The sequence below is a fragment of the Parapedobacter tibetensis genome (genome assembly GCF_024704835.1).
Taxonomy (GTDB): Bacteria; Bacteroidota; Bacteroidia; order Sphingobacteriales; family Sphingobacteriaceae; genus Parapedobacter; species Parapedobacter tibetensis.
Genome location: NZ_JAMXBE010000014.1, coordinates 1 through 57,671, shown reverse-complemented (window position 1 = coordinate 57,671; position 57,671 = coordinate 1). Strand labels below are relative to the sequence as shown.

Sequence of the window (57,671 nt, the reverse complement as noted above, 5' to 3'; positions counted from 1 at the left end):
ATTGATAACCGTGACATCCTGCATGAACGGTTCTTCGGAAATCCGCCAAGCGACCGCAGCCGATGGGAACACCGCCCATTTGTTGTTGCTTCCGAAACGAGACGATCCATCGGCCCGCATGCTGGCGGTCAGCAGGTACTTATCCGCAAAAGAATAGTTGGCACGGGCCAGCCAAGACGCCAGTACCCATTCCTCAATGCTTGACGTAGGTGGGTTAATGGTCTCCGCCGCCGAAAGATCATAATTCTCCGTGGTGTTGCCCGGAAGCCCGGATACAGCAGCCTGGAAATACCGATCCCTATTTGTTTGGTAGGTATAACCACCTAATACGGTAAGCCGATGGATATCATTGAATTCCTTCGTATAGGTCAGCGTATTTTCGTTCAGGAAGGAGCTGCGGTAATCGTTTCGCTGTCGGGCATAACCGCGGTCCGTTTCGAAAATGATGGGTCTGAACTGGTCGGTCAACGAATTGGCATATTCTAAGCCCAGTAAGGTTCGGAACACCAAATTTTCCGTCAATTTGACGTCCAGACTCGTATTTCCAATCACCGTATTGCCTAGCGCCCTGGTTTGGTCCTCGGCAAAAATCAACGGATTTCGCATATCGGACGAACCGAAGCTATAAATCCGCTCAATCTGTGTAAGTTGGCCATTCTCGTCATATACCGGCAGCGTCGGGGGTGCCGAGGCGGCTGCAGACAAGACAGAGCCCCCGCCCCGATAACCGTTGTTGACCGGCACGGAACGTTGCTCCCTGCGCGAAAGGTTCAGGTTTACATTGAAGCGCAACCAGTCTTTGACGTCGTGGCCAAGGTTTACACGGGCCGACCCGCGTTTCACGCCAGTGTTGATTAGAATCCCGTCCTGCCCATAGTAATTACCTGACGCAGAATACTGTGTCTTTTCGGAGCCGCCCGAAAACGTAAGGGTATGATCCTGAATCGGTGCAGCGCGCAATACCACATCCTGCCAGTCAGTACCGGGATTTTCCACTTCATCAATATTGAAATAGGGTTCTTGGCCACCATTCCGCAACCATTCGTTGGCTATCTCAGCATATTCTTTCGCATTGAGCAAATCATAGCGCTTGGTTTCCTGCTGTACCCCGTAGAAGCTGTTCAGTTCGATGCGGCCTGCTTGTCCGGCTTTCCCCTTTTTGGAGGTGATGATGACCACACCATTCGCACCCCGGGCCCCGTAAATCGCCGTAGCGGAAGCATCCTTCAAGATATCGATGGATTCGATATCCGCTGGGTTCAGGAAATTGATGCCGCCCGTAACCGGGAAGCCATCTACTACATATAATGGTTGGTTATTACCGATCATCGAATTTCCGCCGCGTACGCGTACTTCTATTCTACCTCCCGGTTGGCCGGAGTTCTGGGTCACCTGCACACCTGCAGCGCGGCCCTTCAATGCTTGCTCCATGTTATAAACGGGTACTGTTTGGATGTCTTCGGATGTAATCTGTGCGACAGAACCCGTCAAATCGGATTTACGGATGGTTCCATAACCGACCACGACCACCTCCTCCAAATCACTGACCGATGCGTTTAATTGAACGTCAATCACATTGGTACTGCCTACTGTTCGTTCCTGCGTATTATAGCCCAATATGGTAAAAACGAGTACCGCGTTTTGATCGGTAACCTCAATCCGATATCGTCCATCATCATCCGTAGATGTTGCTGACGACGAACCTTTTAGAGTAACGGTAACCCCAGACACCGCCGTCCCCTGTTCATCGGTGACCCTACCCGCTACGACACGTTGTTGCCGGAAGCTTTGCTCCTCTTCGACTGCTATTTCCTTCCTCGATACCAGCACCCGTTTTCCACGGATTTGGTAGGTAAGTGGCTGGTCGGTAAAACAGTGCTGTAAGATATCATCCAACGGAGCATGATTAAAACGCAGGCTCACCGGACGGGCTTCCTTCAAATCATCCGTCAGGTAAAGGAAATGATAGCCAGTCTGCTTACGCAATTCAGCAAAGACCGTTTTCAATGGAATATGCTCAGCCGTAATACTCGCTTTCTGCGCGTACACCTCAGCTCCGGCGCGCGCAGCAGTAATCAACACGATAGCGAGTATGATTTTAATCATAATCAAAAGCTTAATGAGGTCGCGACTATACGTCGGGGTTTTATAAGTTTTATGCGTTTTGCAAGTTTTGCAAACTCCGCACGTTATTGCAATACAAATTGCATACATTTGCCATACAGGTTAAATGATTATTCTGTTAAATTTATCATTATCAATTGTCAATTATACATTGTCAATTGATCATTGGACTAGCCTGTCTGCGGCATCAATAACCGCGCCGGCCGGAAGTGTTAGCCGCACTTCCGGCTTTTTGGGCCTATACCCTCACAGGGAATCCATGATTGGGGATCTACTCAAGTCTCCATATTTCCACACCTCCTTACATTTGTGTTCGATTTGATCATTTATACATCTTCAGGGTCGCATTCAATTATACCCGCTACTTACTGCATAGACCATCCGGAACCGGGAGCATAATACTGTAGGCCATACCATAACAGATCCGGAGTTCCTTCGTTATAGGGATTTTCCGCACCTATCTTCACGGCCACGTTTATGATGGGGTAGAAAGCCCAATCGGTGTCGCCATCGGCCCTATCAAGCATATTTCTATGCTGCAGGGTCTCTTTGCCATCAACGAAATGCGTAATCCAGTCATCTTCAATAACGCAGGCGTAATCGTGAGGTTCAGCATTCAGGTCTACGTCCAGCTCGAAACCGGGGACACGGTCCAATTCACTCTTCAGCCCATTTACCATATCACGCTGGTTGGAGCCATGCACACCGATATGTTGTGCAGAACTTGTCGAGCGCGGCGTGTAGGCTGCGCCGTAAGCTCCGTTGAAGCTCTCGAAGAAGTCGATCTCCGGCGGCCACTGGCTAGCGCCCGTACTAAGCCTGCTCCCTATAGCCCAGAAAGCAGACCAAGCTCCTTTACGGCTAGGGGTCTGTATTTGAGCGCGATAAACGCCTCGGCGATACTTCCATTCATCCAATTTCGAACCTTGCAATACAGACGCCTGAAAGGGGAATATTCTGTCGCTAAAGACAACGGGCTCTTCAAACTTTACCGTATGCAGCCGAACAAATGGCCTTCCTTCGCTATCCACCTCTCGTGTCTGAGGGTTCACCGCGTCGTCCGGAAACGCCTCGACGTTTGTGTACAGGCCAGTCTCACCGTTGCTGGCCTGCGAATAACCATGAGCTAGGCGGGAGCGCCAGATTGGGTTGCCATCAGCGTCAAAACCACTATCCGACCATTCAATGGCGGCCATATCCAAATCCATGGATGGGGTTACCCCGTCCGCGTGCAACACAAGGGGATCACGGTGGAAGGGTATTTCATCTGGAAGCTCATTGACTGCACCTTCCTGAATCTGGAAAAAACAAGCAACAGGACCGGCGGTGCCCTCGCCGGGAAAAGTTATCTTGAATTGATCGCCAGGGGTGTGCCTCGGATTGATAATGTCAACCGTAATCCAAAGGTCAGCGTCGTCACCGGGACGCCAATATTGATAGTTGAAAGGAGTGGATATGTCTCTATTGACGTTGAAGCCCTTTGCTCCACTTGTACTCGTATTAACCTGTACATAAGCAGTGCTCATAATCGCACCGGCTAGCGTCAGCCGGACGTGAGCCTTGGTCGCGCCGGGAGGGATGCCAATTGGTTCTTCCAACGTGGTCATCGGATCAAGATCAATGCCGTTGATTGACAAGCGCCGATCTGCTATTACAGGTATATCCTCCAACGGAATCTCCGGATTCGGATTCTCAATAACTTCGCTACAACTTACCATCGAACCGATCACCAACGCTGTGATGACCAATCCAATATTACGCCTATTTTTTTCCATAGCAATAACTATTACAGTTCTTATAAAGTGATTATTCTGTTTAATTTATCATTGTCAATTGGCATTTACCAACTAACCATCGGATTAGCCTTTTTGCGGTACCATTAGCACTCCGGCCGAAAGCGTTAGCCGCACTTCCGGCTTTTTTTGGCTACTCTGGGTAAAGATTCAGGTTACCATATCATCCGAACCTCCTTTCCGTTGCGCTCAAATTTAATCTTGCTGACCAATTCCAAGTCCGCCAGCAGTTCGTCGATTCCGGCGGTGATCGGAAAACTTCCCCCGAAGCGTTTTTTGGGGAGATTCGATTCGATGACTATCCGTACATCATACCACCTCGCCACGCTCCGCATGACCGAAACGACATCCATATCGTCAAACAAAAAGTAACCGTTTTTCCAAGCCATCGCCTGCTCCAGGTTGCTCTGTTTCTTCACTAGGTTCCCATCCGCCGAGGAAACAGCCTCGAAACCAGGAGTCAACGAAAGCGTCTTGCCTTGATGGCGCACATCTACACCGCCTTCCAGTAGCGCGGTGCGCACCACTTCATCTGATGCATATGCAGAGACCGTGAAATGCGTACCTGTCACCGTGATTTCCCGGCCATGCGTCATCACCTTGAACGGCTTTGACCGGTCGGGCATTACTTCAAAATAGGCTTCCCCATCTAATACTACTTTACGTTCACTCCTCGTAAATGCAACAGGGTAGGTGAGCGTTGTTGCTGTATTCAGCCATACATTTGTTCCGTCTGGCAAGACCAGCTTGAATTGCTTACCATTGGGTACGTGGAGGGTGTTTTGTGCTGGCAACTCCGGCGCAACATCCGACTTGGAATCCGGTGACTTCTCGTAAACCAGTTCACCGCCGTCAAGTTTCCGGATATCGACATCTCCGGTATGGCTCACCAATCCGTGTTGTAAGCTATCTAACCCAACTACCGAACCGTCGGCCAATGTGAGCCGGATACCATCGGATGGATAGGAAGCTGTTTCCGAAATCACTAAAGGCTTTTCCCTAACGTTTTTCTTCCCACCGAAAGACCACATAAGTCCAAAAACAGCTAGTAAAGAAGCTGCAATACCTCCATACCATAGCTTCATAGACCGGGAACGCCTGCTTACATAACGCTTTTCGTCAATCGCTTGCCTGATCCGAATCCCCATCAACACTCGTTCTTCCTCGCTGTTCCAAGACCAATTGCCGACAACAGGATTACGAAGCACCATATCTTCTAGAAAAAGCTTTTCCGCTTTGGTGCAGGAACCATCGGCATAGCGACGCAATAATCCTCGGAATTCTTCTCGTTGCATGTCAGTTTATAAAATTGGTGCTTTTAGTATAAAGAGTAAAAAAACGCAGGCAAGTGGTATTCACCCGACTAACCTTTTCGATAAATCATTGATAATCAAAAAGAAAAAATTAACGAAAATGATCAGTAATGAGTAATATGGCGAGATATGGGATGTAATCCACGTCGAGTTTAAGGCGTAGGTACCTCAATGACTTACTGATTTGTTTCTTTACCGTCTGGTCCGAAATATTCAGCCGCTCGGCAATTTCCTTATAAGACAGGTGTTCTTTGCGGCTCAGCACGAATACTTCACGCATCCGTTCGGGCAGTTTCTCGACTTCCGCATCAATGATGGCTGACAACTCCCTGGTGTGTATGGTCGCCAATGTACTGTCGGCACCTTCAGTATACTGATCGATGAGCCTGTTTGCGGCATCGCCATATTTCAATTGCTCACGGAAGCGCCTAAAAGCCAAATTCCTGGCGATGACAAACAAGTAGGATTTGACGGATTTGATATGTTCCAGCCTGGTGCGTGCTTCCCAGAACGTAATGAACGTTTCCTGTACGACATCAGCGACATCGTCTTCATCTGGCAAAATACGGATGACAAATCGAAATAGACGCTCCCAATACGCATCGTAAATAGCAGAAAAGGATGACTCGCTTTTCGTATCAAGATTACGGATACGATGCGTATTTTCACTTTTGAATCCCATAAATCTGCCTAATCATAAACTACAATTGGTCTGCGGGCGACAAATATAAACTAATCACGATAAAAACGCAAACGCGTACCAAACCACTGGTGTGTGGTTGGGAAGGTTAGCTGTAATCCGCGTTTTCTTAACCTATATCAATTTTCCGTTCAAACATCTTGTTTACTTTTGTTGCTAAACAAGGAGGAATCATGGAATTAGGAATAAGCATGTTTGGGGACAACCGGATGGATCTTACAATAGCGTCGAAAATTTTACTCAGACATTATTGTTAAAAAATTAATAGGGTTATCCATTTAAATCGTATAAATCTTGATTTTTTACATGACGGATGAGCGTAAACACTGTTTATTAATTTCATTAAGCGCTTTCAACCATTTTGGATTCTGCGATTTTATAATTTGTAATCTATTCATAAACAGTTGATTGTCGTCTAAATGGGTAACCCTAAAAATTGAAATGTAAACTCACGGAAAATACAATTCACATAACCGAAAAATTTAACATTCCCCTGTTCTTAATAGTTCGGATTCAGATCCGTTTCTGAAACTGGTATGGCCCAATGCCAGTTGGCATACGGAGGTTGTACCGCAGCGACATTGCGCCTATCGCCAGCCGGGATATCCATCTGTGTAGCCATCATGAAATCAAGGGTCCAGCCCTCTCCTGCCATTTCCTTCAAATATTCCGCAAAAATCACATCATGATTTATGGTCGATGCCGTATAGTAGTCAGGGTTGGTGGGATTAGCCCGGTTCCATATCTTGTTTAAATCCGTTACTGCTCCTTCTGTATTGCCACCGTTCCATCGCACCCATGCCCGAATAAGGTATAAATCCCCGAGGCGAATTAATGGGAACTTGGTAAAGCGACTCAGTTCATTTCCTTGCCCTCCCCGAAAGTACTTGTCAATATATAGTTGCGGAGTATGCACCGCCTTATGCGCCAGCACCGATTCGTATATTAGGTAATCAGGGTCGGAGTCCGTTATTCCCGCTTTATATCCAAGCAGGTAATAATAGAGTTGCTTGCATCTTAAGTCATTCTCGGCCGCAGCTGTCAGTGTATAATCGTCATTCGCCGGATCCGTCATCCAGCCCATTTTATCAAGTGCCCAATAACTGACAGTGAACTGATTCCATCCGCTTTTCACCATATTTCCCAAGCCCCTGCCGCCACCCGTTGCATCGCGGAAGTTGAGGGAAAAAATCATCGCGTAATACATATATTCCCCTTGGTAAGGATAGTTACCTTCGATACCGGAGTGAAACTCAAGGATGGCCTCCCTGGAGATGACATTTCTATCTAATTTATTGAATGCCTCGATGGGTTCTTCCAATGCATAGCGCGCATCATTTTCAGCCGCTTGGATAACGAAATCGAGTTCCTGTTCCGCTGCCGTATAATCACCCATCACAAACAGCACCTTGGCCAGCAGTGCCGCCGCAGCATATTGATTGGCTCTACCTATCGCATAATTTGGCAGCATGGTTGAAGCATTAAACGCCTCTGGCAACATCGCTTTAGCCCTTCTCAAATCGGATACAATCTGTTCGTATAGTTCCGCGTTGGTTCCCAAAGGTATCGAATAAATATCTTCCTTTGTTTCAGGTACCTGTGTGGTAAAAGGAATATACTGTTGGGAATTATCGCCATTATGGACATAAGGAGCGGCAAAAATACGTACCAGGGTATAGAACGCATAGGCACGCAAGAAATGGTATTCTCCGATTTGTCGGAGGTAATTGTCTTCATAATCGGCACTGTTCATCTCCAAATTAAATGGATTGGCATTGGCTGATTCATCCAGTGCAATGGCCGCATTGCAGGTTGTAATTGTTTTATAGGCGTATTGCCAAACGTCGTTATTCAGCGAAACATTTTGATTGAACAACCGGTTGTAAGCCTCATTCCAGGGCACACCGGTCGACGTTTCGGGAAGAAGCTGGGAAGTGCCTGAACTGGCAAATTCCATAAAGGTAGTTCTCCCATTCAAACATTTATAAAAAAGGTTAAAATAAGCCGATGTCAGCCCCTGGTCAAATGTAGTTGTATTGACCCATTGGATCTCCTGCGGCCTTGGGTTATCAAAATAATCCTTACAGGAAGAAAAGAAAACCGTTAGCGCAATCAATAATATTATTTTTTTCATCTTCATAATCGAATCAGTTATAGATTAAATGACAAACCGAAATTCACCGTTCTGGGCAAGGGTAATTGATTCCCCGTTTCGGGGTCATAACCGCTATAACCCGTAAGCGTTAATAAATTGATACCTCCAACATACATCCTAACGTTTTGCAGTTTCATCCTGTTGGCTACTGAAGCTGGAAAGGTATAACCCAATTGCAGGTTGCGCAACTTGATATAATCCGCTTTTTCAAGCAGAAATGTGGAATTGATATTCCTGGAGAAATTAGTTCCAGCCTCCGATGGATTGCCGTCATTGTCAACCGGGTACTTATCGTCGTAAACCAATTTGGGATATTTGGCGATATCTCCCGGATTCTTCCAATAATTGCCAACGAGATCGGTTGTTATAGCCGAAATACCATTCGTACGGTAACTGCCCTGTCCATTCGTATTTTCATTGGGAAGATTGAGCAGGTAATGTCCTCCGGCAAAGGTCAATAGGATGTTCAGGTCGAACGCCTTATACCGAATGGTATTGGTAAGCCCGCCATAGAAGGTTGGCAGATCGCTTTTGCCCGACTGGATCATTTTATTTGCATTCGTATTAGATTCGTTCATGGGGATCAGTCTACCCGTAGAAACCGTCATATAATCATTGTTCCATTTTTCCTCATCCCGTTGTTCAATCATGGGGATTCCCGTTTGCGGGTCAACATGCACAAAGTTTGAAAGGTACCATGTATTCAGCCGCTCCCCTTCTTTACGAATCGTTTGCGTACCTTCATATCCCTTGCCTTTTTCAAATTCGTTCAAGCCTGTCACCTTATTTTCGTTTAAGCTAATATTGAAATCGGTGCTCCAACGGACTGCTTTTGCCACATTCACCGAAGAAACGCTGAATTCCCACCCCCAATTTTCCATATCGCCAACGTTTTCCCATAGCTCGTTTATTCCGAAGCCTGTCGACCATGGCACATTTCCCTTGAGGATCAGATTGGTCATCCGCTGCCGATAATAGGCCACGGATCCCGAAATCCGACTATTAAACAAACCAAAATCAAGTCCCACATCCATATTGCTTGTCGTTTCCCAACGCAGCCCCCGATTCCCCATGGGTCCCAAGGACGTGGATCCAGGAAGAAAATCCCCACCATACTGATCTCTTGTAAGATCCCAATTCATCTGTGTCATGGTTTGGTTGACATTCGTGTTCCCGGTTTGTCCATAACTTCCACGTATCTTTAGTAAATCAATGTCTTGCGAATCAAAAAACGACTCTTCAGACAACAACCATCCGGCACCAACAGCCGTAAACGTAGCCCATCGATTTTCCTCGCTAAAGGCTCCGTGGCCATCTTGCCGAATACTGAAATTGAGAATATACCGATCATTGTACTTATAATTTACCCTTCCAAAAACACCCAGGATAGCCGGAGCGTAATTACTTCTACCGGAAGCCACCGTTCTGTTCATCGGGTTGATCAGTTCCGGATAGTTGCTGTAAATCTGTGTGCCTTCGGCACGGCGCACATAATCATGACCCTTGATTGCCTCCGCACCTACCGTCGTATGGATATGATGATTGCCAAGATCGCGTTCATACGTAGCGTACCCATTCAGGTTCACGGTGCGTTTAGTAATGGCTAGTTCGGCTGCCTCGCTTTGGTAAGGGGTGGTTGACATCAATATGGATGTCCATGAACTGCTATTGGTCAACATCAGGTCTACCCCCACTTCCCCCCTGACACGTAGCCCATCAACAGGTGTATTCCACTCCACAAACGCATTGCTGATGGTACGATACATATCTGACTCATTGCGCACTAAAGCCGGGTCGGAAGAAGCCATGGCATTATAGCCCGAATTGGGAAACCAATAACCGCTCTGCGACGTTTCATCTTCAATCAAGTACCAAGGCAACATCGTAATTAAATTAGACCAGCCACCCGCCGCTCCTTTTCCATGGCTTTGTGGCACACCCTTGTTCTTCAAATACTGTAGGTTCATATTGATACCCATGCTCACCTGTTCAATCGGAGAAAAGTTGAAGTTAAACCGGCCTGTGAGCCGTTCAAAATCGTTGTTCCGAAGTATGCCTTCCTCATTCCGATAATTAAGCGAAAACAGTACCCCACCTGTTTCGAACCCCTTATTTGCCGTCAATCCAAACTGATTGAATTTAGCCGTTTGTGTGAGGGCTCCCAGATGATCGGAATTTATTGCGCTTGCCTCTTCCCGTGTCATGGACGGTTTATTTACGTCCAGAAATTGCACCTGTATAATGGTATTCGGATCAACCTGACCACTAAATCCAGAATTTGCATAGGCTTCGTCATGCAGTTCCCACCAGGTTTTTGAGTCCACCCAGATATCCTCCTGCTTGAATGGCAATGCGGAAACGCCACCGTCATAATTCACAGATACTCCGCTGGCACCCCCTTTATTGGATTTGGTCGTCACCAAGATGACACCTCCGGAACCACGGCTCCCATATACAGCGGTTGCTGCAGCGTCCTTCAACACTTCAATCGACTCAATGTCGGCAGGATTTATCATGGATATCGCCGAAACGGGCTTCACACCATTTGCTTCAAGCTGAGATGATCCCGTGTAAATGGGTACACCATCGATTACCCAGAGAGGTGAGGTACCCAAATTAATCGAGTTGAGCCCCCTGATTAAAATATCTGGGCTGCTCCCCGGATGACCGCTGCTATTACTGATAAATAGTCCGCTGGCCATCCCTTGCATGGACTGCGATAGGTTGGCTACCGGAACTTTATTGATGTCAGCACCTGTAACGGTCGCCACAGAGCCAATGATATCTCGCCTTTTCATCGTTCCATACCCCACTACCACGACTTCCTCCAGATCACTCACCGATTCTTCCATGACCGTATTGATGACATTGGACGTTCCAATCGTCAGCTCCTGAAGTTCAAATCCTACAATGGTGAATACGATAACATTTATAGCTTGGGGAATAAGAATACGGTAACTCCCTTCGTCATCAGTAACAACAGCTTCCGCCGATCCTTTTGCGCGAACCGTTACACCTGATAAGGGCTGTCCTTGCTCATTTGTCACCCGACCAGTGATTTCGCGCTGCTGTATAGTAGCTGATGTACTGAGTTGCTTTCTGGCTTTAATGACGACCATACGGTCGTCCTTATACATGAGGTCAAGTGATTTACCACCAAAACACGTTGTCAGGGCTTCTTCCAAAGATACCTGATCAACATTCATCGTTATTCTGGAGTTTTCCCGGATCAACCCTGGGTCATATATAAAATCATAACCGGTTTGCTTTGAAATTTTTAGTAAAACGTCCCTGACTGTGGCTTTTTTTACATCAATGGTGACCCGCTGTGCGTTTGCAGCGATAGCAATCTGTAAACTTAACACAGTCAAAGCCATCATCACCAAGTTCATCTTCATCAGAAATTTTAATGAATACAATCGCTTTCTTCTGCATATAAATGCAGTGATTTTTTTATACATTTGAAAGATGGGTTAGAATTAGTAATTGGTTTTTTATTATTCTTTTTGCCCATTTGTTCACCTGGTGAACAACATGCCGGGTGCGGGCAAACGCCCCGGCATTTTTAGGTCCTTTTGCTAAATATTTTCACCACATACCGCTCCTTTCAAGCAGCATGTTATATTTCCCTGATAACCAACCTCCTTCCTTCGATATGAAAATCCAAAATTCCGGCTTGCTTAAAATTGGTCAATAATTGCACTAATGTTTTCGATTGCTTCACCATACATCCGAATTTCCGGTTTTCGACATCGCCTTCATAAATAACAGTTACATCGTACCAGCGGGCAACTTTTTGCATGATATATTTTATGCTCTTGTCGTCAAAGCCAAAATAACCGTTCCGCCAAGCTTCAATTTCGTCCACATCTGCTTGACGCACGGCAAAATCCGCTGCATCTGAATGATTAACAACCTCTTGACCAGGCTTTAGAACGACGGATTGGCCCGATGGGCGCGCTACGCGTACACTGCCGGTCATCAATGCGGTCCTGGTCTCTTTTTCCTCGGGATAAGCGGAGATATTGAACCGGGTACCGAGGACTTCAACGGTTTGGGATTGCGTTTTCACGAGAAATGGAATTCGTTCATGCGAAGGATGGAACACAGACGACGCCGATTGGGCTGATGACTGCTGATCTTCCTTATTGCCAACTGCTGATGGCTGACTGCTGATAGCCGACAGCTGATGGCTAACCTCAAAATACGCTTCACCTTCGAGTTCTACTACGCGTTTATCCGAAGCAAATTTGGAGGGGTATTTCAAGGTACTTCCGGCGTTGAGCCATACGTTGGTGCCATCCGACAGCGTGACCTGGTATTGCCCGCCTTTGGGTGTGGTGAGCACTAACAACGTAACGTCATTGCTGCCTGTCCCGAACTTGCTTCGGGAAGGCGGTGTGGGGTCGCTTGCTCGCGATGACGAATTGATTAATGAACCGTCTTGGTAGGTGATGCTTTCAGAACCAACGATGATACCGTTTTGAGCCTCGCTCAAATCTATCGTATGGCCGTCGGCTAGGGTAAGCGTTGCTTTACTGCCTCCTGGCAGGACATCGTTGCCGACTGACTGGATGACAGCCGGCTGCTGGTTGTTGCTGGCTTCCTGATAAAAATAAAAACGAAAACCAACAGCTAACACAACAACCAATATCGCCGCAGCAGTAAACCAACTTTTAAAACTACTGCCCTTGCGAGTGCGAGACCGGATGCTGGCATCTAACTTCTGTTTTACAGTATCTACAAAATGAGTTAGCGCTTCCTCCTCGTCTTGTTGGGTCTCCAACCGCTTAAATTCCTGCCTCACCAACGTCCGTAGCGTCGCCTGATCTTCTTCCAAATTAAAATAGCGCAAAAGCTCGTCCAACTCATCATGATTATGTGCATTGGCCAAGTATTTCTGAAATAAGATCAGGATACGTCTGTTGGTGCTCACTGTTTTTTCTTCAGCTTATACGCTTCAGCAGAAAAAACCAGTAGCTCCGTTAATAAAAAATTGATGTACTTGGATTATTGTTAATTCCCAGATCAATTTAACAGACTGATTACAAATAGCATAGTCGTAATGAAGCTTTGTGTATTAAAGTATTTTTTCAGGAAAAGATTTGATTTCTTAATGTGGTCATTTACCGCGGAAACGGATATTTTCAACAATTGGCTTACTTCCTCGTAGCTTTTTGATTCCAATTTACAGAGCACAAACACTTTCCGGCGTTGCGGTGATAATTGATCAATGGCGCGGTACAACTGCTCTTTACGCTCTTTGCTAAATAAACCGGCCTCGATATGTGAATAAATTTCGGTAGATGTAACCATGAAATGCGCACGCATTTGTTTGTCTCGTGCAGCCCTGCGGAAGAAATCAACAACCAGGTTTTCGGCCATGCGGAATAGGTATGCTTTGATGGATTTCTCCGGGTCTATCTTCGATTTGTTTTCCCAAAGTTTCATAAAAAGATCTTGCAGCGCTTCATCAGCCAATTCACTGGATTTCAAAAATCGCAACAGAACTTTAGCGAGCGGCCTTTTATAGGTATCATAAAGTTGGTCAAAAGCCGCGTAATCCCCACGCCGAAATCGTTGCAGCAATTCCTTTTCATCAACGTCGTTGGATATAGCCTGCATTTTCAAGTTTATATGTGGCATCAAGTTGCAAGTTAGCAAAACTAAAAAAACCCAGGCAATAATTTTTCAACAAAACGTAACGAAAATTTCACGTTTGCATGATGTCGGCCCGAAAAATTTAACATTCCCCTGTTCTTTAATAATGATAGCCGATGAATCCAGCGGCTCCGGTCACTAATATTTTCATGGTTATAAATTCGGCCTAGGGCGCCTCAGGACCAGGCCTCAAAGATAACACCTTTTTGCCATTTGATGACACGGCAAGAACAACATTAAGGCAATTGCATGCTAATCCGTCACCGCATCAAATGTATCCGGAAAAGTGAGCCCGAACTTCTCGGCCATACCGGGGTTATATACTCTTTTCCTTACCGTGACCATATTCACTTGCAAGCCATCGGTCGATTGGTTCCTGAGGTATGTGGCAGCCTGCGCACCACTTTGATAGCCCCATTGATAGATATCCGCACCGAAAGCGGCAACCGCCCCCCTGACCACTAGGCCCGCTTCACTGGTAAACACGGGAATTCCCTTGTCATTACAATTTTTCAAGATGGTTTCAAATGCCGCGAACACGGTATTGTCAGGGTTGGCAAAAAATGCATCAATATCATTGGTCAGCAGTGAGCGGACGACCAATTGCGCCTCGGCCGAAGAATTGAGGGGCAAAGCCACCAAACGCACACCTAGTTTTTTGGCAAGGTTGGCAATCCGTTCATGGGCGTCCACAGACTGGGGCTCGGATTGGTTATAAATCATACCCACGGTAAGTTTTCCGTTTTTGGGGTGAACGATTTCGGTGATGATGGTAAAAGAGGTATCGATATAATTCAGGTCTTCACCCGTACCGAACAAGTTGGCCGGGGGATTGCCTTCGGCATCCGTCAAGCCAAGAATTTCGGGCATGGCCGTCACCGTCATAAACACAGGAATGGCCTTACTCCGCTGGATGGCTGCCATGGTAGCCAATGTAGTGCTGGTACCCATGATATCTACCTGCTGGCTATTGAAATAGCTGATAATTTGGTTAAGTGTAGCGGCATCACCCTGCGCATTGCGATGGATGAACGTAACCGTGCCCTGTTGCTCACTATAGCCACTATCTCTCAGCGCATCTTCAAAGCCCTGTCGCGCCTGGGCAATGGTAGCATCCTCAAATGCTTCTACGAACCCGATGAGTGGTGTCCCTTCTCGCCGCTGGGAAGACTGGCAGGAAAACAACGAAGCAATGGCAACTAGCCCAAAAAGATAGAAAACGTTTTTTGACATCGTGATAGCTTTTGCTTAATGAACAGGTGAAATTACAAGAAATTCATGTGTAAAGCAAAACGCTTTGTCCACTGGCCCACTCAAAGGGGTATCTTCGCAGTCCTCAGTTCGAAGTGAAAACGGATGGGGAAGGGATTTCCCTGACTTCTACCGTACCACCATGTTCAAGAATAGGGCAATCTTTGGCCAATTCAATGGCGTTTTCCATATCAGTGGCCCTCAGCACGATAACGCTAACTACCCTCAGGTTATCCGAAATAACGGATTCCTTTTTAACCGATCTGCCTGCATCGGAAACATGGTAGCTCTCGCCCGGAAAAGCAAAACTGATTATATAATTAACCGTGCCGACTTCCTCAAACCCGAAATGACCGTCGTCTATCATACTTGCAAGGTATAACTACACTCAAATGGTCAAGATACAAAATTCTACCAATATGATTATAAGTGGATGCTATTACCTGTGCCAGGTGACATTATAGACAGATACCAATTAAACCTTTTAGGTGCATAGTTGTTCTAAAGTGCATAGCTGCTCTAATTAATAGTTTAGCCAACTATCAAAACTGCGTTTGCTTTATCCAAAAGTTACAAATGAGCGAGCAAGAACCATTAACGTACTATATCCACTTGATGAACCGAGCTGGATTTGGCCTTTCAACGAAAGAGCTCCAAACCATACATGGCACTCCTTTTGCCGAATTCCGGCAATCATGGATTAACCGATCCAATGAACCGGCAAAGCCGCTTATCGTCGTTGAAGAAAATACCCGGACCCCACAACGACAGAAAAAAGACCGGCAACAGGTACAACGCGAGAATAATCGGGCAATCGCACAGCTCAATCTCTTATGGATGGATGAAATGACCGATAGCAAGGTACAGCTTCGCGAAAAGTTAGCGTTGTTTTGGCACGGGCACTTTGCCTGCAGGAGCAATAATGCCTACTTTCATCAGCAGTTGCTCCACCGTATCCGTGAGCATGCATTGGGGAATTTTGGCACCCTGCTCCAGAAAGTCGGGCAGTCTGCGGCTATGTTGCAATTCCTTAATAACCAGCAAAACAAAAAGCGCCATCCGAATGAGAACTTCGCCCGAGAAGTGATGGAACTCTTTACGTTGGGAAGAGACAACTATACGGAAACAGATATCAAGGAAGCTGCCCGAGCCTTTACCGGATGGTCATTTGACCAATCGGGTGAATTCGTCTTTCGCGAACAGGTTCATGACCAAGGTCGAAAAACCATCTTTGGTAAACAGGGCAACTTCAAGGGTGAAGACGTGTTGGAGCTGTTATTGGAACGTGAAGAGACCGCCTCATTCATTGCAGGAAAACTATACCGTTACTTAGTGAACGACACTCCTCATCCCGAACATGTAGCATGGTTAAGCAAGCGTTTCCATCAAGGCAACTATGAACTATTGCCGCTTATTGAGGATATTCTGACGGCCCGTTGGTTCTATGAGGACGCTAACATGGGAAATCTCATCAAATCTCCCGTGGAGTTGATCACGAACACCCGTCGCCTGCTCAACTTAAACATTGAAACCCCAAACAGCCTCATCCAACTCCAACGGAACCTCGGACAATGGTTGTTCCATCCACCCAATGTGGCCGGTTGGCCCAGTGGAACGGATTGGATAGACAGCTCCTCACTGGTAGCACGTATGCGGATCCCCCTATTAATTAGCAAGGAGGAAACATTTTACCCAACCAAGAAACAAGATGACGATGTGCAGATGGGTATGCAACGCCAAGTCAAAAAACCAGAGCGGAATAAGGGACTGCGACTTTTGGCGATAGCAGATTGGGATGGCTTTGGCAATCAGCTCAGTGCCGTGGCAAATAGCAAATGGCAGGATTCACTGCCCACATTGATGCTAGGCATCAATGCGCAACGCCTCGACAGCCGATTATTGCAGAACCTGGTGAAATCGAAAGAACTAAGCAGCCTCACCCTAGCCCTAATGGGCACACCCGAATATCAATTAGCTTAATGGACAGCGATTATGAGTATCTTGATCAAACGTAGGGAATTCTTAAGATTAAGCGGTTTTACCACGGCGTCGCTAATGGCTCCTCGCTTTCTGAATGCCTTTGGCCAGCAGGGCTTACCGCCGAAGGGCAAGGTGGTCGTGGTGTTGCAACTAGACGGAGGTAACGATGGGTTGAATACCGTCATCCCCATCAGCAACGACCTTTATCACCGAGCTCGGCCAAAAATCGCGCTGACAGCAAAAGATGCGCTTGGCCTGACCGATGATGTGGCCTTGCATCCTTCCTTGGTAGGTCTCCGTGAACTTTACCAGCAAGGGCAACTAGCCATCCTTAACCAGGTAGGTTATCCTGAGCCCAACCGCAGCCACTTCCGGAGCATGGATATCTGGCAAACAGCTAGCCAAAGTGATGAAGTGTTGCATACCGGATGGATTGGCAGGGTATTGGATATCAAGCAATCACCATCCTGGGCACTGGAAATGGATGAAGTGCTGAGCCTTGCCCTGAAAGGCAAAGAAACCAAAGGGCTTTCCGCGGGGAACCCATCACGGTTACACCGCGATAGCAACGGACCACTATTCAAACAATTGGCTGCAAGCCATGCGGCACAACATACCCATGGAATGGCTAGTTACCTTTATAAAACCTTGGCAGAAACCGTGAGCCATGCCGACCGTATCTTCAAGGAAAGCAAGAGTCACGCCACCAAAGCCCCTTATCCAAACACATTACTGGGTAATGATTTCAAGACCGTGGCCTCCTTAATCCTTTCCGATATGGATACCCAAGTATATTACCTAAGCTTGGGAAGCTTTGATACCCATGTAAACCAAAACCAACGACAGTCAAACCTATTCACCCAGCTGGACGACGCAGTCATGGCCTTTGTCAAAGACATGAAAGCCAACAACCGGTTCGAAGACATCCTGCTTTTCACGTTCAGCGAATTTGGCCGTCGAGTAGCCCAAAACGCTAGTGGTGGTACCGATCATGGAACGGCAAACAATCTATTTTTCATCAGCGGATCACTCAAGCAGCAGGGATTGCTCAATCCCTTGCCAGACTTAGGAAATCTGCAGGATGGGGATTTAACACATGAAATTGATTTCAAACGGGTATATGCCACCATCCTCGAAAACTGGCTGGACAATGACTCCAAAGCCATCCTGGGATCCTCGTATTCCAAGCTCGGATTTATATGAGCGGACTTAGGTGCAGCTAAGCATTGTATTTTTCGGTTATAGCAACAAAGCTAGGTGTTTCGAGGGAATATAATGGCACACTTCAGATGCCTAAGTCGATAGTTTATTTGCTAATCTTGGAAAATATGCGAATTTAGCTAAATTTGTAGATAAGATAAAGTGTGAAGAATGAAAGCCACCATGCAAATAGACGTTACGTTTGACCAACTGCTGTCACTCGTTAAACAATTACCGAGAAGACAAAAATTAAAACTGACCAAAGAGTTGGAGCGAGAAATTGTTGGCTCCAAGTTATCAAAACTCTTGAAATCTTTCGAAGCCAATGAATTAAGTTTAGAAACGATAGATGATGAAGTGGAAAAAGTAAGGCAGGAAATTTATGACAAGCAAAAACATTAAGGTCATCTTTGACACGAATGTTTGGATTAGCTTTCTCATCGGCAAGCGTTTAAAAAATATAAAACAATACATTACAGATGGGCAAATTACGATAGTGACAACCGAACAACTGCTGACAGAGATAAGGATAGTTACGGGAAGAGAAAAATTAAAAAAGTATTTCCCTAAGGACAGCGTTAACGAATTGATTGACTTACTAGAAACCTTAGCCGAAAAACTTGAAATCAAACCCATGCATTTTATAAGCCGTGACCCAAAAGACAATTTCCTGTTAGACTTGATTGATTTTTCCAAAGCAGATTATTTGGTAACAGGCGATAAAGATTTATTGGAACACAATCCTTTTAAAACCGCACAAATATTAACACCAACTGAGTTCGAAAAAGCGCTATCGAATGGATAAAAACCTGAGCGGGCTGATATTCGAACGAGCCGTCTTAAACCTTAGCCCACATCCACCCCAATTACTTCAAACACATTCCTGCTTTGCTCCATAATCGGCACCGGATAGCCGCCCAACAGCTTGTAAAACGACATACCGAAACAAACAATCACTGGATCGGAGGATGCCTCCGGCAATTCCAACCGGAAGGTCTGCGCTGGGATGGCCTGATGGCCCAACGGTATCAATTCTTGGTGTTGTACCGCAAATGGCAGCCAATCGTGGTTTTCATTGAACGATAGTGCAGCGGCGTGAAAACTGCATAGCTCGGCATCCTTGGGTACAGCCATCGCTGCATTCGGATAGACTTCTGGCAGGATGATTACTACCTGCCCCATGTCATGCTGATAGGTATAACGCGGCGGCATGAACAGCACATCTTTCAATGCCGCAACCGCATTGAAGCTAAACCCATAAAGCAGAGGGAGATTTCCGGGCAATACCTTGCGGTTTCCACGGTCGTGCCTGGCATCAGCCCTAACAATGGAAGTCATCCGTGGTGTCAGTCTATTCACTAACGTGTTATCCTCGAATAGCTTGTAGCGCTCGCCCAACACCCGTTTTACCGTCAGACGAATCTGCTTCGCCGCACTGCTGGCACGACCGAACTCCGTGTTATTTTCACGGGTTCTCGCAAAACGTGGATCCTTAGCGATGCGTGCCTTGCTGACTCCTGAATGCTGCCTGACTTGTGGTTTACCGTTGCTTTGGTAGAAGGTCAAATTCCCAATTTTTCCTTCCAGTGTGATTGAACTTTTCTGAATGGCCATGGTTTATGGCGTAAATGATTAGTACAAAGTTACGGAAAACCCGTGGATTATCCAATCATTGGTTACGGATTCCTTGTGTATTACTCAGCGATTCGTCATATAGAAAAAGGTAAATTAAAGGTGGATTATATGTGGGTAATACGTGGATAAACCGTGGCTAATGGGTAGATGATACATAAGTAAAACAGGTAGCGGTCTTGTCCTGAATAGCTATACACAACTTGATTCACCCGAAAATCCCCCTGACAATGATTTGAGACAATTCCGATATGTAAGCAACATGTGTACACGGTAAGTCCACGTTTGACAGCCTTTTTTCACTTTTTTCTTGATAATAAAAAAATCTTACGTACATTTGGCACATCAAAAATTGAAAATGATATCACACAATAATGCATATTGGTTTTTTGGCTACTTTTATTTTAGTGATAAAAGCCGGGATTGATATGCATTAACAACGTATAAAAATACAAAGTGTAGCATGGTCCCGGCAAATAAAGCCGGGACTTTTTTTTGACCCATAACTGCAATTGATGAGCATAAAAGTAGCGATACAGGGCACCAAAGCTTCCTTCCATGAGGAAGCCGCACTGAAATATTTCGGAAATAAGATCGAAACCATTGAATGTGACTCGTTCAAAAAGACCTGTGAAGTATTGAAACAGGGAAAAGCCGACTACGTAGCAATGGCTATCGAAAATTCCATTGCGGGGAGTCTGCTACCCAATTACAACCTTTTGCGCGACTACCGCTTCCAAATCGTGGGGGAAGTATACCTACACATCCAACTGCATCTCATGGTGCTGCCGGGCGTGAAGCTCCGTGACGTCAAATTTGTGGAATCACACCCCATCGCTATCCAACAATGCAATGATTACCTGGAAGAAAATCCCCACATCAAGGTGAGTGAAGGGGAAGATACCGCAGCATGCGCCCGGAAAATCAGCGAACAGCAGTTGAAAGATACCGCCGCCATCGCCAACCAGCTTGCCGCCAAATTATATGGGCTGGAAATATTGGAACGCCGTATCGAGACCAACAAGAAGAACTATACGCGGTTTCTTATATTGGCCATTGATGCCGAAGAGAAGGGATCCGTAAACAAGGCCTCGTTGTCCTTCCAGACAGGTAATGGTGTAGGCTCACTCTCCACGGTACTGCAATGCTTTGCCGAGCAACATATCAATCTGAGTAAGATACAGTCGATGCCTGTGCTGGGTAAACGCAATGAATATGAATTTTACGTGGATGTGGAATGGCAAAACCAATCGGAATATGATATGGCCATCCGCAAGGTATTGAAACATACCATCAATTTCAATATTATGGGGGAATATGTGAAGAATGATAAGGTTTAGTAAGTCGGAAAATTGGGAAGTCGGAAAAACCGGAAGCTGAACGAAGTGGAGTCCCGATGATAAGCGAAACCCGACGTAGGAGGGTTCATTGATGCCTTTAAAGGCAAACAGGAAATCAATAATTAACAAATAAACAAATAAGACAATGAAACAAACGTTAGACATTTTACCGTTAAAATCATGGTTTGATACCGGCAATGAGCCGTTAATCATCGCCGGGCCTTGTAGCGCCGAAACCGAAGAACAGTTGCTGGCAACCGCCCATCTGCTTGCCAATACAGGGAAAGTATCTGTGCTACGTGCGGGCATTTGGAAACCCCGTACCCGCCCGGGTGAATTTGAAGGCGTTGGTAGCGTCGGCCTCCAATGGCTGCGCAGGGCCAAAGAGGAAACCGGGCTACCCATTACGACAGAAGTAGCCACCGCCAAACATGTGGAGGAAGCTTTAGCCGCAGGTGTCGACATCCTTTGGATAGGTGCCAGATCCACAGCCAACCCCTTCACCGTGCAAGAAATCGCCGATGCACTGAAAGGTGTAGACGTGCCTGTATTGGTCAAAAATCCAGTCAATCCGGATCTCTCACTTTGGCTCGGTGCCTTGGAACGTGTAAACCGTGCCGGCATCCGAAAATTGGCAGCCATCCATCGTGGTTTCTCGTCGTATGAGAAAACGGCTTTCCGTAATGAACCAATGTGGGACCTAGCCATACAATTAAAAACCCTTGTGCCCGAACTACCCGTTATCAATGACCCAAGCCACATTTGCGGGAATCGGGAACTGATCCCTTACATCGCACAAAAAGCATTCGATATGGACATGCAAGGCCTTATCGTTGAATCACATATCGATCCGTCTGTGGCGTGGACCGACGCCAAGCAACAGCTTACACCGCAGGCATTGGCAGATCTCATCAGTCACCTTGCGCTCCGGCACGCTGAATCAAACGACCCCGTGTTTGAAGATAAATTGGCCGCATTACGGAAGGAAATTGACAAGCTAGACGATAAAGTTATCCAAGTGCTTGCTGACCGGATGAAAATCGTGGAAAAAATCGGCGAATACAAACGTGACAATAACGTAACCATCCTTCAGGTAAGCCGTTGGGACGAAATCATCCACAAACGGAGCAATGTAGCCCAAGCACTCAAATTGGACAAGGAGTTTACGGTGAAGATGTTGGAGTTGATTCATAATGAATCCATCCGCAAGCAAAATGAAATCATGAACACCAAACCGGTTGCCGAAGCATAATGAATACAAACGCTGTAAAGCTTTCTCATTCATCAAAAACCCTGTCGGGCACCGTACAACTCACCGGTTCGAAAAGTGAGAGCAACCGTGCCTTGATTATTCAGGCACTAGGTAATGGAACGGTACATATCGACAACCTGTCTTCAGCGGCCGATACGGTAACCCTACGGCAGGCACTGGAAACCATAGCGGCTTCCGATGCCGAAGAAACCGTTATTGATATCGGACCAGCTGGCACAGCCATGCGGTTTTTGACTGCCTACCTAACCACCGCTAAAGGCAACTACGTGCTTACCGGAAGCAAACGGATGAAGCAGCGCCCCATTGGCATTTTAGTGGATGCACTGAAAACATTAGGTGCCGACATCCGGTATGCCGAGGAGATCGGTTATCCTCCGCTCGCCATCAATGGTGGATTTATGCAGAAAACACCCGAAGTACGGGTTCAGGGCAATGTGAGTAGTCAATATTTGTCGGCATTGCTGCTTATCGCTCCTTCCTTGCCCCACGGACTCCGCTTGAAAATCGAGGGAGAGCTTACTTCTCGTCCGTACCTCAGCATGACCCTCAATATGCTCCTCCAAGCAGGCGTCGATCACGAATGGAGCGGGGATACCATCCACATTGCTCCCCAACAAACCCAGCCCAGTACATTGGCCATAGAACCCGATTGGAGTGCCGCGTCTTATTGGTACGCCATGGTCGCCTTGTCTGCCTCGGGCAACATTTTCCTTCCTGAACTAAAACGAAATAGTTTACAGGGCGATATGGCCATTGTAGACATCATGGTGCACTTTGGCGTGGCTTCGTCCTTTGAAAATGGCGGCTTGCGCATCCAAAAGACAACCACCCATTCAGACAAAACGCTATTCGATTTCAAAGCATGTCCGGATTTGGCCCAAACTGCTATCGTGTGTGCCGCCGCCCTGAAGCGCGACCTATCTTTTACTGGGCTTCAAACACTCAAGATCAAGGAGACCGACCGGATTGCGGCCCTGCAAAATGAACTGGTGAAATTTGGTGTAAAGCTTGTGGAGGATGGAGAAATTTGCCATCTCGATACCGCGGGCTTATACCAACCGGAACATCTTGTCATTGATACCTATGAAGACCATCGGATGGCCATGGCCTTTGCCCCATTGGCGCTGATGTTTGATCCTGTACAGATCAATGAACCCGAAGTGGTGGAAAAATCCTATCCCGATTTCTGGAAACATTTGAAACAACAGGGATTTATTATATCTTAGCTGCAAGTTGGGCAGTTGGAACGCTGATGACGCGGATTTACACAGGTTGTTAATCATTTATCCGTGTCGTCCGTGTTCAATTTTTGTGGGAAAGAAGTCTAGACGTTAGCGAGACAGAGAAGAAGAAACTTCTATGAAAAAATTGTACATCTAAAATCTACATTCTAAAATACACATGGCAGGAAACTCATTTGGAGATGTATTCCGTATAACTACGTTTGGCGAATCGCATGGTGAGGCAATCGGCGTGATCATTGATGGATGTCCACCAAATATTGATATCGATGAAACGTTTATCCAATCCGAACTGGATAAACGTCGCCCCGGGCAGTCAAAAATCACTACCCAGCGCAAGGAGAGCGATACCGCGAAAATCCTTTCAGGTGTATTTGAAGGAAAAACCACGGGCACACCATTGGCGATGCTCATCCCCAACGAAGACCAACGTTCGAAAGATTATTCCCATATCAAGGACAAATACCGCCCCTCGCATGCCGACTATACCTATGAGGTAAAATATGGCATACGCGATTACCGTGGAGGGGGGCGCTCATCAGCACGCGAAACCGCTGCCCGTGTGGCCGCAGGTGCCGTAGCCAAAAGTTTTCTCTCGCAATTCGGCATACGGATTTTTGCCCATGTGTCCGGTGTAGGAAAGATAGAGGCACCCAACTTGGTGTCGCATGATATTGACGAACTGACGCAAATCCGCGAAAGTAATATCGTGCGTTGTGCCGATCCGGCCACGGCCAATGAAATGATTGCCTTCATCGATGCCATACGTAAAGCCGGGGATACCGTGGGTGGACGCATCAGCACCGTGATACAGCATGTACCGGTAGGGCTTGGTGAACCCGTGTTTGATAAATTGCATGCCGATTTGGCAAAAGCTATGATGAGCATCAACGCCGTGCATGGATTTGAATACGGCTCCGGCTTCGCAGGCTCGGAAATGCAAGGATCTGAGCACAACGACCTATTTACCAATCCTGAAAATGATGCCGAAAAGCTGAAGACCTTAACCAACTTCTCAGGAGGCATCCAAGGGGGCATTTCCAACGGCATGGAAATCACGTTCCGTACGGCATTCAAACCTGTAGCCACCATCATGCGCGCTCAGCAAACCATCAGCCGGGAGGGTGAAACTACCGAGATCACCGGAAAAGGAAGACATGATCCTTGTGTGGTACCCCGCGCAGTTATTATTATAGAAGCCATGGCGGCGTTGGTCCTCGCTGATCATTTACTTAAAAACCAGATTTACGATGCAGCAAGATAACAGCCCGTATGTGATGGCTGCTGATGTGGGAGGTACCCATATTACTGCGGCTGTCATCCATACACAAGATTGGTCAATCTTACCTCATAGTATTGTCAGGCATCGGGTAAATTCAGCAGCTTCTGCTAAATCGATTTTATATACTTGGACGGAAGCACTGACCGCTTCCTTCAAGGACATATCAGCCAAGCATTTACCTGTCGGCATTGCCATGCCTGGCCCGTTTGACTATGATAATGGCATATCATTAATTCACAATCAGGATAAATACGATGCATTATACCAAGTGAATATTAAGCAGGAATTGGCTTCCATGTTGTCCACAGAACCAGCGAATATCCGTTTCATCAATGATGCTGCGGCATTCCTCCAAGGCGAAGTTTTCGCAGGGGGCCATGATGATCATCAAAAGATCTTAGGAATCACGCTGGGTACCGGTTTGGGAAGCGCCATATGGGAACAAGGGGGAAATGCGGTAGACGCCGATTTATGGGACACACCATACCAAGATAGCATCATGGAGGAATACTTGGTAACCCGATGGTTTGTCCGAAGGGCAGCGCAAAATAACATGAAAGTGACCGGACTCCGCGAGCTGCTTCAACTACGGGGCCAGCATCCTTTTGTAGCGGACATATTGGCCGAGTACAGCCATCACCTGACCAACTTCATCCAATTCTTCGGCGAAAGGGAAGGAACGAACAGGTTCATCATAGGTGGTAATATCTCCAAGGCTTGGGACATTTTCCATAGTTTCAATTCCAAAGCATTAGACCGCTTCGACATCCATATCAGCCAACTGGGCGAACATGCAGCATTGATTGGCGCTGCATCAGTATTTGTTTAATATCCTTAATGAGTGTCCGTCTTTGTAAATCCGCAATACCCGCGTCATCCGCGTTCTATTTTTAGTTGAATAATGGTGGGTAATCCTTCGGATTCGACTCACTCATCATACTGTACACCGCTTCGATCACGTCATCTGCCGACGGCTTGGAGAAATAGTCCCCATCTGATCCATATGGAGGTCGGTGAGCCTTGGCTGTCAGCGTACGGGGTTGTCCATCGAGATGGTAGTACCCATTTTGTTCCTCCAATATTTGCTGCAAGATAAATGCTGAGGCACCCCCCGGCACATCCTCATCTACTACCAATAATTTATTCGTTTTCCTCAGCGATTGGGCACATAGGTGTTCCTCATCAAAGGGTTGCAGGGTTTGCGGATCAACGATCTCGATAGAAATACCGAGCTTGCCGAGCTCAGTGGATGCTTCCTGCACGATACGTAACGTAGATCCATAGGATACCACAGTTACATCTTTTCCTTCCTTTACCACTTCCGCCCTGCCCAATGGCACAGTAAACTCTCCGACATTTACAGGCATACGTTCCTTGAGCCGGTATCCATTCAGGCACTCGATTACCAAAGCGGGTTCGTCAGACCGGAGAAGGGTATTGTACATCCCTGCCGCCTGCGTCATGTTGCGGGGTACACATATGTGAATGCCCCTTAGTGAGCCGAGAATCATGCTCATAGGCGATCCCGAATGCCAGATGCCTTCCAATCGATGTCCACGCGTACGGATAATCAACGGCGCCTTTTGACCGGCTTTGGTCCGATAGCTGAGGCTAGCCAAATCATCGGTCAGCACGGTGAGACCATATACCAAATAATCCAAGTATTGGATTTCCGCGATGGGCCGTAATCCACGCATGGCAAGGCCAACGCCCTGGCCAATGATGGCAGCTTCACGGATGCCCGTATCAAAAATACGGTGCTCGCCATACTTGGCCTGTAATCCGGCAAACCCCTGGTTCACATCTCCTATCTTGCCTACATCTTCTCCAAAACCTATCAGCCGAGCGTCCCGGGCAAAATTAGCGTCGAAGCATGCATTCAATACTTCCCTGCCATCCACGGTTTTACTATCCGCAGGATAATCAGCAGGGACAATGGGTACATGTTTGGGCGATTCTACCGTTTCCGTAAACAGGCCGCTATTGTATCGATCTTTATTGATTTCTTGTTTTTCACTATACCAAGCCAATAATGCCGACTTTGCTTCGCTAGGGGTGCCCCGCAGCAAACGAATAACTCGCCTCACCGTACTGTACACTTCTTTGAGCGAAGGTTCGGTATTCGACTTCAATTCGTTGAGCAATAACCGCACGGTACCATCAGGAATTGCTGCTAATAAGACAATAGCCTCATCTACTTCCCACTTGAGTGTTTTATTATAATCTGTCCACGCTCTTCGTTGCTCGATGCGTACCTGTTCTTTTACCGTGCGCTCGATACCTGTCAATTCATCTTCATCGGTTATCCCTGATTCGATTATCCAGACCCGCATTTTAGCAATACAATCAAGCTCTTTTTCCCAAGCCAGACGTTCTTTAGACTTGTAACGTTCGTGTGAACCGGATGAGGAATGGCCCTGCGGCTGGGTCATCTCCGTTACATGAACCAGCACGGGTACATGCTGCTCTCTACTGATCTTTGCTGCCTTCTCGTATGTTTCGCAAAGGCCCGGATAATCCCATCCCTTCACCTTAAAAATCTCAAACCCCTCACCATTTTCATCCCGTTGGAAGCCCTTAAGCACTTCCGAAATATCTGCTTTGGTCGTTTGTACCTCATTGGATACCGAAATACCGTATCCGTCGTCCCATATGGAAATCACCGTAGGGATTTGCCGAACACCAGCGGCGTTCACCGCTTCAAAAAAGACTCCTTCAGAGGTGGAAGCATTGCCTATTGTACCGAATGCAATTTCGTTCCCATTATTGGAAAAGCTGCTCATATCGGCCAAATCAGGATTATTTCGATATATTTTAGAGGCAAGCCCAAAACCCAAAAGGCGCGGCATCTGTCCGCCGGTTGTAGAGATATCCGCCGACGAATTTTTCATCAAGGTTTGGTCTACCCACTTTCCTTCTGGCGTGAGCATCCGGGTGGCAAAATGGCTATTCATCTGCCTACCAGCAGATGATGGATCCGCTTCCACATCTGGATGGGCATAGAGCTGTGAAAAGAATTGGTAAATCGAGATAATCCCTGATGCAAACATGAAGGTTTGGTCGCGGTAATACCCTGAACGCCAATCACCAAGTTGGAACACTTTGGCCATGGCTATTTGTGCCAACTCCTTCCCATCTCCAAATACGCCGAACTTTGCTTTGCCAGTAAGCACTTCTTTACGGCCTAACAAACTTACAAACCTGCTTTCTACAGCAATTCTGTAATCTTCTATTACAAAGGCTCTGAAATCGTCAAAACTTAGTTTAGCATGGGCCGACTCGCTATGTTTAGTATGGGTATCGGACATAATTAAATTGCGTTTGCTCCAAAAATAGTAAAAAAATATTCGTTTGAAAGGGTATTATACCTTTAAATTCAGATGCTCGTGTTGGTTTCGGCAAAATTGGTCATTTCGTATAAACCGCTGTATACTTGCTAGGAAATCCCTACCTTTACGGCTTTCAATATAAGTAATAACGTATATCGCGTTAAAAGATTGTAACGGCAACCCATTAAATGGTGAGGAAAGGGCCGTCGAGCGGGAATCGAATGCGAGGCTGAAAAGACGTTTGCCTTGAATATTATTGCGTTTCTTTTTTTGATACAAAAACTTTTCAGCATTTTCGCTAAACCTTTGAAAGGCGATTACGTTAATAAGGTGACAGGCATCAAAAATTATATATAACCCTTGAACAAACTCGGTAGAATAGCGATTAAGACACTCCTTTGGATAATAGGGAGTGTCATCGGACTAATATTATTGCTATTCATTTTAATACGAATCCCCGCCATTCAGAACTATGTGGCGCAAAAAGTGACCTCATACGTCGAAAATAAAATCAAAACCCCGGTGCGTATCGCCCGTATAAGTCTTGATTTACCCAAATTGCTCGTACTCGAGGGCGTATATTTCGAGGACCAATCGCAAGACACACTTCTTGCAGGCGAAAAATTAAGGGTAAACATCAGCATGTTGAAATTGCTGAAAAACACAGTGGAAATCAGCCGAATTGATTTGCACGGTGTCACGGCCAAGATAAATCGTACCCTCCCCGATAGCACATTCAACTTCGATTACATCATCCGCGCATTCGTGGGTGAACAGCAAGAACCTTCCCCTGCTGACAACACCGCACCCATGAAGTTTAATATCGACAGGGTAAACTTCGACCGTGTCCGTTTCCTTTATCGGGATGAAATAATCGGGATGGCGGCGGAAGTGAACCTCAACCACTTGGATACACGCATCGAGACCTTTGACCTTGAAGGCAATATGCGTTTCGGCCTACCGCGCATCACGATTGATGGCCTGAACGCATCGATAAGGCAATGGGCGGTGGCCCAGCCTGAGGAAATGCCAGACGCCGAGGACTTCGGCCTTATGGACACTTCCTCCAGTTCACTGCTTCCAGATATAGACATTAATAGATTAGATCTAACCAACATTGACTTCAGCTACGTAGACGAGGCCAGCGCATTGGATACGCGTTTTAAAATAAACAAGCTGTTGGCCAATATCAACAAGCTGGACTTAAACGGTGAGCTTATCGATGCGAAATCCATCGATCTGGATGGATCGGACTCGCGTGTTTTCTTCGGGCAAGCCGTAAAGCCATCTCCTTCTTCGAGTGACACATCGGCCAGTGAACCAGCAAACTGGAAACTAAAAGCTGCGTCCTTACAACTTACGAACACCAATTTCGCATATGAAGATGCAAACCAACCTCGCATAGCTAAGGGCTTTGACTATGGAAACATGGGGTTAACCGAGGTAAACGGCGACGTCCGTGATTTCTATTACGCCCCAGATTCCATCAGTGGAAGTTTCGGTGAACTGCGTGCAAAGGATCGCAGCGGGTTTATATTAAATCAGTTCAAGGGTGATTTGATCTACACAAACCAAGGCGTTGAAATACGTAACCTTTACGCCGAAACACCCAACACGCAACTACAAGACTACATCAAAGTGTCTTATCCTTCACTGGAAACTATCACCGAAGCGCTTGGCAGTATTCAATTTGCCGCCGACATCAAAGAAAGCCAAATCGCCATGGAGGATGTCTTGTTTTTTGTTCCCGATTTGGATACCATAGAAATCATGAAGCCGATTTGGCAGCATACTTACCACATCAGCACGGAAATCGATGGTCGCCTTGACGATCTGCACATCCAGAACATGGACTTGACGACACTCGATAAAACCCATATCGTAGGTAGCATCCACCTCAAGGGACTGCCTGATACCGATAACCTACAGCTCGATCTTGACTTACAGGAATTGACCACCGGAAAAATAGATTTGGATCGATTAATCGCCCGCAGCCTCTTGCCAGACACCCTCAATTTCCCGTCCGATATCCACCTCGCGGGTACGTTCAATGGTGGCATGCAGGGTTTCCGTACGGCCATGCAGCTCCAAACTAGTATGGGCAATGCTACAATAGATGCCGATTACCAGATAAATCCGCAAACACGGGATACGGTATACGATGCCCAGATAAGCATCGTGGATATCGACATTGGACAGTTGATGAAGATGGATTCCGTGTTAGGCAAGGTATCGTTCGCAGCGCATGCGAAAGGAACCGGCTTTGATCCGGCCTCGGCCATAGCGGATATCCAGGGCAAATTAATCAGCCTGGAAGCAATGGGTTATACCTATAACGGTATTGATATCAATATGAAAGCCAACGGCGGTGATATCAATGCATCGGTTGTGAGTGGCGATACCAACATCGATTTTGACCTGAATGCGCATGCTAATATGCGGGGCCGATACCCTAAGGTAACCATGGATCTAATGGTTGATAGTATCAATCTCAAAAACCTTGGCCTGATGAAAGACGAACTCCGCTATCATGGGCGTATGTTGGTCGACATGGAAACTGCGGATATCGACTATTTAAATGGCTCAGCAGCTATCGTCAATTCGTCGATAGCCTACAATGACGAGCGTTATGCACTCGATACGGTGAAGTTTCTGGCTGTGGCTGAAGAAGGTTCCAATATGCTGCAATTACAATCCGAATTCCTTAATGCCCATATGGTGGGTGATTTCAAGCTGAGCGAATTGGGCGCTTCTGTACAGGATATCATTGCGGTATATTATCAACCTGACTCCATACCCCCACAATTTGAATATACACCACAATATTTTGACTTCAGCGCACAGTTTACGCGTTCTCGGTTTATCCAGGGCCTTTTTCCTGACCTTACCGAAATGGAAGACATCACCCTCGATGGCTCATTCAATAGCGATGACAAGATGTTGCTAGCGAAAGCCACCGCTCCCCTTATCGTATATGCAGGCACCCGTATCAACGATGTAGCAGTTGACCTCAATACGCTGGACAGTGTCCTCTATTATTCAACGCTTATCAACCGGATCGGCGTAGGAAACATCGAGATGATCAACACCTTGCTCAGTGGCACGGTAAAGCAAAACCAACTGGATTTTGGATTATGGATTAAGGATAATGCAGATAAGGAACGCTACCACCTCGGAATGGGGCTCAAAGTGGATGCCCGAAACTTCGTTTTCAATTTGTTGGAAAATGGATTAATGCTCAACTATGAACAATGGGATGTAAATCCAGAAAACGCGATATCTTTTGGTAAGGATGGCCTAATCACCCATCAATTTATCCTAAGCAACAGTGGGCAAGAAATGGCGATACAGTCTAGAGATTCTACCTTGAATTCGCCGATTGACTTGGTTTTTAATAACTTCAGGATAGAAACACTAAGCCAAATGCTTGAAAGCGAATTATTGAGTATGGGTGGAGGCATCAATGGAAAAGCAACCGTATCCCGGCTTGATACATCGCCCGTGTTTGTTTCGGACATCACGATAGACCGTTTTTACTTCGGAAATGACACGGTTGGCGACATCAACCTCAAAGTAAACAACGAACGTGAAAACGTGTATGCGGCCGATATCAACATCAAGGGCAATGGCAATGAAATAAGCCTTGTCGGCGACTACATCAGCCCACCTGGTGTAATACCGCAATTGGATTTTGCATTGGATGTCAATTCGCTTTCCATGCATACGTTGGAGGCATTCAGCCTTGGCTACATCAGGAATGCGACCGGTTCCATCAATGGTAAGCTCAACATAAAAGGCACACCAGAACAGCCACTCATTAATGGTGCGCTTAACTTCAACAATGCCGGCCTCAATGTTACCATGCTCAACGCTCCATTCAACATCGATGGACAAAGCATCAATTTCAATGACAATGGCATGCGTTTCAACCGCTTCCAATTCACCGATGGCAAGGGTAACACTGCGGTTTTGAATGGCACGGTCAATACGAAAACCTATACCGATTACCTCTTCGGGCTTACGCTGACGGCAAATGAGTTCCAGGTGCTTAACTCAACCCAAGAGGATAATGACCTGTATTACGGACAGCTTTTCCTCTCCAGCAATATCCGTATCCAAGGTGATATGCATGCTCCTAATGTAACCGGCACATTGCGGGTCAATGCCGATACCGACGTCACGTTCGTGCTGCCAAACGAAGATCCGGGCATGGTAGACCGACAAGGTATTGTCCGGTTCGTAAATAGAAGTGATACTGCCCAGGTGAATGTGTTCGCAAAAGTGGATTCCCTTACCCAAACCAAGTTAATAGGGCTAAACCTGTCGCTCAATATTGAAACCGATAAGGACGCCGCATTCACGATTGTCATTGACCCCGGTAGCCAGGATGCATTAGCCATCAAGGGCGAGGCCAAACTGAACGCAGGCATCGATCCCAGCGGCCAAATTATGTTGAGTGGCACCTACACCGTCAATGATGGCAATTATTCCTTTTCCTTTGGTCCCGTGAAACGTGTTTTCCAGTTCAGACAAGGCAGTACCATCACATGGTCCGGCGATCCCATGGATGCTCGCTTGGACATCACAGCCGTATATAAGCTGAAAGCTCCTACATTGGAATTGGTACAAAATCAAATCGGGGCCGAACGGCCCAATGTGTACAAACAACGTGTTCCGTTTGATGTAGTCTTACGCATATCCGAGCAGATGTTCCAACCTAAACTTGGCTTTGACATCAATTTGGATGAAAACAATGCCATGGTATCACAAGATGTGGCCGGCAAAGTCAATACCGGATTAAACCAGCTACGGGAAAACGAATCCGAAATGAACAAACAGGTGTTCGCGTTGATTGTGCTGGGACGTTTCATGGCCGCGAACCCCTTTGAAAGCCTTACCGGAGGCGGCGCCGAAGCCCTTGCACGAAATAGTGTCAGCTCATTGCTGAGCGCCCAGCTCAACCGGTTGGCTGGCGACCTCATCCAAGGCGTGGAGCTGGATTTTGATTTGCAATCGGCTGAAGATTACTCGACAGGATCGGGCCAAAACCGGACAGACCTCAATATCGGTGTGTCTAAAATGCTATTCAATGATCGGCTCAAAGTAACCGTTGGCTCCAATTTCGAATTGGAGGGGAATGCACGGCCAGGGGAACAAACGACCAATATTGCTGGCGATATTTCAATAGACTACCAACTGTCAAAGGATGGGCGATACCTACTGCGGGCATATCGCAAAAACCAGTACCAGGTGACCCTCCAAGGACAGTTCGTAGAAACAGGCCTTGGCTTCATCATCAATATGGACTATAATGAATTCAAGGAAATATTCATGAGTGCGGATCGGCTTGCCGATGAGTACAATACGGAAAGCCGTAGTTTCAGGAGACGATGGGATGTGGAACGGATGGAAACAGACACAGCGTACCGCGACAGTGTGCGGCGGGTCATACTGGACAGCTTGGAACGCAACGATCCTGAATTCAGGGAAAGACTAAGGAAACGTAGGGAAAGCCGAGGAGAACAGCAAAACAATGGACAGTCAAACAATGGACAGCCAAATCCAAGCGAATCCAAATTGAAAAATACGGCAATGCGCAATGAAAGGGAGGAAAACCTCGTGTTGGAAGAAAGGAGCACCGATGAACACTAGGCATGGATTATTACATATGGTCTACGTCGTTGCCACGGTATGGTGCCTAGCCAGCTGTAGCAATATCAAATACTTGCCTGAAGGAGAACATCTCTATGTAAAAGGGGAAGTAGAAATCGATACGGATACCATCCCGGAGCAGTATATCGAGCCGTTGACCACTAACCTCGAAGAGCTGTTGCGTCCGAAAGTCAACAAAAAATTCTTAGGCCTGCGGACCAAACTATACATCTATAACATCGCTGGGGAACCGAAAAGTGACCGCGGTCTCAAAGCCTGGATGAAGAATAAGGCTGGTGAACCTCCGGTACTATTAAGTGGTGTCAACCGGGAATATAACCAGAATGTGCTCCGGAACCGGCTGGAAAACTTGGGCTTCTTCAATGCCGAAGTCAGTTCAGACACCAGCATTTCCAACCGTAAAGCCACGGTCACCTATACAGCTACCCCACGTATCATCTATCGCATAAAATCCGTGACGTTTGAGGTGGATAGCAGTGAGCTGGGCAAAGCCATCAAGGCATCCGAACCCGGTTCGTTGCTCCAAGTTGACAGGCCATATAACCTGGACAACATCATTGCCGAGCGTGAACGGATTGATAATCATCTCAAAAACAAGGGATATTACTATTTTAGTCCAGATCATCTGTTGATTGAGGTGGACAGTACGTCGAGCAACCACCATGTTGACCTCTATGTGACGGTGAAAGGCGAAACACCTGCTCGGGCAAAGAAACCCTATACCATCAACAACATCTATATATTCCCCAATTATACCCTTACGCAGCGTGGTTACCAGCGTGGTTCGATAAGAAATGCCCAGCTCTACAATGGGCAATATTATTTCATTGATCCGGATATCACATTCCGCAGGTTTGCCATATCGCGGACCATGTTTTTCCATAAAGGTGACCTATATAACCGCAACAGCCACAATCAAACCATTAGCCAGTTGGTGGGTATGGGCAGCTTCAGGTTTGTCAGGAATGATTTCGTGGAAGTGGACTCGGGGAAAACCAACCTGCTTGATGTACACTATTACCTGACCCCTATGCCCAAGCATGGGCTGCGGGTAGAACTGCTTGGCAAAACAGCATCAGTTTACAACGGATCGGAGGTGAACGTCAATTGGCAACACCGCAACGCATTCAAGAGTGCCGAGTTGCTCACCTTTACCGTATATGGCGGCTTTGAGACCCAAACAGGGGGTAATGTCAATCTCAACTCAAGTTTCTATCGGTACGGTATAGAGGCCACCCTTTCGTTCCCCCGTATGATCGCTCCATTTAAGTGGCAGCCCACCCGGCGGTTCGTACCGCGCACGTATTTCAGGACGGGCTATGAGTATCTCAACAGGCGAACCGCCTATAGCCTCAATTCCATGCGGTTTTCATACGGCTATGTCTGGAAAGAAACGCTCCAAAAGGAACACGATCTGGATGTACTGGAAGTGGCGTATGTGCAGCCCCGCAACATTACGGATTCCTACCGGGCACAGATGGATACCGTGCCTCCCCTGAGGCATGCCATAGAGCCCCAATTAACCTTTGGGCCGAATTATAATTTTACGTATACCAACACCATGGAAACCAGCCGCCAACACACCTATTATTTTAAAGGCGGCTTGGATTTATCAGCCAACCTTTATGGGTTGATCCGCGGCGCCAACATCAACGAAGGACGTGTATACCAAGTTTTCGGCACCAACTTCTCGCAGTATGTAAAAATCGAGGGGGATGTGCGGCATTACATGCGATTGGGGAAAAACTCACAATTGGCTTCCCGGGCCATCGCAGGTTTTGGCTATTCGTATGGCAATTCACGCATGCTTCCTTATTTAAAGCAATATTTCATGGGTGGGCCCAATGGCTTACGAGCATTTAGGGCAAGGGCACTCGGCCCTGGCTCCTATACGCCAGAGTTTTATGGTGAGGATAATTTCTTCGCAGACCAAACTGGTGATATCAAGATTGAATTCAATACAGAATATCGGGCCAAACTGGCCAGTGTAGTCAATTGGGCCCTATTTGTGGATGCCGGAAATATCTGGCTGCAAAACACGGATGAAAACAAACCCGGGGCAAAGTTCAGCCGGGAATTCATCAACGAGTTAGCCGTGGGGGCCGGTGTCGGCCTGCGATTCGACTTTACTTACCTGATTATCCGTACGGATCTGGCCATGCCATTGCGGATCCCATATCGGGCGAAGGGTGAACGCTGGGTGCTTGATGAGATTAATTTCGGTAATCGAGATTGGCGCCGGAATAACCTCGTGTTTAATTTGGCAATTGGATATCCGTTCTAAGGGAATAAGGATCCTTAATCCCTACTCCTTTTATCTTTATTCCTAAATAATTCCTACCTTAGCTACCGTTCGATAATTAATAGTCAAATCCAACTAATAACAACCATGAAGATAACTGTCGTAGGTGCCGGAGCTGTGGGCGCCACTACTGCTGACAATATTGTCCGTAAGGAGCTTGCCGAAGAAGTCATATTGCTAGACATCAAGGAGGGACTTGCCGAAGGCAAAGCTCAGGATATTTCACAAACTGCCGCATTGCTCGGTTTCGATTCCAAGATTACAGGGGTAACCAACGATTATAGCCAAACAGCGGGCTCTTCAGTAGCCGTCATTACTTCCGGTATCCCGCGCAAACCGGGAATGACCCGGGAAGAGCTTATCGGCACGAATGCAACCATCGTACGTACCGTAGCTGAGAACTTGCTAAAATATTCACCCGAGATCATCCTTGTGGTGGTATCCAATCCGATGGATACCATGACTTACTTGGCGCTGAAAGCCACGGGCTTAGCCAAAAACCGCATTATCGGTATGGGCGGCACATTGGATTCCTCCCGCTTCAGGTACCAGCTGAGCCTACGGCTCGGCGCCTCTCCTGCCGACCTCAATGCCATTGTTATCGGTGGCCATGGTGATACCACCATGATTCCGCTGATCAAGCACGCCACCTGGAACAGCCTGCCGGTGACCGAATTCCTGTCAGAAGAAGAGCAACAACAAATCGTTGCCGACACCATGGTTGGTGGTGCTACGCTTACTAAGCTCATTGGTACTTCGGCTTGGTATGCCCCAGGTGCTTCCAGTGCCGCTGTGGTAGAAAGCATTGTGCGCGACCAAAAGAAACTCTTTACAGCATCCGTTTACCTGGATGGCGAATACGGCCAGCAGGACATCAACCTTGGGGTGCCCGTCATCCTTGGCAAAAACGGGTGGGAGCGCATTCTCGAACTCCCCCTAGACGAAACCGAAAAAGCGGCCTTTACCAAAAGCGCAGATGCTGTACGTACCATGAACAATGTACTGAAAGAAATCGGAACACGCTAAAATCGATGGTTGATGTTCCGTTGACCTTACTGAACTTGCAGGACGATGGCTTCCACCTCTTGTTGGAAGTCGTTGTCTTTGGCAAACCATTCAACGCGGTCTTGGATACCGGTGCGTCCAAGACCGTATTTGACAAGGCTACCGTGGAGGCCTACCTCCACGAGGACATGGAACTGCAGCATACCGACATGGTCTCTACCGGATTGGGAACCACGTCGATGCAAAGTTTTGTGCTCACCGTACCCGACCTCCTGCTGGGTGGCCTCCACCTCAAAAAATTCGAAGTGGCCGTGTTGGATCTATCAACCATCAACTATGCCTACCAGCAGTTGGATATCGACCCTGTTATCGGTGTCATCGGAGGGGATATCCTGAAGCGCTATGGTGCGGTCATCGACTACAGGAAACACATATTGAAACTTCGCGAACGTGTGGTTTACCGTGCCACACGTTCGAAATAGAAAACGCCTTTCTTGTTGGCAATCGCGATATCCAGCAAACCATTTCCGTTAATGTCCTGTACCGCATTGTCCACCCCAACCCCAGAGGCATTGTCGATGATGTGGGGTATCCAGATGGGGGTCTCTCCCGGTACAAATTCCAGCCAGAAAATCACTGGGTCATTCAATTCACCCGGATCGTTTCCCATATGGGCAAAATAACGCATGCCACTCACCAGGTCCAAATTACCATCGCCATTGATATCCACCAAGGACAACGCATGTGTCTGGGAAAAATCACCGGTGATTTCATGGGTATGCCAGGTCGTGTTGCCTTCCTCATCCCGGCCCTGCTCATGCCACCACATCCCAAATCGGTGTGCCGACGAGCTGATGACATCCGGATATCCGTCCCCGTTTACATCCATCACGTGTATCTGGGCACAATCCTCACCAAGGTCAGCTTCATGGAATGTCCAATGCAGCTGCTTGGGGTCGGCTGGCGCTTCCCACCAACCATGCATGGAGACCACATCGCCCCGCCCATCACCATTTACATCGCCGAAACCGAGTCCATGCGAAAAAACATCCGTTCCCGGTGCCCCCCTTTCACTGATTACATGACGTATCCATTCGATATTGCCTTTTTCATCCGGGCATCGGAACCAAACCATCTCCTTTGTATTGGGATCGGCACAGAGGATATCCGGACGGCCATCCCCATCGATGTCGACAAAAGCCGGCGACTCATTAGCGGCTGCTTCGGTGATGACATGTCGTTGCCAGTATCCTCCAGTGTCACCGGGATTCTGGTACCACCAAATCTCCTTACCCGGGAAATCCACCCGGATGTAATCCATCCGCCCATCCTGGTCCACATCGATGGTGAAATTCAACATCGAATTGCTGTAACCTGTAGTTCCATCAAACTTCTGCGGTTCGGGATAGATATCATGGACACGCTCCCAGTCGGGCCCTTCAAACCATCGCGCACCAGCTATGATATCCACGGCACCGTCGTTGTTGACATCTCCGACGGCAACGCCTTCTGAAATGAACTCGGTTGTAAGCGTTGTTTTTGTAAACTTCACTTCTTCTCCACTTACGCCCTGCCTGTGCTGAACCTTACAGGCTGTCATTGCACAAACCAACAACACGCACCCTAGGTATAAAGGGGCAATTTTTCCTGTTTTTATCATTTCCTTATCGTTTTCCATCTGCAATCCTCCTGGCAACAAAATCCTGCAAAACCGGCCATTTGGCTGCTTTTGCCAAATCAGAGGCGCGGTTGGCATCAAGTGCAACCAATGGCTCCAAAGCGTACCACACCATCAACGGTATGTTTTGGTCGCCGGCATCTTCTTCGTGCATGCTCAGGTTCTTGAGGATACCCCACCGGCTGTTCGGTTCCATCCGTTGGAGAGCGGAAGCAAGGTGTAGCCGCACCAATGCCGAGGCATCATCTTTGGCCAGCCGCTCGAAACGGCGCTGTGCATCCGCGGACACATCTTTCGTTTCGGCAAGCAATTGGATTCCCCAGGCACGTATATTTTCATCGTCATGGTCCAGCAAATCCAACAATTGCTTTTCATTAATCCCTCCTGTTACATGCAATGCCCACAATGCGCGCAGTTTCCGGGTGACATCCGGATTGTCACTAAAAATCTTCCACAATCCATCACGCACCGCATCATTGGCCCCTCTTTCCTGTAATAGGAGGCGGCTGTGTACCACATAAAATTCATTTTCATGGAGTTGGTATTCCACCAGCTCCTGATCGGTCTTTTTAGTCAGATCAACGCTTACCCACTTATCCTCCCGGTGGCTGATCCTGAAAATACGGCCCAGGGTCTTATCGTGGACATCCGGATTCGGGCTGTGGCACTGGTTTTTGTCATACCAATCATTCACATACACCGATCCGCTGGGTGCGATCTGGAAATTCAGCCATTGCGACCAAAAATCATTGGTATTGATAAAGTCCTTCCCATGGCTCGCCGTATAACCAGACCCCAATCGTTTGGTGATGTCCATATTTACGCGGAAACCATTGATATTATTCATGAAAATCGCATTCCTATTGATACCCCAGTGTTTGTTCCCCAGGTAAAACATGGCTCCCACATGCGCATGTCCGCCACCTGCGGCGGCAGAGCGGAAATTCCCAGCATGCGGCCCCCTGTCGCCCAACCAGTGCACGTGGTCGGCGATGGTTTTGATATCTTCATAGGTATAGGGATTGAAATGCTCTCCGGCTTGGCGATGGTACCTTCCCCCCTGTATCATGTGAAACAGATGAGGGATCACGCAGACCGTCGCAAATGTATGTCCATGGTCATTGAAATCAATTCCCCAGGGATTGCTCATACCGTGGGAAAAAACTTCAAATTCATGTTTGGTGGGATGAAATCGCCATACACCCGCATTGATCGGTATCCGTTCCTTATCGGGTGCCCCCGGTTTCCCTACATTGGAGTGCGTGAATACCCCCTGTGTTCCGTATAACCAGCCATCGGGGCCCCATTTGAAGGTGTTGAGTACCTCATGGGTATCTTCGTAGGCAAAGCCGTCGAGCAGGATCTGCGGTTCCCCGGCCGGGGCATCCTTTTCCCAATCAACCGGGATAAACATGAGGTATGGTGCGGCACCCAGCCACACCCCGCCAAAACCCAGTGCGATTGCGCTGACCATGTTAAGCTTTTCCATGAAGACTTTCCTGCTATCCAGCACACCATCACCGTTGGTGTCCTCAAAAATCAAAATCCGGTCTCTGCCCTGCCCTTCAGGGGCACGCACCGGATAAGTATGTGCCTCTACAACCCACAACCTACCCCGGTCATCCAGGGTAAACGCGATCGGGCGAATGATATCAGGCTCAGCTGCCGCCAGCGTCACTGAAAAACCGTCGGGAAGTTCCATGACTTTCGCCGCCTCGGCACCCGAAAGCCCTGCATTGGGCACCACGTCTTTCGCCGGAAGGATCACTACGTCGTCAGGCCGTAATTCATTGGCATAGGAAGGCCTTTCCTCGTGGAACCGGAAGTCATCGAACGAAATATGGGCCCAAGGGTTGTCGGCAATGTAAGGGATTTCGGGCACCGTACCGGTTTCGTCGTCAACCAGGCGGATGTATAGCTCTTTATTCCTGTAACGCATGAGATCTACCACGACCGGGCGGAATGCGGCATGTGCCGGATTGCTTGGCTCACTTTCGGTGACATACCCCGAAATCTTAAAAACGACCGTATCCGCAACCGCATCCACGAGCTCTACCCGTAAACCTTCCATGGCGCCCCCCGTTACCTTGAACGATGCCCAAGGGTGCGTCACCTTAAATGATGTTGAAGTAAGCATGCCCGTAGCTTGATAATTCAACGTGCCCCCACTGCTCACATAGTAGTCGCCCGATTGCTTCAGCACCGCACTATCCGGATACCACGGGGCTGGATCGTAGGTCACCGATTTGGGACCAAATGCATTACCCGTTGCCTGCCAGTCCTGCAGGTTGCCGCGCTCGAAACCGAAATTCAGGGGCCTGCCGTCCTTCCGGGGAGAAACACCCCAATTGTCGCTCACTATAGCTGCTTCGAAATCCTCGACGATCTTAAACTGTCCCCGCATGACCATCTGGTGGCCCGGAAGGCTGCAATAGTAAATATCATCTTCCATGGCTTTGAATATGACACTTGTCGTATCACCTTCTTCCAGCATGGTTTCACTTTTGACCCCCGCCTTTTCCAATACGATGTCATGGGCCATCAACTCCCCGTTGATCAGGGAAACTTTCACGCGCTCGCCCTTTTTCGCACGAAGTACGGGATTCATCCTGCCGTCTATGTCGCCACCGATTCCGGTATAGCCAATCATCTTGGCATCCAGTACGTATTCGCGGTCAATTTGCTGTGAATCTGCCGAATCAGAATCGCCGGAACAAGCCGCAACAAACGCAGCAAACAGAAATAAGAAGGCAATGTGGGATAAACGTAAATACATGTTCAATTTGGTTATACTGTAAATGTAATAAAATCTAGGGGTATAATTGTCCATTAAAAGTAGTGGCTATTTCAAAAATAAAGAAGCGGTATCGTCTCAATTTCTTCGTTATTTTGTATCATATTACTTAAAAGATTGATACCATCATGGCCATTCCGTAATGGTCACATCCCTCACCTGGAGCTTCGCTGCCCCGCCGCTGTGGAGCTGGAATGCGATTACACCCGTTGATGGGATATTCGGATCCTTTTCGATATAGTCAGCCGTTTTTACACCATTGATGTAAAGCTCGTGGTGCATGCCATGAACCCGGATAATATAACTGTTCCACCCATCCTCATGAAGGATATGCCGCAGTGTATTCAAATCACCGGGCACCAACAGCCCCCTGCGATGCTCGTCATAAAGATCACCCCAATGGCCCCTTCCGATATCGGCCTGATAACCCACAATATCGTTGTCAACCACTTTCGAACGGTATTGGATCCCACTGTTGATAAAACCGCTTCCGTGGTCACCCGAAAGGCGGAACAGGCACCTGAACTCGAAATCCCCGTATTCCCGGATTGTCCGGAGATAAGTGTTTTTGGGCACCGGGGTCTCTCCATCCCCCCCAGTGATCAGGCTATCCATTACCGACCAATAATGTCCGTCATCGGGATCCACGGATTTCCAGCCTGTCAGCGTCTCCCCATCGAACAGCGCTACCGTTTTGCCCACTCCCCCTTCAGGTTTAGTCTTTTGCTGTGCGCAAGCCGCACAACAGCCGGCCAATATCGTACAACTCAAACCAACACTGCATAGTAGCTTACCGTATGCTAGTATAGTACTCCTAAGGAAAAAAATTATTGCCATTTCTTTACTGTTTTTTATCCACCACATAGCGCATAATGTGGAAAAATAATCAATTTAAACCATTGAACGTTTTATTTTAATCATAAAACCCAATTGGGTTAATCTGCAAAACTACCCATGTCGGCCAATTCAGCCCTCATCAGGAAGACATTGTAAGGCATCCACATGGACATCAGGAAATACAGGTGATCACCGGAAGTCGATAATGGATGGAAGTACGAACCATACAACTGGGCATATTCACTGCCGGCCGCCAATTCATAAGGTTCGCTCCAGGGGCCGACGATATCTACGGCCGTGCGCATGGTTATATTATATCGATCGCCATTGAAATAGGCAACTATCCACTTTTCGTGTTTATCATTATAGATGAAAGATAACTCCCCCACCTTATCGTTTATTAGGATCGTCGCCTGGCTTTCGTCACCTTTTATCCATTGGGCGGTTGAGCTGTTCCAATATTCATAATCATCCGGATTTTCGATGTCGGATTCCCGGAAACGTGCCAAGTACGCAGGGCTATCCCGACCTGTTTCGGTACCCATCATATACACATAGCCATCTTTCTTGAAATAGCCACCTTGTCCGAATTTACTGTTTGACGAGAACACGGCATCTTCGCATTTCGTCCATGTCTGACCATTATCCGTAGATTTGTATATCCCTGAATAATTTGTAACCCACCCTGTCCAATTTCTAATATTGAAATAGTGCACGTAGTCAATCCCGTTTGCCCGGATGGCTGCCGTAGGGATGGATGTCCAGTCGCCATTGCCCGACTGGTCTTTTCCACCATATATAATTTCCCGGGCATTCCCACCGTTACCTGTAACCATACCGCTCAATGAAAGTCCGTCTTCCAGGTTATTGTCATCCGAAAAAGCCAATACATTGCATCGCCAACTCCCCCCATTAGGTCCCGGATTAGCTTGGTTGGGTACAAAATCGCTTCCGAATGTATCGCCAAAAAAAAACCCATACTTCCCTTGTTCCATCTCCCATATGACACCAAGATCAGTCCCGCCCACATTCCATGCTGCCGCCGTATTGTTCGGACTGGGGAAATTTTCGCCTGCCATTGTCCTGCCCGTCACACGGGCTACACGACTAGCACCCCGGATAAAAAATCCCCAACGGTTGTCCACGTTCAAGGAAAGTTCTTTCGATACATTCCCATTTCTATAATAAGCAACCAGCACCAACCTGAAAGATTCCGGATCGGATTGCTGGATGGTGTAATGAAACGCATAGGGCGATGAAAGTTCTTGCCGGCCTATGCGAACCGGGTAATGGTCTCCCCCACTTTTCTTGACCATGATATGATCTATCGCATCGAGATCCACAAAACTCAACACAGTCGATACGACCTTTGTGTGCCTGTCTGGAATAAGGCTGGTTTCCGCAGCGGTTATCTCATCCGTTGGCTCACCAAGCTTATTGCCATCACCTTTGCTACATGCAGCGAACAGATGCGCGCAACAGGCAAAAGCTACACATAGCCTATATTTTTTGATATACCCTAGATTCATCTATCAATTATCACTGAATCTCAAGGACCTCGCCTTCAGAATAGACCCTATCCGGTTTTCCCGTTGCTCGTACATCATCCGTGAGGTACCCCGCTAGCTTAACCACAAACCGGTACGTTTTGTTGGCGTCGATGGCAATGTCACGTGATGTACTTTCGCCATGCACCATGATTATTTCCCTGTAGACCCCATTCTCTACTTTTTGTATGCTCACCTCTAGGGGCCTTCTAAAGCCAGCCGAGATACTTTCGGGTATTTCCCATGTCAATGTGACTAAATCCCCCTGTCTGGAGTATGCCAAATTTTTCACGTTGGGCAAGGAATAGCCAAACTCCTTATAATCGATAATATCCCTATCGTAGCAACCTACCAACAAGATGGCGCTGAGCGCTACACCAACTACATGAACTAACTTTACCATGATTTCGATGTTTTCTGTTAATATCCCACATTCTGTGTATAATTACCTTTTGCCCAATTGATTTGGGCTTGTGGTATGGGGAAATATTCATCACGCCCGGCGGTAAAGCGTGCGATGCCCATCCACGGAAACCTGTTTTTTTCAACGGCAAAATAGTCATTCATCGTTTGCGTCAAAATCCCCCAACGCTGCAGGTCAAAGAAGCGGCGTCCTTCACCGGCCATTTCAAGGCGGTTTTCCCATTGCAATGCTTTCCACGCAAAATCCTTATCCCATGTACAGTTTATGCCCGGCTTGTATGGTTCAATTTTATAATTCAATACAGGCGACCCATCTTTTTTCACTAAACGGCCCGTACTGTTCGCGGCTCTTTCACGAATCTTGTTGATCAACCCCAAGGATTCGTTCCACCGATCCAACTGGATAAGCACTTCCGCTTTCCACAGTAACACCTCATCGTACCTGATCATCTGCTTGTTCATCGAATTAAACTGCCACCCATCGTATAATAAACAATTGCAATCCGGCGGCACCAACTCCTTTACGGATTTCAGGTAACCGTATTCAGCACCATTTCGGATTCCGGCTGTTTCAAACAGCAGATTGGGGTTATATTTCCAAGGCTGTCCGGGGGCGACCGCCGTATGGCTGAAACGTGGGTCGAACGTATTCTGGCCAAAAAACGCATCATCTCCATCGGCATAGCTGCCGTTGTTGTAGGTATCGAACAGCGGTAGCCCATCAGGTCCGGTTTTAAAAGCACTACCCATATTATAGCTTATATGGTGGAATCCACAGCATTGGAATCCACCCCACTGGAATGGATGGTTCAATCCCTCTCCCCTGTTTATTTTCCCTCCCGTTGAGCTGCCGTCGTCAATGGAATACTGTATTTCCCAAATTGATTCCTTCGTATTATTGTCAAAAGCGATATCAAAATTATCGGCGAAATCAGCTTGTAGACCAACCTTTGCCCCTTCCTGGTCGGTTAACTTATCCAGATAAACCAACGCTTCGGTCAGCCGCTCCATATTGATGTTTACCACGCTATTCCTGTCGTCCTGCTCGTATGCCATAAACAGCAGTGTTCTCGCCACCATTGCCGTTGCTGCATTCTTGTCTACCCTTCCTTTCTTCGGCTGGATTTCCGGCAGTAGCACTTCCGCTTCTTTAAAATCAGCCAAAATACGTTCCCATAAATATTGGTCGTTGGGTCGGTCCCGTTCCCTGTTAGGGACCGCTTCAAACTCAGCCGAGGTTCCTACCACATGTTCATCGATATAGGGGATATACTTGAAAAACTGTTTGAGCCTGAAATGGGTGAAAGCCCGGATAAACGTCACTTCACCGATCCGGGCATTTTTTTGCGGAAATTCCTCTTCCGTGATGTTCTGCAACTTTTGGATCGCGGTATTGCACCGCTGTATGATCTGGTAGGATACATACCAGGGATAATCGAGCGGCCATCCGTTTGGCGTTACGCCGACAAACGTCTCCATGAAGTGCCAACCGTCGCCGTCCCATGTCCCGCCCCCTCCTTTATAGGAGTCGTCAGACCGCATCGAACCTGTCCACCAAGGTGAAAAGGGCGAATCAAATGACGGGATGTCTGTCATCCTGGCATAAGCCGCTGACACAAAACCTTCCATATCACTTGGTTTTGTTAGCAGCGACTCGTCCAATACTTGTTTGGGTGCCACATTAAGCGAATCAGCACAACCTATCGCCGTCAACGTGAGCGCGAAGGAAAATATGAAGAATTTAAACTTTTCCATGGTAAAAAAATTTAGAAGGTAACGTTAAGTCCAAGGGTCGCAAAAAAAGGCGTCAAGTAGCCATAGCCCGGCATCTCCGGATCAAAACTGGTAAATCTGTCCTTACCCCAGTTCTTTTTAAGTGTCAGCACATTACGCGCTGAGGCATATACCCGCAAATGCTGCATCATCATCTTATTCGACACGGCGCTCGGAAGTGTGTAGCCAAGCTCTATGTTTCTCAATTTCAGGTAAGACCCGTCTTCCACGAAATAGCTGGAAAAACGATGTTCCGCATTTTGTGTTGAATTGGATATGGCGGGGATATCGGCGCTTGGGTTATCGAAAGACCATGCATCTAAAATCCGGTTAGGGTGGTTTTTATGTGCCGGAACGGTGATGTTCCATAAATCGGATTCTCGTTTCCAAATGTTGTCTACTTTATTGCCGAAAACACCTTGGAAAAACACATTCATATCAAAATTGCGATAATTGAGGTCAAAGGTGATTCCCCCAAAGAAATCCGGATCCATGATTCCGATATATGCCCGATCATGCAACTCCTGCACTATACCATTGCCATCCAGGTCTTTATAGCGGATACGACCAATGGCTTTCCCCGGTTGCTCGGCATGGCTGTCGACCTCTTCCCGTGTTTTGAATATGCCATCCGCCACTAAACCATATAGGATATTAGGTGTTCTGCCCAGGACAAGATCATGAACGCCATCACCCGGATATTTGTTGATCACATTCTCCGGGAGGCTAACTATTTTGGTTTTGTAGGTGCCTACATTGGCCGAAATGGCATATTGGAATGCATGCCTCGGATCGTTGCGATACCCAATCTCGAATTCAATCCCCCGGTTATTCATATCTGCACCATTGATCCAGGGCTCACCACCCTCACCCATCGCCGCGATGTAGGGTGTCTGGACCAAAATATCCCTTGTTTTCTTGAAATAATAGCCTAGCGAACCGTTTATCCGATTATCCAACAAACCGAAATCTACCGCTACGTCGGTTTGTGTGGTTGTTTCCCATTTCAGATCCGGATTACCCAACCAAGTCCGTCTATAACCCGAGTACAAGGGTCCGGTTTCATTCCCTTCTATCGGATAGGACGTCCCGAAATAGTCCGTTGTAAACGGCGTTGAGGTATAGCCACGGGGGAGGCCTTGCACACTTCCGTTTGTGCCCCAACCCGCTCGTATTTTAAGGTCAGATATGACCTCATGGCGCTGCATAAAAGGTTCGCTACTGATCCGCCATCCGGCCGAAAATGCCGGAAATACCGCATATCGGTTGTTTGCGCCGAAGAGGGATGAACCGTCGCGGCGCAGCGTGGCAGAGAACAAATACTTTTGGTTATAAACGTAGTTAGCTTTACCGAAAAGGGAGAAATAGACGTATTCATCCGCTGAACTGCCAAGTGAATATTTCGTACCCGTCGTCACACCGATATGGGCAAAATCCCGGTCTTCAAGGTAAATACCCTCCCTTCTTGCTGAAAATCCTTCCTGCACAAACCGTGTATATTCGACACCGGCCACGGCATCCAGGCTATGCCTGTCCGTGCTCATACTATAAGACAGGGTATTGGTCCACACATAGCTTAACGGATGGGACTGGCTGTTTCCTACATAATTTTCTCCATCGCTGTTCCTGCCTCCGGTTTCAGACCAAAGCTTATCCACATTCCGGTTGTAAGCGTTTCCGTAGTCAACCCCGAATTGTGTACGGGCCGATAAGCCGTTCCAGATGGTAAGATCAGCAAAGACATTTCCGATTATTTTCACATAATTGCTGATGTTACCTTTGCTATCGGTCAGGACCCGTATCGGATTCGTGAAATCGTCAAACCCTGCAGCTCCGGCCCATCCTCCGTTTATGTCATAAACAGGAACGGCTGGGGGGTTAATCAAGGCCCAACGCATTTCATTCCCGTCCTTATACTGCAAATAAGATACTGCCAGATTTTCGCCTATTTTCAACCGGTTATTGATCAAATTGTACTCCGTATTCGTACGTATCGAATACTGCCTGAAGAAGGTGTGAATCTGTGTCCCTTCATTATCGTAATAGCCCAAGGAGAACAAACTTCTTGATCGCTCCGTTCCGCTGGATATCGTCAGTTGATGGTTAGTCATCATCGCCGGTTGGAGTAGTTCACCCAACCAGTCTGTGTCAGATCCCCTCACGGTTTGCTCCGGGTTGAGCCATTCCGCAGGTTTCACCGCATCCAATACAGGCCTTCCGTTGGCATCCCGATGCCACGTGAAATCATAGGTGCCGGGCAACGAAATGGGTATGCCATACACTGCTTCATCGTATGCATATGCCCGGAACGTGGCGACCCCGTATTGTTCGGCATTCATCAATGTGGGTTTATCAATTACTTTGCTCAACGCAACACTGCCATTGTATTCAACTTTAGTTTGGCCGACCTTTCCCTTTTTCGTTTGGATCAATATCACACCTCCGGAAGCCCTTGCCCCGTATATACTAGCTGAGGCTGCGTCCTTCAATACCTGAATGGATTCAATATCTCCTGCGTTTATGTCCCGCAGATTTAGGTTCTCGGTCGGCATCCCATCCAGCACGATCAAGGGCCTGACTTCTCCGGATAAGGATGAGAGCCCCCTGATCTGTACGTTCACACCTTCTGAAGGGTTACCCCCATTTGTTGTGATGTGTACGCCGGCGAGCTTGCCCTGGAGGGATTTCATGGCATTTGCCGAAGGATTCTTCTCGATGTCACTTGCCGTTGCCATCGCGATCGAGCCGGTAAGATCGGCTTTCCGCTGGGTCATGTACCCGATGTATACTTCCGAAAGCATGGTTTCGTCATTCGTCATCACCACATCGATCACGGTTAAATCGTTAACAAAGCGTTCTACCGTTTTTTTACCCGTATAAGAGAACACGAGTATGGCTTCATCTGAGGCGACATTGATCTCATATCTTCCTGCATGATTAGTAACCGTCCCCGCCGTGGTGCCTTTAACATGAACACTTACGCCAACCAGCGGCTCATTTGTCCCCTCTTCCATGACCTGTCCCCGTACTATTTTGCCCTGTCGGGCCCCATGAGCCCCCATTGTAGCATTGGAATGAACAGCAATACCTAAGAGCAGGCAGGTTAACAGGATTTTGTCCATTGCATAAAAAAAACTTTTCATGTCGATAATTTATAATCGGTTTATACTGACGATACCCGCGTATTGGAGTACGATAAGTATCGGTTAGCATTTAATTTATATGCCAGATACGGATGCAATTCGTTCTTAATTGGTTAGTATATATTGCCTTTGCGTTAAAACAAAAGTAGACAACACCAAGTCTACCGCAAACCTATTAGGCAACCAATAACGACTGTATTTTACCATAAATGTTAAAGTAACACCATAAAAACAAGAATAATAGTATAACTTTATCGTTTTTATACTTAACTTACGCTACGCACAGCAAGTAATCGAGGATATGGAAACATTCAAGAAAACGGCCGTCCAGAAAACAAGGATACCTGAGTCGAAAATTTTTTTCGTCCGGGAATTAAGCGACAAGCATTTTGACGCAACATGGCATGCCCACCAGGAGTGCCAACTTTTCATGGTTCTCGAGGGAACGGGCACCCGGTTCATCGGCAATACGGTCAAATACTTTTCCAGGGGGGATTTGACACTGCTAGGGCCCAACATACCTCACCTTTGGCGGAGTGACGATATGTATTTCGACCTCCATTCCGATGCACATTCGCATGGGTTGGTTATCTATTTCAATATGGATTCATTAAGTCCCCTAAGCGATAAGGACGAACTGGCCCAGATCAAGACCTTATTTACCAAGATGCGTTGCGGCATGGAGATATACGGTTCGACGGTAGCGCAAACCCAACAGCTTATGCACGAAATCCTGCACATGCATGGGATAGCTAGCATTATCCAGTTGTTCAAGATCTTGGATTTGCTGTCGAACACAAAGGATTACCACTTGTTGCATGACGATATGTACAACTACCCGCTGAAAGATGCGGAAACGAACCGCATCAACCTCATTTACAATTATGCGGCCAAACATTTCAGGAAAAAAATCCCACTGGAAGAGGTTGCCGCATTGCTCAATATGACCCCGACTTCCTTTGCCAGGTATTTCACCATGAAAACCAGCAAGTCATTTTCGTACTTCCTGATGGAACTCCGTATACGGCATGCGTGTAAACACCTCACTACCGATGAAGCGAAAAGTATTGCACAAATTTGTTACGAATCCGGGTTCAATACCCTATCCAATTTCAACAAACAATTCAAGACTTATATGGGGATGACACCGAAGGAATACCGGCAGAAATTCCAGTTACTCTGACATGGCGGTTCAACCATGGTAATGCCCCACGGTATTTCGCAGTGTGCCAATGGAATCAATTGCGATGACCACTTCATCACCCACCTTCAATGTGAAATCATTGGGAGGCACCAAACAAGTACCCGTCATCAGGTAACTACCATAGGTAAAATTGCATTCCCGATAAAGGTAGTCTGCCAATTCGGTCAACGAACGCTTCATCCGGCTGATTTTAACGGAATCACGGTACATGGGCTCACCGCTCCGAATAATTTCCATTTCAATTAATGTATTCGGGTCAATCGATGTTTTAGGAACATACAGGCACGGCCCTAGTGCCGCGCTGCGTTCATAAATTTTGGCTTGCGGTAGATATAACGCATTTTCCCCCTCAATGCTCCTGGAACTCATGTCATTTCCCACGGTATATCCCTGAATAGTTCCGAATGAATTGATGAAAAGGGTCAATTCCGGTTCAGGTACATTCCACGTGGAATCCTTTCGGATATTCACGGGTTGCCCATGCCCCGATACGCGATGAGGCAATGCTTTGAAAAACAATTCAGGTCGATCCGCATGATAAACGTTATCATAGAGGTCGGCACCTCCGGAGTCCTTAGCCTCCTCCATACGTGCCTCCATACTTCGGAAATACGTTACCCCTGCTGCCCATACCTCTTGGGAACTGATGGGGGGCAACAGTCCATTGGCTATCCAATCAACCGCATCCTTCTCGCTAACTGGCTTAAACGACTCGATGCCATTGCTGAGGTAGTCATGAAGCCCATCCCTGTTGACTAATTCGTCCCAGTTTTGGTGGACGATGTAATAACTATCTTCCGTTTGGAGCAGATTCCCCCGTATTGTCTTATATAACTTCATGGTTTATCCTATTTGCAAATCACGAAAAATCTATTCCAACCCATATTTCATACCACGATTACAAAGTAAATACAATTCCCTATCCATTACTTAAATAATATTTGCAAATACCTATGATATATTATCATAGGGTGCTGGCCTATACTTAAAGATGATAATTGCTGCTAATGGGGAATGTATAAACATAAGAAAACCTAACAGGCTTTCTGGGCCCGTTAGGTTTATATTTAGGAAGATCAAATCAAATCAATTCTCAATCACGAAAAATTCCACGCGCCTATTCCATTGATGTTCTTCTTCAGTACATTTCACCCCTTTGGCACAATGATTGGCCAATTTGGTGAAGCCGTAACCTTTGGCAACCAGGCGATCTCTGCTGATACCCCCTGAAACCAAGTACTCGATGGCTGAATCTGCCCTTCTTTGCGACAACTTCATGTTGTAAGCCTGTGTTCCTCTAGAGTCGGTATGTGCACTTAGTTCGATTTTCACCTTCGGGTCGCTATTTAAGAAAGCTAAGATCTTGTCCAATTCCAGTGCCGCATCTGGTCGGATATCCGCCTTGTCGAAATCGAAATAGATATTACGCAAAACAACCACTTCATCTTTTTCCACCGGGTCAAGGAAGATATCTTTTTGTACCGTCATTGTTTTGGTTATCCCTTTTGTGGTGAACGCTAAGGGTGTAGCTTCCCTGAATCCCGTCTGCTCAGCTGTGATTTGGTAATCTGTTTCTTCCGCGAGATTAAACTTGAACTTTCCATCACTACCCGCGTTTAATACCACCGCATTTGCTTCATCGCCTGCAGGTGTAAGGGTCACCTTAGCACCGGATATAGGCAGTTTGCTTCTTGAGTTGTATACCCCGCCGACCAAATCAAGCTGAATTCGTTTATCGAGGTTGAACCAATAGATGTCATCGGCTCCAGATCCACCTTTTCTGTTGGAAGCGAAATAACCCTCCGTTTCCTTGTCGAAACGGATAGAAAAATCATCATAAGGTGAGTTGAACGGGTAGCCCAAATTCGATACCTGCGGCTGACCACTTCCTTTGTCCAGTTTATAAACATCCAGTCCGCCCATTCCCAGGTGGCCATCAGATGAGAAATAAAAGTCCCCTTGGTCATCAATTGTTGGAAAACGCTCGTCGCCAGTGGTATTGACTACACTCCCCATATTGGCAGCATCTCCCCAAGCACCATCTGTCTGACGAACCACGTAGTATATATCAGTGCCCCCTTGTCCGCCTGGCATATCGGATGTAAAGTATAAGGTATCCCCAGAAGGGCTCAGGAATGGATCGCCCACCGACCATTCGGTGATATTATTATAACGGAAAGGTGTCGCTTGCTCACCCCAATTAGCCGTATCTAACGTGTTGGAGAAAATCTCAATATTGACTGTCACATCCCTTCCCGCTTTCCTTTTTTCTTCCCTATCAGGTTTCCTGGTTACCGCAAAATAAACCTCATTTCGTTCCGTAGAAAATGTCGCTGGGCCGAAGTGGTTGGCTCCATCGCCCCATTTAGCGTCCACCTTGTCGACTACCTTATCTTTAGCCGAATACATAGACAAATACGGGTTTCCGGTCCATCCATAAATAACATCGGATTTGACTGCACCACTAAACCGGTCTGAGGCAAAATAAAGGCCATCAGGTCCCTTGGTTGCACCAAACTCCGCTTGGGCACTGTTCAGGTATTTCTCATTCCTCACTTCCACGGCTTTTATGGGGTTTTCAAGCCACACCATTGCCGAGTCGCATGAGGCATAGAGCACTTTCAGCTCTTCAGCTAATGCCCCCCCATCATCTTTCAATGCCGCACGTTGGTATTGGGCCTTTGCCTCTCTAAATTTGGAATTGTTGCGAAGCACGTGTCCGTATTGCAGGATATGATCGATTTTGGCATCGTCATGGTTGGCCAATTTTGCATACCATGTTTCGGCTTCACCATAATTACGGATATTAAAATATGACTCCGCAAGGCGCTCAACCGTTTTAATGTCTGCCTTAGCATCATAAGCCTTTTGGTACAATTCAATCGCCTTAATGAAATTAAAGGATTCGAATTCACGATCAGCGGACTTCAAAAGGGAGTACTGTGCCTGAAGAGGAAGAACTGCCAGCAGACAAAGTCCGAAAATCAGGTTAATCTTATTGTCAAAAATTCTCATAGGTCAATATTGTTTATAACTTCTCAGCATGGGTTAATCCGGAAATCCTGAAAATTAAAAGTACCGCGGCGTACGTACTCGTTGTGTACCCTTGTTTAAGGTATACCCCAACGATATCTCGTGTGTGCTACCTACTTGATTGTGTATCCTACTTAATGCGTAATCGAAGGAATAGCCAATCCTGAACTGGCCGCCGGCAATAAATTCAGCCAGCGCAATGATGGAATTTGGACGGGAAAGATCACTTGATAGTTTATCGCCACTTGATAGTGCGGTTCGGTAGGATACCCCAAAAGTAATCTGCTCAGCAAAAATGACCGCAGCATTTAAATCGGTTGTCCAAGCCCTCGTTACCGCATTATTCGCATTCTTGACCATAATGGAAGGTTTAAATAACATATCACTTGCAATGGGCACAATTCCGCCTACATTGATGTAGTATTGGGTGATTGGCGGAATACGGGTACTTCCATTATCTTCATTAAACAACAAACGAGAAATCAGGTTATCGACCCCAACACCTGCGAAAAAGGTATTATTGGAATAGTAAACACCAAACCGCGCATCCGGTAGAAACGAATTTTCGATGTTCACGGCCTCGGGATCTTGCGTCCTAGCATCTGCGTTATCAAACCCAGAATGGATTACACCCAATCCGAGACCGAACGACAGCCGATCTTCAGGATCCCAACCTACACGCAGGCGGTATGCGTAATTTGCATAAGCGTAGATACGTTTTTCCAAACCTACGCGGTCGCTCATGATATTCAACCCAAGTCCCACATTATCACTGGCAGTACGCATATCCGCCGCCAAAGCCAACGTACGCGGGCCATCGGGTATACCCGTCCATTGCGACCGATAATACGTATGCAAATTCACCGGTCCGCGATAGCCTGCATACGCGGGGTTGATGTACAACCCGTTAAACATATACTGGCTATACTGCGCTACTTGCTGGGCAAAAGCAGGAGCGGTTGAGGCTAATATCAGCAGTAGAAAAAAATACTTCTTCATGTCTTTATCTTTTATTGGATGTTGGTCAAATCAGCTTCTTCTAATTAATGACCTGCTGGGAATATTTACCCAGCAGGGCATCCTTTTTTAGCGGTTCGTCACTCGTATAAGGGCTACGGCGCCTTTGTAGGTTTGCCATTCGCCATTGTCATTGCGAACCCGCAAAATATAGTAGTATGTACCTTCGCTAAGTGAACCACCATCCCAATCGTTGTTGTAGTTTGTGCTCTTGTACACCTGGTTGCCCCATCTGTTGAGCACCAACAGCTCTCTACTTGAATACTGCAGGAGGTTCCTGATGACAAAGCGGTCATTGAGTCCATCACCATTAGGTGTAAACAGATTCGGAATCACCAATATGGCGTCGACCGGAACTGGATCGATCTCATCCTCATCATCAGGATCCTCATCATCAGGATCCGTACCTGGACTCCAAACTGCGATGCCATTGGTAATGGTTCCGACAGCCGTTTCAGCTACCATGGCAGTCACCTTAACCACGATGGTCGATTGCGGTGCCATCACTCCTGTTGTTGTGATGGTCGCATCGTTACCAGTTCCGGCTATGGTGGCCGCACCGGATACAATCTCGTATCCTGTGATGGTCACTCCGGCACCTGGCCGTTCTTCGAGCGCGATCAGTTCATCGGCTTCGATGGCCAACGGCCCGTTGTTGGTAATGGTCACCGTAAAGGTGGTAGCCTGTCCTGCTTGTACCAACGACTGGTCAGCAGCCTTATCAATGCTCAAGGTATATGGAGCATCTACCGGAATATCAGGTGTCTGGTCCTCATCGTCCTCATCATCCGTATCTGGATCCTTATCAGGTCCCCAAACCGCTATGCCATTGGAAACTGTTTGTCCAGCGCTGGCCGTGACATCAGCATTCACCGTTATGACGATGGTTTCATCAGCAGCTATCGCTGCAGTAGCGGTCAGTATAGCACTGTTACCCGTTCCTGCCACCGTTGCATTGCTTGAAGTCACTTCGTATCCTGTAATAGTCAGGCCGTCGCTTGGCCGTTCTCCCAGGCTGATGGTTTTGCCCACCGCGATGGTAGACGGCCCTTCATTGGTAACGGTCACTGTAAAGCTGGTACTACCACCGGCAGTTACGCGTTGCTGATCGGCAACCTTAGTAATACTCAATGTATGCCTTGGATCCACAGGAATTTCCGGTGTTTCCGTTTCATCATCTGGGTCACCATCATCAGGATCTTTATCAGGACCCCAAACCGCTATACCATTGGTGATCGTTCCTTCTGCATCATCAGCAATAGCAGCGGTAATCTTCAAGACAATGGTACCTTGGACAGGCAATACTGCTGTGGTGGTTACCGCAGCCTCATTACCTGTACCGCTTACCGTAGCACTTCCGCTGATGACCTCGTAACCCGTGATGGTTACTCCTTCACCTGGACGCTCTACCAAGCTGATTACCTCACCATTGGCGATCAACGAAGGCCCTTCATTGGTGACGGTCACCGTAAAGCTTGTATTGGTACCCGCTTGTACACGGTCTTGATCGGCTACTTTCGTAATGCTCAGCAGACGGTCAGGATCAACCGGTATTTCAGGTGTGTCGTCTTCATCATCTGGATCTGTATCCGGATCCTTATCAGGACCCCATACGCTGATTCCGTTGGAGATGGTTGAAGGCGCATCGGCATCAACATCTGCGGTAACTTTCACGATAATCGTACCGCCTACGGCAATCTTACCTGTGGTTGTCAACACCGGCATATTGCCGCTTCCAGCTATAGTAGCCGCACCCGAGGTCACCTCGTAACCGGTAATGGTGAGACCCTCGCTTGGACGCTCAGTTAAATTGATGTCTTTACCGACCTCAATGACTGAAGGACCGTTGTTTGTTACGGTTACCGTGAAGGTGGTACTCGTACCGGCTTTTACGCGGTTCTGATCAGCCACTTTCGTGATACCCATAGTAGACTCGCGGTCAACTGGGATTTCTGGGGTATCGTCTTCATCGTCTGGATCTTCTGTTTCCGGATCCTTATCTGGTCCCCATACGTCAACACCATTGGTAATCGTAGCTGGAGCATCGGCATCGATGTCGGCCGTGATACGTATCACAATGCTTTCACCGGTTGCCACAGTACCCGTTGTCGTTACCGCCGCACTGTTGCCAGTTCCAGACACCGTTGCACTACCAGAAACCACTTCGTAACCGGTAATGGTCACGCCTTCACTTGGGCGTTCTCCCACACTGATGATTTCACCTTCTTGGATGGTACCTGGACCATTATTAGTGATCGTCACCGTGAAGCTTGTGCTTTCGCCTGCTACTACGCGTTCTTCATCGGCTACCTTCGTAATCGACAGCTCCATATCGCAGAACACCGTCGTGAAGGTAACAACTGTACGGTCGACCTCAGCGGTTTCACAAACGCCGTCGCCGCTTACACCAACACGATACGTATACGTACCTGGGGCAAGGACACCAAGATTGAGTGTACCATCCGCACCACCGGCAACCATGTCGCCATTGGCATCATACCAGTGGAATACTGGATTGGTTATGGTGCTACTGGCACTTAGCATTGCTGTAAGAACCGTTTCATCCGTAGGATCGATACAGATATCCTCGCTTGGATCGACTCCGTTAACTAGGACATCCGCGATATCCTCAGGCGTAGCCGATGGGTTGATCGTGAAGGTAACCGTCTTGCGGTCGCCCTCGGCGCTCTCGCACACACCGTCGCCACTAACACCCACGCTGTAGGTATAAGTGCCCGGCATCAGTTCGCCGAGGTTCAAGGTACCGTTTGCACCACCGGCAACCATGTCGCCGTTCGTGTCGTACCAGTGGAACACCTCGTTTTCAATCGTGCTGGTCGCACTCAGCGTGGCCGTCAATACGACTTCCTCACCAGGCATCAGGCACAATGGATCGACGGGATCAACCCCGTTGACCACTACGTCCGCGATGTCGGCTTCGGTAGCGGCATCGTTGATCGTGAAGGTA

The 57,671-nt window shown here is 47.3% G+C and carries 37 protein-coding genes (1 of these 37 running past the window's edge); 14 read left to right on the top strand and 23 right to left on the bottom strand.

What is annotated here, in order from left to right; all coding sequences use genetic code 11:
• From NF543_RS19495 to NF543_RS19450, 10 genes are all read right to left on the bottom strand, one after another.
• Positions 1-2,106 carry the 5' portion of a TonB-dependent receptor gene (locus NF543_RS19495; RefSeq protein WP_257669917.1) on the bottom strand. It extends 1,155 nt beyond the left edge of the window, so only the first 2,106 of its 3,261 coding nucleotides appear in the window; its start codon is at positions 2,104-2,106; its stop codon lies beyond the left edge, outside the window.
• A gap of 383 nt (positions 2,107-2,489) precedes the next feature.
• Positions 2,490-3,899, bottom strand: coding sequence for a glycoside hydrolase family 16 protein (locus tag NF543_RS19490; protein ID WP_257669918.1), 1,410 nt, complete (start codon positions 3,897-3,899; stop codon positions 2,490-2,492).
• 173 nt (positions 3,900-4,072) lie between these two features.
• Positions 4,073-5,212, bottom strand: coding sequence for a FecR family protein (locus NF543_RS19485; RefSeq protein WP_257669919.1), 1,140 nt, complete (start codon positions 5,210-5,212; stop codon positions 4,073-4,075).
• 109 nt (positions 5,213-5,321) lie between these two features.
• Positions 5,322-5,912 carry an RNA polymerase sigma factor gene (locus tag NF543_RS19480; RefSeq protein WP_257669920.1) on the bottom strand — a complete coding sequence of 197 codons (591 nt, stop codon included), beginning with the start codon at positions 5,910-5,912 and terminating at the stop codon, positions 5,322-5,324.
• Positions 5,913-6,429: 517 nt separating this feature from the next.
• Positions 6,430-8,064, bottom strand: coding sequence for a RagB/SusD family nutrient uptake outer membrane protein (locus NF543_RS19475; RefSeq protein ID WP_257669921.1), 1,635 nt, complete (start codon positions 8,062-8,064; stop codon positions 6,430-6,432).
• A 17-nt stretch (positions 8,065-8,081) separates the two neighbouring features.
• A complete protein-coding gene (locus NF543_RS19470; protein WP_257669922.1) occupies positions 8,082-11,483 on the bottom strand; it encodes a SusC/RagA family TonB-linked outer membrane protein in 3,402 nt (1,133 codons plus the stop codon).
• A gap of 221 nt (positions 11,484-11,704) precedes the next feature.
• A complete protein-coding gene (locus NF543_RS19465; RefSeq protein ID WP_257669923.1) occupies positions 11,705-13,021 on the bottom strand; it encodes a FecR family protein in 1,317 nt (438 codons plus the stop codon).
• Positions 13,022-13,113: 92 nt separating this feature from the next.
• The gene (locus NF543_RS19460; RefSeq protein ID WP_257669924.1) at positions 13,114-13,731 is read right to left on the bottom strand and encodes an RNA polymerase sigma factor; all 618 of its coding nucleotides are present in this window, start codon (positions 13,729-13,731) and stop codon (positions 13,114-13,116) included.
• Between the two features lie 267 nt (positions 13,732-13,998).
• Positions 13,999-14,979 (bottom strand): ABC transporter substrate-binding protein, encoded by a 981-nt coding sequence (locus NF543_RS19455; protein ID WP_257669925.1) that lies wholly within the window; start codon positions 14,977-14,979, stop codon positions 13,999-14,001.
• A gap of 103 nt (positions 14,980-15,082) precedes the next feature.
• Positions 15,083-15,364 carry a YciI family protein gene (locus tag NF543_RS19450; protein ID WP_257669926.1) on the bottom strand — a complete coding sequence of 94 codons (282 nt, stop codon included), beginning with the start codon at positions 15,362-15,364 and terminating at the stop codon, positions 15,083-15,085.
• 209 nt (positions 15,365-15,573) lie between these two features.
• Here NF543_RS19450 and NF543_RS19445 point away from each other — a divergent pair, with 209 nt between their 5' ends.
• The 4 genes from NF543_RS19445 to NF543_RS19430 all read left to right on the top strand — a co-directional run bounded on the left by NF543_RS19445 (position 15,574) and on the right by NF543_RS19430 (position 18,982).
• Positions 15,574-16,977 (top strand): DUF1800 domain-containing protein, encoded by a 1,404-nt coding sequence (locus NF543_RS19445; protein WP_257669927.1) that lies wholly within the window; start codon positions 15,574-15,576, stop codon positions 16,975-16,977.
• A 12-nt stretch (positions 16,978-16,989) separates the two neighbouring features.
• A complete protein-coding gene (locus NF543_RS19440; protein ID WP_257669928.1) occupies positions 16,990-18,180 on the top strand; it encodes a DUF1501 domain-containing protein in 1,191 nt (396 codons plus the stop codon).
• A 168-nt stretch (positions 18,181-18,348) separates the two neighbouring features.
• Positions 18,349-18,579 (top strand): type II toxin-antitoxin system VapB15 family antitoxin, encoded by a 231-nt coding sequence (gene vap15 / locus NF543_RS19435; RefSeq protein ID WP_257669929.1) that lies wholly within the window; start codon positions 18,349-18,351, stop codon positions 18,577-18,579.
• Entirely contained in the window at positions 18,560-18,982 is a 423-nt protein-coding gene (locus NF543_RS19430; protein ID WP_257669930.1) for a putative toxin-antitoxin system toxin component, PIN family, read from the top strand. Before vap15 ends, NF543_RS19430 begins: the two co-directional genes overlap by 20 nt.
• A gap of 41 nt (positions 18,983-19,023) precedes the next feature.
• Here the strand turns inward: NF543_RS19430 and NF543_RS19425 are convergent, their stop codons facing one another.
• Positions 19,024-19,791, bottom strand: coding sequence for a hypothetical protein (locus tag NF543_RS19425; protein ID WP_257669931.1), 768 nt, complete (start codon positions 19,789-19,791; stop codon positions 19,024-19,026).
• 533 nt (positions 19,792-20,324) lie between these two features.
• Between NF543_RS19425 and NF543_RS19420 the strand changes: the two genes are divergently transcribed.
• From NF543_RS19420 to NF543_RS19400, 5 genes are all read left to right on the top strand, one after another.
• Positions 20,325-21,149, top strand: coding sequence for a prephenate dehydratase (locus NF543_RS19420; protein ID WP_257669932.1), 825 nt, complete (start codon positions 20,325-20,327; stop codon positions 21,147-21,149).
• A 145-nt stretch (positions 21,150-21,294) separates the two neighbouring features.
• A complete protein-coding gene (locus NF543_RS19415) occupies positions 21,295-22,401 on the top strand; it encodes a chorismate mutase (protein WP_257669933.1) in 1,107 nt (368 codons plus the stop codon).
• Entirely contained in the window at positions 22,401-23,648 is a 1,248-nt protein-coding gene (gene aroA / locus NF543_RS19410) for a 3-phosphoshikimate 1-carboxyvinyltransferase (RefSeq protein WP_257669934.1), read from the top strand. Before NF543_RS19415 ends, aroA begins: the two co-directional genes overlap by 1 nt.
• Positions 23,649-23,823: 175 nt before the next feature.
• Positions 23,824-24,927: a chorismate synthase gene (gene aroC / locus NF543_RS19405; protein ID WP_257669935.1), complete on the top strand. Its 1,104-nt coding sequence runs from the start codon at positions 23,824-23,826 to the stop codon at positions 24,925-24,927.
• Positions 24,914-25,774, top strand: coding sequence for an ROK family protein (locus NF543_RS19400; protein ID WP_257669936.1), 861 nt, complete (start codon positions 24,914-24,916; stop codon positions 25,772-25,774). Before aroC ends, NF543_RS19400 begins: the two co-directional genes overlap by 14 nt.
• Positions 25,775-25,835: 61 nt before the next feature.
• Here the strand turns inward: NF543_RS19400 and NF543_RS19395 are convergent, their stop codons facing one another.
• Positions 25,836-28,253 (bottom strand): alpha-ketoacid dehydrogenase subunit alpha/beta, encoded by a 2,418-nt coding sequence (locus NF543_RS19395; protein WP_257669937.1) that lies wholly within the window; start codon positions 28,251-28,253, stop codon positions 25,836-25,838.
• A 381-nt stretch (positions 28,254-28,634) separates the two neighbouring features.
• Here NF543_RS19395 and NF543_RS19390 point away from each other — a divergent pair, with 381 nt between their 5' ends.
• The 4 genes from NF543_RS19390 to NF543_RS19375 all read left to right on the top strand — a co-directional run bounded on the left by NF543_RS19390 (position 28,635) and on the right by NF543_RS19375 (position 37,736).
• A complete protein-coding gene (locus tag NF543_RS19390) occupies positions 28,635-33,926 on the top strand; it encodes a translocation/assembly module TamB domain-containing protein (protein ID WP_257669938.1) in 5,292 nt (1,763 codons plus the stop codon).
• Positions 33,916-36,231 (top strand): translocation and assembly module lipoprotein TamL, encoded by a 2,316-nt coding sequence (gene tamL, locus NF543_RS19385; protein ID WP_257669939.1) that lies wholly within the window; start codon positions 33,916-33,918, stop codon positions 36,229-36,231. Before NF543_RS19390 ends, tamL begins: the two co-directional genes overlap by 11 nt.
• A 105-nt stretch (positions 36,232-36,336) precedes the next feature.
• Positions 36,337-37,275: a malate dehydrogenase gene (locus NF543_RS19380; RefSeq protein WP_257669940.1), complete on the top strand. Its 939-nt coding sequence runs from the start codon at positions 36,337-36,339 to the stop codon at positions 37,273-37,275.
• Between the two features lie 5 nt (positions 37,276-37,280).
• Positions 37,281-37,736 (top strand): aspartyl protease family protein, encoded by a 456-nt coding sequence (locus NF543_RS19375; protein ID WP_257669941.1) that lies wholly within the window; start codon positions 37,281-37,283, stop codon positions 37,734-37,736.
• On the opposite strand, the gene NF543_RS19370 is transcribed toward NF543_RS19375, so the two are convergent.
• The 7 genes from NF543_RS19370 to NF543_RS19340 all read right to left on the bottom strand — a co-directional run bounded on the left by NF543_RS19370 (position 37,712) and on the right by NF543_RS19340 (position 49,449).
• Positions 37,712-38,932 (bottom strand): FG-GAP repeat domain-containing protein, encoded by a 1,221-nt coding sequence (locus NF543_RS19370; RefSeq protein ID WP_257669942.1) that lies wholly within the window; start codon positions 38,930-38,932, stop codon positions 37,712-37,714. The two genes, NF543_RS19375 and NF543_RS19370, sit on opposite strands and share 25 nt — an antisense overlap.
• On the bottom strand, positions 38,919-41,708 hold the full coding sequence (locus NF543_RS19365; protein ID WP_257669943.1) for a PVC-type heme-binding CxxCH protein: 2,790 nt from the start codon (positions 41,706-41,708) through the stop codon (positions 38,919-38,921). The genes NF543_RS19370 and NF543_RS19365 overlap by 14 nt, the downstream gene beginning before the upstream one ends.
• A 144-nt stretch (positions 41,709-41,852) precedes the next feature.
• Positions 41,853-42,563 (bottom strand): 3-keto-disaccharide hydrolase, encoded by a 711-nt coding sequence (locus NF543_RS19360; protein WP_257669944.1) that lies wholly within the window; start codon positions 42,561-42,563, stop codon positions 41,853-41,855.
• Between the two features lie 98 nt (positions 42,564-42,661).
• Complete coding sequence (locus NF543_RS19355; protein WP_257669945.1) at positions 42,662-44,092, bottom strand: glycoside hydrolase family 183 protein; 1,431 nt, start codon at positions 44,090-44,092, stop codon at positions 42,662-42,664.
• 10 nt (positions 44,093-44,102) lie between these two features.
• A complete protein-coding gene (locus NF543_RS19350; RefSeq protein ID WP_257669946.1) occupies positions 44,103-44,513 on the bottom strand; it encodes a DUF4945 domain-containing protein in 411 nt (136 codons plus the stop codon).
• A 17-nt stretch (positions 44,514-44,530) separates the two neighbouring features.
• Positions 44,531-46,288: a RagB/SusD family nutrient uptake outer membrane protein gene (locus NF543_RS19345; protein ID WP_257669947.1), complete on the bottom strand. Its 1,758-nt coding sequence runs from the start codon at positions 46,286-46,288 to the stop codon at positions 44,531-44,533.
• 11 nt (positions 46,289-46,299) lie between these two features.
• Entirely contained in the window at positions 46,300-49,449 is a 3,150-nt protein-coding gene (locus NF543_RS19340) for a SusC/RagA family TonB-linked outer membrane protein (protein WP_257669948.1), read from the bottom strand.
• A gap of 301 nt (positions 49,450-49,750) precedes the next feature.
• Here NF543_RS19340 and NF543_RS19335 point away from each other — a divergent pair, with 301 nt between their 5' ends.
• Entirely contained in the window at positions 49,751-50,632 is an 882-nt protein-coding gene (locus tag NF543_RS19335) for an AraC family transcriptional regulator (protein ID WP_257669949.1), read from the top strand.
• 9 nt (positions 50,633-50,641) lie between these two features.
• Here the strand turns inward: NF543_RS19335 and NF543_RS19330 are convergent, their stop codons facing one another.
• The 4 genes from NF543_RS19330 to NF543_RS19315 form a co-directional block, all read right to left on the bottom strand.
• On the bottom strand, positions 50,642-51,493 hold the full coding sequence (locus tag NF543_RS19330) for a fumarylacetoacetate hydrolase family protein (RefSeq protein ID WP_257669950.1): 852 nt from the start codon (positions 51,491-51,493) through the stop codon (positions 50,642-50,644).
• A gap of 246 nt (positions 51,494-51,739) precedes the next feature.
• Entirely contained in the window at positions 51,740-53,668 is a 1,929-nt protein-coding gene (locus tag NF543_RS19325; protein ID WP_257669951.1) for an OmpA family protein, read from the bottom strand.
• 54 nt (positions 53,669-53,722) lie between these two features.
• Positions 53,723-54,685: a PorP/SprF family type IX secretion system membrane protein gene (locus NF543_RS19320; RefSeq protein WP_257669952.1), complete on the bottom strand. Its 963-nt coding sequence runs from the start codon at positions 54,683-54,685 to the stop codon at positions 53,723-53,725.
• An 87-nt stretch (positions 54,686-54,772) separates the two neighbouring features.
• Positions 54,773-57,671, bottom strand: a 2,899-nt coding sequence (locus NF543_RS19315) for a T9SS type B sorting domain-containing protein (RefSeq protein ID WP_257957534.1), incomplete at its 5' end; no start/stop codon positions are given.

Excerpts from the sequence above, each read along its gene's own strand:
- NF543_RS19490 (WP_257669918.1), bottom strand. The coding sequence starts at position 3,899 with ATGGAAAAAAATAGGCGTAATATTGGATTGGTCATCACAGCGTTGGTG.
- NF543_RS19485 (WP_257669919.1), bottom strand. The coding sequence starts at position 5,212 with ATGCAACGAGAAGAATTCCGAGGATTATTGCGTCGCTATGCCGATGGT.
- NF543_RS19480 (WP_257669920.1), bottom strand. The coding sequence starts at position 5,912 with ATGGGATTCAAAAGTGAAAATACGCATCGTATCCGTAATCTTGATACG.
- NF543_RS19475 (WP_257669921.1), bottom strand. The coding sequence starts at position 8,064 with ATGAAAAAAATAATATTATTGATTGCGCTAACGGTTTTCTTTTCTTCC.
- NF543_RS19470 (WP_257669922.1), bottom strand. The coding sequence starts at position 11,483 with ATGAAGATGAACTTGGTGATGATGGCTTTGACTGTGTTAAGTTTACAG.
- NF543_RS19460 (WP_257669924.1), bottom strand. The coding sequence starts at position 13,731 with ATGCCACATATAAACTTGAAAATGCAGGCTATATCCAACGACGTTGAT.
- NF543_RS19455 (WP_257669925.1), bottom strand. The coding sequence starts at position 14,979 with ATGTCAAAAAACGTTTTCTATCTTTTTGGGCTAGTTGCCATTGCTTCG.
- NF543_RS19450 (WP_257669926.1), bottom strand. The coding sequence starts at position 15,364 with ATGATAGACGACGGTCATTTCGGGTTTGAGGAAGTCGGCACGGTTAAT.
- NF543_RS19445 (WP_257669927.1), top strand. The coding sequence starts at position 15,574 with ATGAGCGAGCAAGAACCATTAACGTACTATATCCACTTGATGAACCGA.
- NF543_RS19440 (WP_257669928.1), top strand. The coding sequence starts at position 16,990 with ATGAGTATCTTGATCAAACGTAGGGAATTCTTAAGATTAAGCGGTTTT.
- vap15 (WP_257669929.1), top strand. The coding sequence starts at position 18,349 with ATGAAAGCCACCATGCAAATAGACGTTACGTTTGACCAACTGCTGTCA.
- NF543_RS19430 (WP_257669930.1), top strand. The coding sequence starts at position 18,560 with ATGACAAGCAAAAACATTAAGGTCATCTTTGACACGAATGTTTGGATT.
- NF543_RS19425 (WP_257669931.1), bottom strand. The coding sequence starts at position 19,791 with ATGGCCATTCAGAAAAGTTCAATCACACTGGAAGGAAAAATTGGGAAT.
- NF543_RS19420 (WP_257669932.1), top strand. The coding sequence starts at position 20,325 with ATGAGCATAAAAGTAGCGATACAGGGCACCAAAGCTTCCTTCCATGAG.
- NF543_RS19415 (WP_257669933.1), top strand. The coding sequence starts at position 21,295 with ATGAAACAAACGTTAGACATTTTACCGTTAAAATCATGGTTTGATACC.
- aroA (WP_257669934.1), top strand. The coding sequence starts at position 22,401 with ATGAATACAAACGCTGTAAAGCTTTCTCATTCATCAAAAACCCTGTCG.
- aroC (WP_257669935.1), top strand. The coding sequence starts at position 23,824 with ATGGCAGGAAACTCATTTGGAGATGTATTCCGTATAACTACGTTTGGC.
- NF543_RS19400 (WP_257669936.1), top strand. The coding sequence starts at position 24,914 with ATGCAGCAAGATAACAGCCCGTATGTGATGGCTGCTGATGTGGGAGGT.
- NF543_RS19395 (WP_257669937.1), bottom strand. The coding sequence starts at position 28,253 with ATGTCCGATACCCATACTAAACATAGCGAGTCGGCCCATGCTAAACTA.
- tamL (WP_257669939.1), top strand. The coding sequence starts at position 33,916 with ATGAACACTAGGCATGGATTATTACATATGGTCTACGTCGTTGCCACG.
- NF543_RS19380 (WP_257669940.1), top strand. The coding sequence starts at position 36,337 with ATGAAGATAACTGTCGTAGGTGCCGGAGCTGTGGGCGCCACTACTGCT.
- NF543_RS19375 (WP_257669941.1), top strand. The coding sequence starts at position 37,281 with ATGGTTGATGTTCCGTTGACCTTACTGAACTTGCAGGACGATGGCTTC.
- NF543_RS19370 (WP_257669942.1), bottom strand. The coding sequence starts at position 38,932 with ATGGAAAACGATAAGGAAATGATAAAAACAGGAAAAATTGCCCCTTTA.
- NF543_RS19365 (WP_257669943.1), bottom strand. The coding sequence starts at position 41,708 with ATGTATTTACGTTTATCCCACATTGCCTTCTTATTTCTGTTTGCTGCG.
- NF543_RS19360 (WP_257669944.1), bottom strand. The coding sequence starts at position 42,563 with ATGGCAATAATTTTTTTCCTTAGGAGTACTATACTAGCATACGGTAAG.
- NF543_RS19355 (WP_257669945.1), bottom strand. The coding sequence starts at position 44,092 with ATGAATCTAGGGTATATCAAAAAATATAGGCTATGTGTAGCTTTTGCC.
- NF543_RS19350 (WP_257669946.1), bottom strand. The coding sequence starts at position 44,513 with ATGGTAAAGTTAGTTCATGTAGTTGGTGTAGCGCTCAGCGCCATCTTG.
- NF543_RS19345 (WP_257669947.1), bottom strand. The coding sequence starts at position 46,288 with ATGGAAAAGTTTAAATTCTTCATATTTTCCTTCGCGCTCACGTTGACG.
- NF543_RS19340 (WP_257669948.1), bottom strand. The coding sequence starts at position 49,449 with ATGAAAAGTTTTTTTTATGCAATGGACAAAATCCTGTTAACCTGCCTG.
- NF543_RS19335 (WP_257669949.1), top strand. The coding sequence starts at position 49,751 with ATGGAAACATTCAAGAAAACGGCCGTCCAGAAAACAAGGATACCTGAG.
- NF543_RS19330 (WP_257669950.1), bottom strand. The coding sequence starts at position 51,493 with ATGAAGTTATATAAGACAATACGGGGGAATCTGCTCCAAACGGAAGAT.
- NF543_RS19325 (WP_257669951.1), bottom strand. The coding sequence starts at position 53,668 with ATGAGAATTTTTGACAATAAGATTAACCTGATTTTCGGACTTTGTCTG.
- NF543_RS19320 (WP_257669952.1), bottom strand. The coding sequence starts at position 54,685 with ATGAAGAAGTATTTTTTTCTACTGCTGATATTAGCCTCAACCGCTCCT.